The sequence below is a fragment of the Sphingorhabdus sp. genome (assembly GCF_035329025.1).
Lineage (GTDB): Bacteria > Pseudomonadota > Alphaproteobacteria > Sphingomonadales > Sphingomonadaceae > Sphingorhabdus_B.
In genome coordinates this window covers 1-53,960 of sequence record NZ_DAOLHN010000018.1, presented here as the reverse complement: position 1 = coordinate 53,960, position 53,960 = coordinate 1, and the positions used below count along the sequence as shown (strand labels likewise).

The 53,960-nt window shown below is 57.1% G+C and carries 50 protein-coding genes; 20 read left to right on the top strand and 30 right to left on the bottom strand.

Annotated features, from left to right (window positions below):
- From PKC81_RS06880 to PKC81_RS06860, 5 genes are all read right to left on the bottom strand, one after another.
- On the bottom strand, positions 1-586 hold a 586-nt coding region (locus PKC81_RS06880; RefSeq protein WP_324334430.1), incomplete at its 3' end, for a methylmalonyl-CoA mutase family protein.
- Positions 587-597: 11 nt separating this feature from the next.
- Positions 598-1,209, bottom strand: a complete 612-nt coding sequence (locus PKC81_RS06875) for a glutathione S-transferase family protein (RefSeq protein ID WP_324334429.1) — start codon at positions 1,207-1,209, stop codon at positions 598-600.
- Positions 1,209-1,994 (bottom strand): enoyl-CoA hydratase-related protein, encoded by a 786-nt coding sequence (locus PKC81_RS06870; RefSeq protein WP_324334427.1) that lies wholly within the window; start codon positions 1,992-1,994, stop codon positions 1,209-1,211. Before PKC81_RS06870 ends, PKC81_RS06875 begins: the two co-directional genes overlap by 1 nt.
- A 26-nt stretch (positions 1,995-2,020) precedes the next feature.
- A complete protein-coding gene (mce, locus tag PKC81_RS06865) occupies positions 2,021-2,461 on the bottom strand; it encodes a methylmalonyl-CoA epimerase (RefSeq protein ID WP_324334425.1) in 441 nt (146 codons plus the stop codon).
- A gap of 275 nt (positions 2,462-2,736) precedes the next feature.
- Positions 2,737-4,269 (bottom strand): acyl-CoA carboxylase subunit beta, encoded by a 1,533-nt coding sequence (locus PKC81_RS06860; RefSeq protein ID WP_324334423.1) that lies wholly within the window; start codon positions 4,267-4,269, stop codon positions 2,737-2,739.
- 205 nt (positions 4,270-4,474) lie between these two features.
- On the opposite strand from PKC81_RS06860, the gene PKC81_RS06855 reads away from it, so the two are divergent.
- Positions 4,475-5,881, top strand: a complete 1,407-nt coding sequence (locus PKC81_RS06855) for a short-chain fatty acyl-CoA regulator family protein (protein WP_324334421.1) — start codon at positions 4,475-4,477, stop codon at positions 5,879-5,881.
- 86 nt (positions 5,882-5,967) lie between these two features.
- On the opposite strand, the gene PKC81_RS06850 is transcribed toward PKC81_RS06855, so the two are convergent.
- The 3 genes from PKC81_RS06850 to pgi all read right to left on the bottom strand — a co-directional run bounded on the left by PKC81_RS06850 (position 5,968) and on the right by pgi (position 9,963).
- On the bottom strand, positions 5,968-6,984 hold the full coding sequence (locus PKC81_RS06850; RefSeq protein ID WP_324334419.1) for an aldehyde reductase: 1,017 nt from the start codon (positions 6,982-6,984) through the stop codon (positions 5,968-5,970).
- Between the two features lie 55 nt (positions 6,985-7,039).
- Positions 7,040-8,383 (bottom strand): glutathione-disulfide reductase, encoded by a 1,344-nt coding sequence (gene gorA, locus PKC81_RS06845; protein WP_324334417.1) that lies wholly within the window; start codon positions 8,381-8,383, stop codon positions 7,040-7,042.
- Between the two features lie 83 nt (positions 8,384-8,466).
- A complete protein-coding gene (gene pgi / locus PKC81_RS06840) occupies positions 8,467-9,963 on the bottom strand; it encodes a glucose-6-phosphate isomerase (protein WP_324334415.1) in 1,497 nt (498 codons plus the stop codon).
- 85 nt (positions 9,964-10,048) lie between these two features.
- Here pgi and lepB point away from each other — a divergent pair, with 85 nt between their 5' ends.
- Genes lepB through era form a run of 3 tightly spaced genes read left to right on the top strand, consistent with a single transcriptional unit; the run spans position 10,049 to position 12,491 of the window.
- On the top strand, positions 10,049-10,936 hold the full coding sequence (gene lepB, locus PKC81_RS06835) for a signal peptidase I (RefSeq protein ID WP_324334413.1): 888 nt from the start codon (positions 10,049-10,051) through the stop codon (positions 10,934-10,936).
- On the top strand, positions 10,933-11,601 hold the full coding sequence (gene rnc, locus PKC81_RS06830; RefSeq protein WP_324334436.1) for a ribonuclease III: 669 nt from the start codon (positions 10,933-10,935) through the stop codon (positions 11,599-11,601). The genes lepB and rnc overlap by 4 nt, the downstream gene beginning before the upstream one ends.
- Positions 11,598-12,491 (top strand): GTPase Era, encoded by an 894-nt coding sequence (gene era / locus PKC81_RS06825; protein ID WP_324334411.1) that lies wholly within the window; start codon positions 11,598-11,600, stop codon positions 12,489-12,491. Before rnc ends, era begins: the two co-directional genes overlap by 4 nt.
- A 39-nt stretch (positions 12,492-12,530) precedes the next feature.
- Here the strand turns inward: era and topA are convergent, their stop codons facing one another.
- The 3 genes from topA to plsY all read right to left on the bottom strand — a co-directional run bounded on the left by topA (position 12,531) and on the right by plsY (position 16,845).
- The gene (gene topA, locus PKC81_RS06820) at positions 12,531-15,074 is read right to left on the bottom strand and encodes a type I DNA topoisomerase (protein ID WP_324334409.1); all 2,544 of its coding nucleotides are present in this window, start codon (positions 15,072-15,074) and stop codon (positions 12,531-12,533) included.
- Between the two features lie 79 nt (positions 15,075-15,153).
- On the bottom strand, positions 15,154-16,239 hold the full coding sequence (gene dprA, locus PKC81_RS06815) for a DNA-processing protein DprA (RefSeq protein ID WP_324334434.1): 1,086 nt from the start codon (positions 16,237-16,239) through the stop codon (positions 15,154-15,156).
- Between the two features lie 12 nt (positions 16,240-16,251).
- Complete coding sequence (gene plsY / locus PKC81_RS06810) at positions 16,252-16,845, bottom strand: glycerol-3-phosphate 1-O-acyltransferase PlsY (protein ID WP_324334408.1); 594 nt, start codon at positions 16,843-16,845, stop codon at positions 16,252-16,254.
- A 93-nt stretch (positions 16,846-16,938) separates the two neighbouring features.
- Here plsY and murI point away from each other — a divergent pair, with 93 nt between their 5' ends.
- The 3 genes from murI (at position 16,939) to PKC81_RS06795 (ending at position 19,621) form a co-directional block, all read left to right on the top strand.
- Positions 16,939-17,754 (top strand): glutamate racemase, encoded by an 816-nt coding sequence (gene murI, locus PKC81_RS06805; protein WP_324334406.1) that lies wholly within the window; start codon positions 16,939-16,941, stop codon positions 17,752-17,754.
- An 82-nt stretch (positions 17,755-17,836) separates the two neighbouring features.
- Complete coding sequence (gene hemA, locus PKC81_RS06800) at positions 17,837-19,057, top strand: 5-aminolevulinate synthase (protein WP_324334404.1); 1,221 nt, start codon at positions 17,837-17,839, stop codon at positions 19,055-19,057.
- Positions 19,058-19,111: 54 nt separating this feature from the next.
- Positions 19,112-19,621 carry a DUF1993 domain-containing protein gene (locus PKC81_RS06795; RefSeq protein WP_324334401.1) on the top strand — a complete coding sequence of 170 codons (510 nt, stop codon included), beginning with the start codon at positions 19,112-19,114 and terminating at the stop codon, positions 19,619-19,621.
- A gap of 19 nt (positions 19,622-19,640) precedes the next feature.
- Here PKC81_RS06795 and PKC81_RS06790 read toward each other — a convergent pair whose 3' ends face one another.
- From PKC81_RS06790 to PKC81_RS06775, 4 genes are all read right to left on the bottom strand, one after another.
- Complete coding sequence (locus PKC81_RS06790; RefSeq protein WP_324334399.1) at positions 19,641-20,294, bottom strand: class I SAM-dependent methyltransferase; 654 nt, start codon at positions 20,292-20,294, stop codon at positions 19,641-19,643.
- A 2-nt stretch (positions 20,295-20,296) separates the two neighbouring features.
- The gene (locus PKC81_RS06785) at positions 20,297-21,514 is read right to left on the bottom strand and encodes a DUF3419 family protein (protein WP_324334398.1); all 1,218 of its coding nucleotides are present in this window, start codon (positions 21,512-21,514) and stop codon (positions 20,297-20,299) included.
- 91 nt (positions 21,515-21,605) lie between these two features.
- Positions 21,606-22,202, bottom strand: coding sequence for a GNAT family N-acetyltransferase (locus PKC81_RS06780; protein WP_324334395.1), 597 nt, complete (start codon positions 22,200-22,202; stop codon positions 21,606-21,608).
- Positions 22,199-23,185, bottom strand: coding sequence for a pyridoxal-phosphate dependent enzyme (locus PKC81_RS06775; RefSeq protein WP_324334393.1), 987 nt, complete (start codon positions 23,183-23,185; stop codon positions 22,199-22,201). Before PKC81_RS06775 ends, PKC81_RS06780 begins: the two co-directional genes overlap by 4 nt.
- Before the next feature lie 54 nt (positions 23,186-23,239).
- On the opposite strand from PKC81_RS06775, the gene PKC81_RS06770 reads away from it, so the two are divergent.
- From PKC81_RS06770 to PKC81_RS06740, 7 genes are all read left to right on the top strand, one after another.
- A complete protein-coding gene (locus tag PKC81_RS06770; RefSeq protein WP_324334391.1) occupies positions 23,240-24,448 on the top strand; it encodes a saccharopine dehydrogenase family protein in 1,209 nt (402 codons plus the stop codon).
- A 72-nt stretch (positions 24,449-24,520) separates the two neighbouring features.
- A complete protein-coding gene (locus tag PKC81_RS06765) occupies positions 24,521-24,892 on the top strand; it encodes a GxxExxY protein (RefSeq protein ID WP_324334389.1) in 372 nt (123 codons plus the stop codon).
- A 61-nt stretch (positions 24,893-24,953) separates the two neighbouring features.
- Positions 24,954-26,108: a carboxynorspermidine decarboxylase gene (locus PKC81_RS06760; protein WP_324334387.1), complete on the top strand. Its 1,155-nt coding sequence runs from the start codon at positions 24,954-24,956 to the stop codon at positions 26,106-26,108.
- 34 nt (positions 26,109-26,142) lie between these two features.
- Positions 26,143-26,598, top strand: coding sequence for a hypothetical protein (locus tag PKC81_RS06755; protein ID WP_324334385.1), 456 nt, complete (start codon positions 26,143-26,145; stop codon positions 26,596-26,598).
- Positions 26,599-26,745: 147 nt separating this feature from the next.
- On the top strand, positions 26,746-27,957 hold the full coding sequence (locus PKC81_RS06750) for a type III PLP-dependent enzyme (RefSeq protein WP_324334383.1): 1,212 nt from the start codon (positions 26,746-26,748) through the stop codon (positions 27,955-27,957).
- Between the two features lie 208 nt (positions 27,958-28,165).
- Positions 28,166-28,588: an MAPEG family protein gene (locus PKC81_RS06745; protein WP_324334381.1), complete on the top strand. Its 423-nt coding sequence runs from the start codon at positions 28,166-28,168 to the stop codon at positions 28,586-28,588.
- Positions 28,589-28,610: 22 nt separating this feature from the next.
- Entirely contained in the window at positions 28,611-29,048 is a 438-nt protein-coding gene (locus tag PKC81_RS06740; protein WP_324334379.1) for an MAPEG family protein, read from the top strand.
- Here the strand turns inward: PKC81_RS06740 and PKC81_RS06735 are convergent.
- From PKC81_RS06735 to PKC81_RS06705, 7 genes are all read right to left on the bottom strand, one after another.
- Positions 29,042-30,259, bottom strand: a complete 1,218-nt coding sequence (locus tag PKC81_RS06735; protein ID WP_324334377.1) for a class I SAM-dependent RNA methyltransferase — start codon at positions 30,257-30,259, stop codon at positions 29,042-29,044. The two genes, PKC81_RS06740 and PKC81_RS06735, sit on opposite strands and share 7 nt — an antisense overlap.
- A 46-nt stretch (positions 30,260-30,305) precedes the next feature.
- Positions 30,306-30,689: a hypothetical protein gene (locus PKC81_RS06730; protein ID WP_324334375.1), complete on the bottom strand. Its 384-nt coding sequence runs from the start codon at positions 30,687-30,689 to the stop codon at positions 30,306-30,308.
- Between the two features lie 62 nt (positions 30,690-30,751).
- Positions 30,752-32,608, bottom strand: a complete 1,857-nt coding sequence (ilvD, locus tag PKC81_RS06725) for a dihydroxy-acid dehydratase (RefSeq protein WP_324334373.1) — start codon at positions 32,606-32,608, stop codon at positions 30,752-30,754.
- Positions 32,609-32,666: 58 nt separating this feature from the next.
- Complete coding sequence (locus PKC81_RS06720; RefSeq protein ID WP_324334433.1) at positions 32,667-33,395, bottom strand: N-formylglutamate amidohydrolase; 729 nt, start codon at positions 33,393-33,395, stop codon at positions 32,667-32,669.
- Entirely contained in the window at positions 33,392-34,219 is an 828-nt protein-coding gene (locus tag PKC81_RS06715; RefSeq protein WP_324334371.1) for a 4-(cytidine 5'-diphospho)-2-C-methyl-D-erythritol kinase, read from the bottom strand. The genes PKC81_RS06720 and PKC81_RS06715 overlap by 4 nt, the downstream gene beginning before the upstream one ends.
- 4 nt (positions 34,220-34,223) lie before the next feature.
- The gene (locus tag PKC81_RS06710; RefSeq protein ID WP_324334369.1) at positions 34,224-35,795 is read right to left on the bottom strand and encodes a tetratricopeptide repeat protein; all 1,572 of its coding nucleotides are present in this window, start codon (positions 35,793-35,795) and stop codon (positions 34,224-34,226) included.
- A gap of 19 nt (positions 35,796-35,814) precedes the next feature.
- Positions 35,815-37,461: an electron transfer flavoprotein-ubiquinone oxidoreductase gene (locus tag PKC81_RS06705; RefSeq protein WP_324334366.1), complete on the bottom strand. Its 1,647-nt coding sequence runs from the start codon at positions 37,459-37,461 to the stop codon at positions 35,815-35,817.
- A 115-nt stretch (positions 37,462-37,576) separates the two neighbouring features.
- Between PKC81_RS06705 and PKC81_RS06700 the strand changes: the two genes are divergently transcribed.
- From PKC81_RS06700 to PKC81_RS06680, 5 genes are all read left to right on the top strand, one after another.
- A complete protein-coding gene (locus tag PKC81_RS06700) occupies positions 37,577-38,341 on the top strand; it encodes a uracil-DNA glycosylase family protein (RefSeq protein ID WP_324334364.1) in 765 nt (254 codons plus the stop codon).
- On the top strand, positions 38,299-40,119 hold the full coding sequence (locus PKC81_RS06695) for a lytic transglycosylase domain-containing protein (RefSeq protein WP_324334361.1): 1,821 nt from the start codon (positions 38,299-38,301) through the stop codon (positions 40,117-40,119). The genes PKC81_RS06700 and PKC81_RS06695 overlap by 43 nt, the downstream gene beginning before the upstream one ends.
- On the top strand, positions 40,106-40,633 hold the full coding sequence (gene moaB / locus PKC81_RS06690) for a molybdenum cofactor biosynthesis protein B (protein ID WP_324334432.1): 528 nt from the start codon (positions 40,106-40,108) through the stop codon (positions 40,631-40,633). Before PKC81_RS06695 ends, moaB begins: the two co-directional genes overlap by 14 nt.
- A 68-nt stretch (positions 40,634-40,701) precedes the next feature.
- A complete protein-coding gene (locus PKC81_RS06685; RefSeq protein WP_324334359.1) occupies positions 40,702-41,763 on the top strand; it encodes a PA0069 family radical SAM protein in 1,062 nt (353 codons plus the stop codon).
- A gap of 282 nt (positions 41,764-42,045) precedes the next feature.
- A complete protein-coding gene (locus tag PKC81_RS06680) occupies positions 42,046-42,621 on the top strand; it encodes a cytochrome c (protein ID WP_324334357.1) in 576 nt (191 codons plus the stop codon).
- Between the two features lie 9 nt (positions 42,622-42,630).
- Here the strand turns inward: PKC81_RS06680 and PKC81_RS06675 are convergent, their stop codons facing one another.
- From PKC81_RS06675 to PKC81_RS06645, 7 genes are all read right to left on the bottom strand, one after another.
- Positions 42,631-43,071 (bottom strand): DUF1330 domain-containing protein, encoded by a 441-nt coding sequence (locus tag PKC81_RS06675; protein WP_324334356.1) that lies wholly within the window; start codon positions 43,069-43,071, stop codon positions 42,631-42,633.
- Complete coding sequence (locus PKC81_RS06670; protein ID WP_324334354.1) at positions 43,071-44,675, bottom strand: long-chain fatty acid--CoA ligase; 1,605 nt, start codon at positions 44,673-44,675, stop codon at positions 43,071-43,073. The genes PKC81_RS06675 and PKC81_RS06670 overlap by 1 nt, the downstream gene beginning before the upstream one ends.
- A gap of 26 nt (positions 44,676-44,701) precedes the next feature.
- Positions 44,702-48,187, bottom strand: a complete 3,486-nt coding sequence (gene dnaE / locus PKC81_RS06665) for a DNA polymerase III subunit alpha (protein ID WP_324334352.1) — start codon at positions 48,185-48,187, stop codon at positions 44,702-44,704.
- 85 nt (positions 48,188-48,272) lie between these two features.
- Positions 48,273-48,752: a glutathione peroxidase gene (locus PKC81_RS06660; RefSeq protein ID WP_324334350.1), complete on the bottom strand. Its 480-nt coding sequence runs from the start codon at positions 48,750-48,752 to the stop codon at positions 48,273-48,275.
- A gap of 14 nt (positions 48,753-48,766) precedes the next feature.
- On the bottom strand, positions 48,767-49,288 hold the full coding sequence (locus PKC81_RS06655) for a hypothetical protein (protein ID WP_324334348.1): 522 nt from the start codon (positions 49,286-49,288) through the stop codon (positions 48,767-48,769).
- Positions 49,289-49,383: 95 nt separating this feature from the next.
- Complete coding sequence (locus PKC81_RS06650; RefSeq protein WP_324334346.1) at positions 49,384-50,058, bottom strand: ABC transporter ATP-binding protein; 675 nt, start codon at positions 50,056-50,058, stop codon at positions 49,384-49,386.
- Positions 50,051-51,301, bottom strand: a complete 1,251-nt coding sequence (locus PKC81_RS06645; protein ID WP_324334344.1) for a lipoprotein-releasing ABC transporter permease subunit — start codon at positions 51,299-51,301, stop codon at positions 50,051-50,053. Before PKC81_RS06645 ends, PKC81_RS06650 begins: the two co-directional genes overlap by 8 nt.
- A gap of 430 nt (positions 51,302-51,731) precedes the next feature.
- On the opposite strand from PKC81_RS06645, the gene PKC81_RS06640 reads away from it, so the two are divergent.
- A complete protein-coding gene (locus tag PKC81_RS06640; RefSeq protein WP_324334342.1) occupies positions 51,732-52,211 on the top strand; it encodes an Hsp20 family protein in 480 nt (159 codons plus the stop codon).
- 103 nt (positions 52,212-52,314) lie between these two features.
- Here the strand turns inward: PKC81_RS06640 and PKC81_RS06635 are convergent, their stop codons facing one another.
- The gene (locus PKC81_RS06635; RefSeq protein WP_324334431.1) at positions 52,315-53,949 is read right to left on the bottom strand and encodes a CTP synthase; all 1,635 of its coding nucleotides are present in this window, start codon (positions 53,947-53,949) and stop codon (positions 52,315-52,317) included.
- Between the last annotated feature and the right edge of the window lie 11 nt (positions 53,950-53,960).

The following is a 53,960-nucleotide window of genomic DNA, read 5'->3' as shown; positions in this document are numbered from 1 at the left end:
GATAGATATAGGTGTTGCGGACCATGAACTCTTTGAGGATGTCGTTCTGGATGGTTCCGTCGAGCTGCTCGGTCGGAACGCCCTGTTCCTGACCCGCGACGATGAAGAAAGCCAGGATCGGGATCACCGCTCCGTTCATCGTCATCGAAACCGACATCTGGTCGAGCGGTATGCCGTCGAACAGGATTTTCATATCCTCAACGCTGTCGATCGCGACACCCGCCTTGCCAACATCGCCGACAACGCGAGGGTGGTCTGAGTCATAGCCGCGGTGCGTGGCAAGGTCGAAGGCGACCGACAGGCCCTTTTGCCCTGCAGCAAGGTTACGGCGATAAAAGGCGTTGGACTCTTCGGCAGTCGAAAAGCCCGCATATTGGCGGATCGTCCAAGGCCGACCTGCATACATCGACGCGCGCACGCCGCGGGTGAAGGGGGCAAAGCCCGGCAAACCCGGATCAGCCGTCACATCCTCTGTGGTGTAGAGAGGCTTGACCTCAATGCCTTCGGGCGTGTGCCAGGTCAGGTCCTTGCCCTTCACCTCTTTTGCGGCGGCGGTCTGCCAATCGGACAGGTTTTTTTCACTCATCTCTACACCATTCAAGCTGCGGCGCCGGGCCGGGCGGAAACGCGCGCATGCCATGCACGCAGGGAAGCGAGGTCATCCGACATGGCTATGCCGATAAACCCGGCAAAATCGACCGTGGTCAGCAGCAATATGTCGGCAATCGTATAATGGTCGGCGGCCAGAAATTCGCGGCCTTGCAGCGCGGAATCGAAAAAGCGGAGCGCCTCTTCCACACGCGGGCGGTTGGATTCGCCCCATTCGGCATTGCGGCCCGGCAGGCGCGCGGTGAAGGGATGGGTATGCACCCAGACTGCGCCGACCGGCGGCATCAGGATCATTTCGACCCGGCGGCTCCACATCTCGATCAGCGCCTGTTCGCGCAGGTTCCGACCGAACAGGGGTGGTTCCGGATGCATTCCTTCCAGATAGCGGCAGATGGCAACGCTTTCGGAAATCACCGTTCCGTCGTCCAGTTGCAGCGCAGGGGTCTGGCCACGCGGGTTCAACGCCAGAAATTCGTCCGCCTTATGCTCACGATCGGGGATGGAGAGATCGCGCGTTGGGAGCACGATCCCCTTCTCCGCCGCAAAAATGCGGACCCGGCGCGGATTAGGCGCCGGATTCGGGCTGTTGAAGAACAGCATTATTTGCCCTTGAACTCAGCTTTGCGCTTTTGGATGAAAGCGAGGCCGCCTTCCATCGCATCGGCGCTGGCCCCGGCAACGCGCTGTCCTTCGGCCTCTGCGAGCAGAACCTGCGACAGTGTGCCGTCGAGTGCAGTCTGGATATTGGACTTCATCGTCGAATAGGAAACGGTCGGCCCTTGCGACAGCTTCGTCGCCAGCGCCAGTGCTTCGTCCATCAGCGTCGCGTCATCGACCGCCTTGTAGATCAGGCCCCAATCCTCGGCCTGCTCCGCGCCGATCTTTTCGCCAAGCATCATCATCCGTGTGGCGCGCGCGCGACCGATCGCGCGGGCGAGCAGCCAGGTGGAGCCGCCATCGGGCACAAGGCCGATATTAACGAAGGCCTGCAGGAAATAGGCACTCTTTGCCGCCAGCACGAAATCACCCGCAAGCGCGATCGAGCAGCCGACACCGGCAGCAGCGCCATTGACAGCCGTGATAACCGGCACCGGACAGCGCAGGATTTGAGTGATCAGCGGGTTGTAGTAATTTTGCAGCGCACGGTGGCTGCCGCCCTTTTGCTGGATCGCACTCGCCTCGCCGCGTGCGGCAAGATCTGCGCCCGAGCAGAAGCCCTTGCCCGCACCGGTGATCAGCACCGCGCGCGCGCCGTCGAGGTCGTAAAAGGCAGCGCCCAATTCTTCGGCCAGCGGGATCGAGGCGGCGTTCAGCCGTTCGGGCCGGTTCAGTGTGATGACCAGTACATCGCCTTTGCGCTCGGTCAGGATGGTTTCGTATGTCATTATCTCTCCGTTTCCTCTCTCAAATCTCAATGCGCCTCCTTCGGCGTCTCCATAATTTCGGTCAGCACCCCGCCCATGTCGCGCGGATGCACAAAGAAGATCAGCGTGCCATGCGCGCCGATGCGCGGCTCGCCCAGCACGCGCTTGCCCATTGCCTCAAACTCGGCCTTGGCGGCGTGGATATCGGGCACTTCGTAACACATATGATGCTGGCCACCGGCGGGGCTCTTCTCAAGGAAGCCCGCAATGCTGGTATTGCCCGGCAGTGGTTCGACCAATTCAATCTGCGTGCCATTCAAAGCCCCATCCGCACCGGGCGTATCGACAAAGCACACCTTCACTCCCTGCTCGGGCAAATCAAACGGATCATGGATTTTGGTCGCACCCATCACATCGCGGTAAAAGACGATGCTGTCGGCGATGGAAGGCGTCGCGACGCCAATATGGTTGAGACGGCCTAGTTTCATTGCGTTTCCTTTTGGACATTGATCATCGACTGACGTGCTTCGTCCTCGAACTTTGGCGCGTTGTCACGTCGTGCAAGAAAGTCAGCCGACAGCCGTTCCCGCTTCCGACCGTAGTACACAAATACAGACGATGCGACGACCACTGCAGCGACACACAGGAGCGAAAACCACACTGGAAACTCTATTCCAATCCAACGCCTCAACTGGTTCGCCGCGAAAAGGCAAAGACCTAGAATGATTGGAAATTTTAGGTCGCGCAAAGCCACAACATCACCTCACAACGGAATATTGTCATGCTTCTTCCAGGGGTTCTCCAACTGCTTGTTGCGCAGTTTGCGAAGCCCCAGCGCAATCCGGCGCCGCGTGGAATGCGGGTGGATTACCTCGTCGATAAAGCCCTTACTCGCCGCGACGAAGGGGTTGGCGAAGCGGTCTTCATATTCCTTGGTGCGCTCGGCAATCTTTTCGGGGTCGCCAATGTCGCTGCGGAAGATGATTTCCACCGCGCCCTTCGCGCCCATCACCGCGATTTCGGCGGTGGGCCAAGCATAGTTCAAATCGCCGCGCAGGTGCTTTGAAGCCATCACGTCATACGCGCCGCCATAGGCCTTGCGGGTGATGACGGTGATCTTGGGCACAGTCGCCTCGGCATAGGCAAAGAGCAGCTTTGCGCCATGCTTGATGATGCCATTATATTCCTGCGCGGTGCCGGGCAGGAAGCCGGGTACGTCGACAAAGGTGATGATCGGGATTTCAAAGGCGTCGCAGAAACGGACGAAACGCCCTGCCTTGCGGCTGCTGTTGATATCGAGCACACCCGCCAGCACCATCGGCTGATTGGCAACAATGCCGACAGTGCGGCCTTCGACGCGGCCGAAACCGATCAGGATATTGCCCGCATGGTTCGGCTGCACTTCAAAGAATTCGCCTTCGTCGACCGTTTTGCGGATCAGCTCCTTCATATCATAGGGCTGGTTCGCATTGGGCGGGATCAGCGTGTCGAGGCTATGCTCAATGCGGTCCCACGGATCGGTCGTCGGGCGCTCGGGAACACCGCTGCGGTTGTTCTCAGGCAGATAGTCAAAGAAATCGCGCACGGCGAGCAGCGCCTCGATATCATTTTCAAACGCATTGTCGGCGACGCCCGATTTGGTGGTGTGCGTGGTTGCTCCGCCCAGTTCTTCCTGTGTGACAACTTCGTTGGTCACCGTCTTCACCACATCGGGGCCGGTGACGAACATATAGCTCGAATCCTTCACCATGAAGATGAAGTCGGTCATCGCGGGGCTGTATACCGCGCCACCCGCGCAGGGGCCCATGATCAGGCTGATCTGCGGGATGACCCCCGATGCCAACGTATTGCGCTGGAACACCTCGGCATAGCCGCCAAGCGAAGCCACGCCCTCCTGGATACGTGCGCCGCCGCTGTCATTGAGGCCAATGACGGGGGCACCAACCTTCATCGCCATATCCATCACCTTGCACATCTTTTGCGCAAAACGTTCGGACAGCGAGCCGCCGAAGACCGTGAAATCCTGGCTGAAGACATAGACGAGGCGACCGTTGATCGTGCCGCTGCCGGTGACCACGCCGTCGCCGGGGATCTTTTGCTCCTCCATGCCGAAATCGGTGCAGTTATGTTCGACATACATGTCGATCTCTTCAAAACTGCCTTCGTCGAGCAAAATATCCAACCGCTCACGTGCAGTCAGGCGGCCCTTTGCGTGCTGCGCATCAATGCGCTTCTGCCCGCCACCCAGCATAGCTTGCGCGCGTCGCTTCTCCATCTCGGCGATATTTGCGGACATGATCCCTCCGAAAATTCAACAAAGCCGATGCACAACCCGAATTTGGCGGGCTTGTCCAATGTGAAATTGCAAAGTTGCAAAGTTGTAATTTGCAAACTACCGAACGCGTCAGCGTTTATCATCATTTCTTTGGTTCTTTGGTGCTTCGGGTGACATAAATTTGGTTCACCCAAAGCACCAAAGAACCAAAGCCGGAGTGCGGATCATGGCGACGAAACGCCGCATATTTGCGGGTGAGAAATTGAAGGCGCTTCGCGCTGAGCGAGGGTTGCGCCAATTGGAAATGGCTGAAAAGCTCGGCATCTCGGTTTCCTATCTCTCGCAGATAGAACACGATGACCGCCCGCTGACACCTGCCCTGCTCGAAACGCTGGCCCGCGACTTTCCGCTCGACTGGGATGTCGATGAGGAGGATGCCGCAACCCGCCGGTTCGCGGCCTTACGCGAAGCCGCCGCTGACCCGCTGTTTCCTACTCCGCTTTCGCCGGACCAGTTGGCGCGCATTGCCGAACAACAACCGGCACTGGCCGACCAGTTTGTGGTCTTACATCAAGCCTATCTCCACGCAGGGCAACGCCTGCAAATCGTGGATGAAGCTCTATCCAGCGACAATGCCGGAGGCTCACGACTGCCTTGGGAAGAAGTGCGCGACTGGTTCCACAATTCGGGCAATTATGTCGATATACTTGACCGTGCTGCCGAGGCGCTGGGCGACAAATTGCGCGTTGCGCAACTGACGCCTGCTATCGAAGGATTGGAGTTGTACCTCCGCAACGCCCTGTCGATCTCCTTGCTCTATTCGCACAATGCAGGCCTGCGCGACTATGACCCGCAAATGGGGCATCTGGTGATCGACCAGAGCCAGCCTGCCGAAAGCCGCCGTTTCCAACTGGCCCACCAATTGGCCGCAATGGCTCTACGTGATGAAATCAGCCAGGTTGTGGAAGGCGCAAAGCTCCGCACCCCCGCCTCGCGCCAATTGCTCTCCATCGGCCTAGCCAACTACGCCGCAGGGGCAATCCTGATGCCCTATCGCCGCTTCCGCGAAGAGGCGCGCGCGGTGCGGCATGATATTGATCGGCTATGTCAGGCCTTCCATGTCAGCTTTGAGCAAGCCTGCCATAGGCTTTCCACGTTGCAACGTCCCAATGCGCGCGGTGTTCCTTTCTTCTTCTGCCGGGTCGACATGGCAGGCAACATCACCAAAAGGCACAGCGCCACGCGCTTGCAATTTGCCCGCTTTGGCGGCGCCTGCCCTTTATGGATTGTGCACGAAGCCGTCGCCATCCCCGACCGCATTCTTGTCCAACTGGCCGAAACGCCCGACGGAGTGCGCTATGTCTCAATGGCCAAGGGACTGGTCAAGCCTTCTGGAAGTTATGACCGCGCGCCCCGCCGTTATGCCGTCGCTTTGGGTTGCGAAATCGACCATGCCCGCGAGTTCATCTATGCTGACGGGCTGGACCTGACCGGGCGCAACGCTACGCAGATCGGCATCAGCTGCCGCCTCTGTCCCCGCCCGGATTGCGACCAGCGCGCCTTCCCGCCCAGCGATCGCGAAATCATCGTCGACCCGGACCGGCGCAGTGTGGTGCCTTACCGAATACAATAAAACCGAAGCCCGGAGCCTGTCGAAGGGCGTTTTTCTGCTGGGCGTGCTTCGACAGGCTCAGCACTACGGTTTAAAGCTCTACCTCACTACGTCTTCACCAAGCCCAGACGGATCATGTCGCGCGCAGTATCGAGGATGCTCTCCTTGGGGTCGCGTGTCTGCCAGCCCAGCACGTCCTTTGCATGCTGCGCCGATGTATCGCGGACATTGTCCAGTTCGCCCACCACCTGCTTGATAACCGGATCAAACAGGGCCGACAGCCGGACAAGGAAATTGGGTAATCCGCGTGTGGGCACTTTCTTCCCGTCCGCGCCAAGCCCTTCTTTCAGGATCGCCGCCACCTCACGCATCCAAAGGAACGGCCCCGCAGCCACAAAGCGTTCTCCAGCCATATTGGGTAAAGTTAAGCACCGGACATGCAAATCCGCCACATCGCGCACATCGACCACTGAAAAGCCGAGATTGGGAATGCCGGGCATTGATCCGTCGAGCAATTTCTTGATAGCCTCCAGCGAGGTCGAGAAATCGGCAGCCAATAATGGCCCCAGAACCAGCGACGGGTTGACGGTCACATATTCCATCTGAGGTGCATTGGCCGCCACCCAGTCGCGCGCCGCGCGTTCGGCGATGGTCTTGGACTTCACATAGGCATAGGCGTCCGGGCTCTCGACATTGGTCCAATCCGCTTCGCTGAAATGCTGTTTGCCCTTGCCATGGCCATAAGCGATTGCAGCGACCGAAGACGTCATGACAAAGCGTTTGATCCCCGCCGCATGTGCGAAGCGCAGCGCGCGCAAAGCTCCTTCGCGAGCGGGAATGATGAGTTCATCATCGCTCTTGGGTGCGTTTGAAGGCAGCGGAGAGGCGACATGGGCAACATGGCTGCACCCGGCCATCGCTTCGGCCCAGCCATCATCGCTCATCAAATCAGCGGCGAAGAATTTGAGTTTGCTGTTGTCAACACCCAGCCAGTCCCGCACCTCGGCTTCGCGGCGTAGATTGCGGATGCTGGTATTTACGTTCCAACCTTCGGCGATCAACTGCCGGATTAGGAAGCCTGCAATATAGCCACTTCCGCCTGATACAAAAACATGTCCTGCCATACATGCACTCCTCTTGGCAGAGAATTAGCAAACAGGTTGCAATTCGCAACCAGTCTTATTTCATCAGGACAAGCTCTTCGGCCATACTGGGATGCAATGCGACGGTATCGTCGAAAGCCTGTTTGGTAAGCCCGGCCTTCACTGCAATCGCAGCAGCCTGAAGGATTTCGGCACTGTCCGGCCCGATCAAATGCAGGCCGACGACCTTGTCGGTCGCGCCATCGACGATCATCTTGTACAACGCGCGCTCGTTCCGTCCGGCGAGCACATTTTTCATCGCGCGGAAATCGCTCTTGTACACCTTGACATCGCTGAGTTGCGCGCGTGCCTCCTCCTCGGTCAGACCCACGCCAGCGATTGGTGGGTTCGAGAACACGGCAGTCGGGATAGCACCATAATCTATGGTGCGCGGGTTGTTTCCGAAAACCGTATCGGCAAATGCATGGCCTTCGCGGATGGCGACCGGCGTCAACTGGACGCGGTTCGTGACATCACCGACAGCATAGATGCCCGAAACATTGGTGCGGTTATATTCGTCAACGAACACCGCGCCATCCTTGTCGAGTGCAACGCCAACAGCCTCAAGCCCGAGGTCCAGAGTCTTGGGTACACGACCGATTGCGAAAAGCACCAGATCCGCTTCAACGTCGCTTCCATCCCCGCTTTCAACAAGCAACGAGCCATCCGCCTTTTTGCGAATTGCCGGGCATTTAAAGTTGAACCGGATATCGATGCCCTTTTCGCGGCTGATGCCGACAAGCTTCTCGACGATTTCCTGATCATAGCTGCGCAACATCTTGTCGCCGCGCGTTACCAGAGTGACTTCCACGCCAAGTTCATTGAAGATTCCGGCAAATTCATTGGCGATATATCCTGCCCCGGCAATGACCGCACGCTTGGGAAGTTTTTCGAGGTGGAACACTTCGTTCGAAGTGATGCCATATTCCGCACCCGGAATGTCCGGGATTGAGGGCCACGCCCCTGTCGCGATCAGGATATTGGCCGCACTGACTTCAGTTCCATCAGCCAGGCGGATCAGGTTGGGCCCGGCAATTACCGCGCGCTGGTGGAATATCTCTACTTTTGCATTGCCCAGCGTCTGGCCATACAGTCCTTCAAGCCGGTCGACTTCCGACGCGACATTATCGCGCAAGGTTGGCCAATCGAAGGTTGCGCCTTTGGTGTTCCAGCCAAAACGCTCGGCATCGGCCAAGTCTTCGGCAAAGTGGGATCCGTAAACGAGCAACTTCTTGGGCACGCAACCCCGGATCACGCAAGTTCCGCCGACGCGGTACTCCTCTGCCACCGCCACGCGTGCACCGTGTGACGAAGCTATGCGTGCCGCACGGACCCCGCCTGAGCCCGCACCGATCACAAACAGGTCAAAATCAAATGCCATATCTCATTCCTTTGCCCGCCAGATGGCGATGCATTGGCCGAAATGCCAATCGAAAATGCTGTTCAGTGATAAAGCCCGGATTTTTACAAACCGGCAGCCGCAATCAACGCGCTGGTCGATGGGTCAAAACCAGCCGGCCCGTTTTCAGATATGCCGCGGGCAATTTCCTTGCCCAGCTCGACGCCGAATTGGTCAAATGGATTGATGCCGAGCAACGCAGCATTGGCGAAGGTGCGATGCTCGTAAAAAGCAATCAACGCGCCAACCGCCGACGGCGTGACGTCATCCATCAGGATTGTTGTCGATGGCCGGTCGCCGACATAGTTGCGAGCTTTATCTTCACTTGCCCTGCCCCGCATCAAGGCAGCGCCTTGCGCAAAACAGTTGATCAGCAGCGTTTCGTGATGCGCCGGATCGAAATCATGCCCCGGCGTCTTGCTCACAATGAATTCAACCGGAATGGTATGCGTCCCCTGATGCAGCAACTGGAACACCGCGTGCTGGGCATCAGTTCCCACGCCGCCCCAGGTCACCGGTGCGCTTGCACGACCCAGTGGCTTACCATCTGCGGTCACCGACTTGCCATTCGATTCCATTTCAAGCTGCTGGAGATAATCGGGCAGCAGCCGCAGCCGCTCGTCATAGGCGAAAACCGCGCGCGTCTGACATTTGCGGACCTGAGCATAATAAAGATCGGTGAAGGCAGCCATCACCGGAGCATTCGCCTCCAACGGTGCTGACCGGAAATGGCGGTCCATTTCGGCGGCACCTTCAAGCAATTCCTCAAACGCAGTCCAGCCCAAGGCCGCAGCGACAGGAAAACCGATCGAACACCAGAGCGAATAGCGCCCGCCCACGCTCTCTGCGAATGGCAGAATACGGCTCTGGTCGACACCCCATTCCATCGCCTTTTCGGGAGCAGCGGTTAGCGCGATAACCTGACCATAAGGGTCTTCCACCCCGCCATCACGCAGCCATTCCAGCGCGCTTTCGGCGTTCATCAGTGTCTCGGTTGTGGTGAAGGTCTTGGAGGCCACAGCAACCAGCGTTGCCTTCGGATCCATATCCTTAACAGCCTCGACCAACGCCGTAGCATCCACATTCGACACGACTTTGGTGTTAAAGCGCAGGCCGTCGCGACCCAGCGCGTCGATCAGCAATTTGGGCCCCAGCGCCGAACCGCCAATGCCAATATGCAGGATGTGCTTGATCTCGCCAAACGCCCCTGCCTCGATCACCTCGATGAGGCCGCGCATCCGGTTTTGCAATGCCTTTGCCTGCGCAACATCGTCTACCGGACCACTGCCGCGCTCGGCTATATGGGTTGCAGCTCGTCCTTCCGTAGGGTTGACGACGGCGCCTGAAAACAGACGGTCGCGTGCACCATCCAGGTCCATCGTTACTGCCAGTTCAGAAAATGCCGCAATCAAGCCCGCGTCGAGGTGCGTTTTTGAAAAATCAAACCGCAAACCTGACTGCGAAATCGTCATTCCATCGACGCGCTGCGCATCCTCATCGAACAAAGCTTCCAGCTTCTTCGATGGGATGTTTTCGATTGCGGCCCAAATATTGGCAGTCATGGCATTTCCTTGGCAGGGAGAATCTCGGCACTGGCCAATAGCGCGGACGCTCATTAGAAGGCCAGAGCCGTATGGCGCCAAAACCATGAAATCGAATGTCGGGGCATCGCAATTGACTGAAACCACCCAAACCGAAACGGCAGGTGTTGAGAAAAACAGCGCTTCCGAATGGCGCGAATATGGATTGTTCTTGCTGAAACTGGCGGCAATCGTATTGATATTCCGCAGTTTCATCTTTGCGCCGTTTAATATTCCTTCGGAATCTATGCACCCGCGACTGCTGATAGGTGACTATCTGCTGGTTTCGAAATGGCCCTATGGCATTTCGCGATACAGTTTCCCGCTTTCACCTCCGTTATTCGAAGGCCGGATTTTCGGCAGCCTGCCCGAACGCGGCGACGTCGTAGTGGTGCACGCACCGGGCGATGCCAATGTCGATTATATCAAGCGGGTGATCGGCCTGCCGGGCGATGTTGTGCAAATGCGCGCCGGAACGCTGGAGATCAACGGCAAGCCCGTAAAGAAAGTCCGCGTCGACGACTTTGTGACGCCTGTGACGCAGGGCATGCGCGATGCGGCTGCTTTGGAAGGGACTGAATTTCCATGCTGGAAACCGCAATATGAAGAGCCCGCCAAGGGCGGCGGCACGCAATGCCGCTATCCGCAATATCGCGAAACATTGCCCGAAGGAAAAAGTTACCTCTCGCTCGATATCGAACCTTATCAAAAAGGCGACGACACCGAAGCCAAGATGGTGCCGGAAGGCCAATTGTTACTGATGGGCGACAATCGTGACCGTAGCGCCGATAGCCGCTATCCGGCTGATGGCGTTTGGATCGGGCTGGTTCCGACCGAAAATCTGGTCGGACGTGCGCAGTTCGTCGTCTTCTCGACCGATGGTTCAGCCCGTTGGCTGCTGCCTTGGACCTGGTTTTCGGCCGCCCGCTGGGATCGCATTGGCGAGGGTTTCTGACCTTGTCCGATCTTTCAAAATGGCTTGAAGAGGTTATAGGCGCAGCGCCGACCGACCCGAAACTGTTCGAACAAGCGCTGACGCATGGCAGCACCGGCGAAGCGCATTACCAGCGACTTGAATTTCTGGGTGACCGCGTTCTCGGGCTGGTGGCGGCTTCGATGCTGTTCCAACGATTCCCCGAAGAACCGGAAGGGCGGCTGTCACATCGCCTGAATGCGCTGGTGTCAGGAGCCACATGTGCCGAAGTAGCGCGCGAAATCGGTCTGCAGGCGCATATGCGGCTGGGCAAGCAAGCGCGCGACGATGGCGCCAAGGAAAGCGACTATGTTTTGGGTGACATGGTTGAGGCGCTGATTGGGGCTATCTATCTCGACCTGGGTCTTGATCGAGCGCGCAGCTTTATCGAACGCTATTGGCGGCCGCTGCTTGAATCCGCAAAAGCCGCCCCCAAGCATCCCAAATCAGCGTTGCAGGAATGGAGTGCCGCGCATAACCGCAAGGTTCCGGTTTACGAGGTGACCTCGAAGGAAGGCCCACCGCACGCCATGCGCTTTGAAGTGACCGTTAACGTCAAGGGCTTCGATCCGGTGTCGGCCACTGCCAACAGTAAACAGGCCGCTGAAACCGCCGCCGCAAAAGCATTTCTGGAGAAAAACACATGACGAAGCGCTGCGGCCATGTCGCCGTTATCGGCGCGCCCAATGCGGGCAAATCGACGCTTGTGAACGCACTGGTCGGGCAGAAGGTGGCAATTGTCAGCCCCAAGGCGCAGACCACGCGCACGCGGTTGATGGGTATCGCGATTGAGGGTGATGCACAGATCATATTGGTCGACACCCCGGGTATTTTCGCGCCCAACCGTCGGCTCGACCGTGCAATGGTTGCCGCTGCGTGGGAAGGCGCATCCGATGCTGACTTGATTTTGGCTGTTGTCGATGGGCGGGCTGGTGCAGGCCCCAAGGTTGAGAAGATCATCGAGGGACTGGTCAACCGGCCAGAACGCAAATGGCTTATCCTCAACAAGGTCGACATTGCAGCCAAGGAAAAGCTGTTGGCATTGACCGAAAAGCTGCTGAATTTGTGCGCTTTCGAGCAAGTCTATTATATCAGCGCAGCGACCTCGGATGGCTTGGCGGAACTGAAAGCCGCGATTGGCGCAGCAATGCCCGAAAGCGAATGGCATTTCCCTGAAGACCAGGTTTCCGACGCCTCCGAACGAATGGCTGCGGCCGAAATTACCCGCGAGCAGCTGTACCTGCAACTGCATGACGAATTGCCTTATGCGAGCACAGTTGAAACCGAAAAATATTCGGAGCGTCCCGATGGCAGCGTCGAGATTTACCAGCAAATCTTCGTCGAACGCGAAAGCCAGCGCGCGATTGTCCTCGGCAAGGGCGGTAGCCGGATCAAGGCCATTGGAGCCGCCGCGCGTAAGGAGATTTCAGACCTGATGGGTGTCCCCGTTCATCTCTACCTCCACATCAAGGTGAAGGCCGGGTGGGACGAGGATCGCTCGGTCTACCGCGACATGGGGCTGGATTGGGTGGAATAGCCCCGCGTCACCCCGGCAAAGGCCGGGGCCGCATGCGGTTTACTTGGCTTTCTTCTTCGGCGCCGCCTTTTTGGCCGGAGCCTTCTTGGCAGGCACCTTTTTCTTCGCCTTGCCCTTTGCAGGGCCTTTGGCAGCGCGGTCGTCGATCAACTGCGCAGCTTCTTCCAGCGTCAGTTCGTCAGGCGCAACCGTCTTGGGCAAGGTCGCATTGGTCGTGCCATCGGTGACATAATTGCCGTAGCGGCCTTCCATCAGCTTGATCTCGGCCTCGGTGCGCGGATGATTACCCAATATTTTCAGAGGTTCGCGAGAACCGCCATTGCGTGATCGGCCATTGCCATTGGCTGCCTCTGCCAGTTTGACGACAGCGGCGTTCATACCGGTTTCGAAAACTTCGGCGGTCGACTGCAGACGGGCATATTTGCCCTGATGCGCCAGATAGGGGCCATAGCGCCCAATGCTCGCCGTCACGGGTTCGCCGCTTTCCGGGTGCGTGCCGATGGTGCGCGGCAGCGACAACAGTTTGACGGCCCAATCGAGCCCGAAGTCGTCAGATGGAATATCCTTGGGGATGGATGCACGCGCGGCTTCCTTCCCCTCGCCCATCTCGACATAGGGGCCAAAACGTCCGGACTTGCGGCTAATGTCCTCGCCAGTTTCCGGATGTTTTCCAAGCACTTCGGGTCCATCTGACGTCATGCCGTCGGCGCCGCCGGGTTGGGCAAATTTGCGGGTGAATTTGCATTCCGGATAGTTAGAGCAGGCGACAAAGGCACCAAATCGTCCGCCGCGCAGCGCCAACTTTCCAGTGCCGCATTTAGGGCAAATACGCGGATCTGCACCATCCTCCCGCTCGGGGAAGAGATAGGGTGCAAGGAACTTGTCGAGTTCGGCAGTAATATCCGACGGCTTCTGCTCCATGACTTCGGCGGTTTTCGGTTTGAAATCGCGCCAGAAGGCCTCCAGCACGCGCTGCCAATTGGCATCGCCCGCGCTGATCTCGTCGAGCTGATCTTCCAGGCCTGCCGTGAAATCATATGCAACGTAGCGCTCGAAAAAACGTTCGAGAAATGCTGTTAATAATCGCCCTGATTCCTCTGCAAAGAAACGGTTTTTCTCCACGCGTACATAGGACCGATCTTTCAGTACCTGAATCGTCGAGGCATAAGTCGATGGGCGACCAATCCCCAATTCTTCCAACCGTTTGACGAGACTGGCCTCCGAATAACGCGGAGGGGGCTGGGTGAAATGCTGTGTCTTTTCGACCGACTTTTTCGCTGGAACGTCAGCTTTTTCGAGAGCAGGCAGCAAAGCGCCGTTTTCGTCGTCCTTGTCGTCAATGCCCTCTTCGTAGAGCGCGAGAAATCCAGGGAATTTCACAACTTGGCCAGTTGCGCGCAGCCCGATCTGGCCGGTACCGTCGAGCATATCGACTGTGGTCCGCTCCATCCGCGCAGAAGCCATCTGGCTTGCCAAAGCGCGTTTGTAGATCAGGTCATAGAGTTTGGCATGATCGCCAGAACCCACCTTGTCCTTGCCAAAATCGGTCGGACGGATGGCTTCATGCGCTTCCTGCGCGTTCTTTGCTTTGGTTTGATAGATGCGCGGCTTGTCGGGTAGATATCCTGCATCATAGCGGTTGGCGATTGCTCCGCGCGCCGCCGAAATCGCGCTATGATCCATCTGCACGCCGTCGGTACGCATATAGGTTATCGCGCCGTCTTCGTAGAGATTCTGCGCGATCCGCATCGTGTGGCTGGCCGAAAAGCCCAGCTTGCGCGCTGCTTCCTGTTGCAGCGTTGAGGTTGTAAAGGGCGGTTGCGGGTTGCGTGTAACCGGTTTGGTTTCGACGCTGTCGACGCTGAAATGCCCGGCTTCGACCGCTGCGCGAGCTTCCTCGGCGCTGCCTTCCATGCCGAGCGCCATTTTGTCGAGCTTTTCGTCCTTGTAACGGACAAGGCGGGCGTCGAAGCCCTGCCCCTTATGTTCCATCTTGGCGGTGACCGACCAATATTCTTGTGCGCGAAACGCTTCGATTTCGCGATCGCGTTCTACAATCAGGCGCAGTGCCACCGATTGCACGCGCCCGGCCGATTTTGCACCTGGCAGCTTGCGCCACAGCACCGGCGACAGAGTGAAGCCGACGAGATAGTCAAGAGCACGGCGGGCGCGGTAGGCATCAATAAGGTCATGATCGAGTTCGCGCGGATGCGCCATCGCTTCGGTAACTGCTTGCTTGGTGATGGCGTTGAAAGTGACCCGCGACACATTTTTGGGAAGCGCTTTCTTGTTCGCCAGCACTTCCTGAACATGCCAGCTAATCGCCTCTCCCTCACGATCAGGGTCAGTTGCGAGGATCAGGCCGTCCGCCTTCTTCGCCTCATCGGCGATTGCTTTCAACTGCTTGGCCTTGTCCGGATAATTGTCCCACAGCATGGCAAAGCCGTTATCAGGATCGACCGAACCGTCCTTGGGCGGCAGGTCGCGGACATGGCCATAGGATGCGAGAACCTTATATCCGCTCCCCAGATATTTCTCGATGGTCTTGGCTTTTGCGGGTGATTCGACGACGACTAACTTCATGGATTTTCGATCTTTTCTCACACTCTCACGTACGCGCATAGATTGGCGGGGGGATTTTGGGGTCGTCAAGCTGCAAAAATCAGGCGGTCAGGCGCACCCGCGCCCCTGCCCCGCGTTCAAGGCGGCCAGCCAGTTCAAGTTCGAGCAACACCATCTGTACCTGCGCCGATGGCATGCCGGACAGGCGCACCAGTTCATCAACGGCTGTAAAATTGGGGCTGAGCAATTTGAAAATGGCATTACGTTCGCCATCGCCAGCCTCTGCGATGAAATCGAATTGCGGCTGTGCCGATGGCTTGGATCTCACGCGCTGATCGAGCGGTGCGATCAGCTCTGCGATTTCACCCGCATCCTGAACCAGCGTCGCGCCTTCGCGGATAAGCTGGTTGCATCCGCGCGAACGCGGGTCGAGTGGTGAGCCTGGAATAGCCATCACTTCCCTGCCAGCCTCACCAGCCAGCCTTGCCGTAATCAGTGAGCCCGACTTGGGAATTGCCTCAACCACCACGGTGCCTGCTGACAGTCCTGCGATGATACGGTTGCGATAGGGGAAGTGGCGCGCTCTGGGTTCGGTGCCCGGTGGCATTTCGGCAAGCAGCAGACCTTCGGCAGCAACCCTTTCCTGCAACCCAATATGTTCGGGCGGATAAACGAAGTCGATTCCGCCTGCGATGACGGCGATAGTTCCGGTAGCGATAGCTCCCTGATGCGCGGCTGCGTCGATCCCGCGCGCCAAACCCGACGTTACGACAATCTCTCGCTGCCCCAATTCTTGCGCAATATTGCGCGCCATCCGGCAACCAGCGGCAGAGGCGTTACGTGCACCAACCATTGCGACATTAGACCGGGTCGCAAGCGCAATGTTGCCTTTGTAGGTCAAAACTGGCGGGGCATTTTCCAACTCGGCGAGCAAAGAGGGATAATCCAGATCATCGACAAACAGATAGCACCCGCCAACCCGAACCAGATGTTCCATTTCGCGATGAATTGCTTCCGACTGGGCTGCAATGAATTTGCGACCGCCAACGCGTGCGGCCAGATCGGGTAGCGCCTCAAGCGCTTTTCCTGCCGTACCGAACCGAGCCACCAACTGGCGGTAGCTGATAGGCCCGACATTGGGCGACCGGATCAGCCGTAGCCGGTCGAATATGTCGCTGTCGCCAATCACCATTGCGGATTATTTCTGGCCGATGCGCGGTTCCGTACCCGCCATTAAACGCTGGATATTCTCCCGATGCTTCCAGAATATGATCAGGCTGCACGCCACCAACGGAATGATAATTTCTACCCGCCCCAAAAATGCAGCAGCCAATGGCGCGACTGCCGCAGCGACCAGTCCGCCCAATGAGGAAATACGCGAAGCGAGCAGCACGCCTATCCATGCTACGCCGTAAATCAGCCCCAAGGGCCAGTGCAGACCAAACAAGATGCCCGCATAGGTCGCGACGCCTTTACCGCCCTTAAAACCAAGCCAGACGGGATAGAGATGGCCGAAAAAGGCAGCGACCGCCGCTATAACTTCGCAACCCGGCATCAATTGCCGCACCAGCAGCACCGCTGCGACACCCTTTAGCAGATCCAGGAGCAGCGTGAACGCCGCCAGCCCCTTTCGCCCGGTGCGCAACACATTGGTGGCCCCGATGTTCCCCGAGCCGATTTCCCTGATATCCCCTGCACCGCCAAATCGGGCGAGTAGCAGGCCAAAAGGTATCGACCCCAGCAAATAGCCCAGCAAGGCTGCACTTCCGATTTCCATCCAGCCTGTTGGCATGTCCGACTCCCTCTGCTGCCAGATGGTTATCGCCAACCGGGGATACACTCAAGGCCGGTTGCCTCTGCTTCGACCCTTGTCTATCTGCGCGGCATGATTTCACCCGACGCCCCGATACTGGTCTTTGATTCCGGCATAGGCGGACTGTCGGTTCTGGCGAAAATCCGCAAAGTCCTGCCACAGACACCGATAGTCTATTCCGCGGATTATGCCGGTCTGCCTTATGGTGAGAAAAGCGAGATCGAGGTGGCCACGCGTGTCTGCGCATTCCTTGGTCGCCTTTCGGAGCGGTATCGCCCCAGACTGGTTGTCATTGCCTGCAATACCGCTTCAACGATAGCATTGGCGCATGCAAGGGCGGTGTTGGGTGTTCCGATTGTCGGCACCGTCCCCGCGATTAAACCGGCTGCCGAACAGACACAAAGTGGTGTGATCGGCCTGCTCGGCACGAAGGCAACAATCCGGCAAGCCTATGTCGATAAGCTTGAGGCCGAACATGCCGGGGGAAAGACTTTGCTGCGCCATGCCGCTCCGGAACTTGTCGCAGCCGCCGAAGCCAAGTTGCGCGGAGAAACACCTGATCCAGCGATTTTCGCAGCGGCCATAGCGGGGCTTGCCAGCCAGCCGCAGGGTGACCGGATCGACCAAATCATTCTGGGCTGCACCCACTTTCCGTTGGTGCAGGAAGAGTTGGCCATGGCGTCCAGCGAGGCAGGACTCGCCTCAAATATGGATTTTGTCGACGGTTCGGACGGGATTGCGCGTAGGGTTTCTTATTTGACTGAAGGACAGCCATGGCCGGATAGTCCGGCTGCAGGGATATTCATCTCAACCGGGCCGGTCGAGCAGATCGAACCCTATCGTCCGGCGCTGGAACGGTACAATTTGACCCAGATCATGTCACTCTAATCGGGTTATTGCGAATAGTTCGCGCTGGATTTCCGTTTTGACCCGCATTATTGGGCAGGCAACCAACAGGGCTTAGCTTGCCATGAACTACGACGAAATTTTCGACAAGGCTATCGATCGGCTCCACGCCGAAGGCCGCTACCGCGTGTTTATCGATATCCTGCGCAACAAGGGCAAATTCCCCAATGCGCGCTGCTTTGCAGGCCATAATGGGCCAAAGCCGATCACCGTTTGGTGCTCGAACGACTATCTGTGCATGGGTCAGCATCCCAAGGTGATTGCCGCCATGGAAGAGGCGCTGCATGACGTCGGCGCAGGGTCAGGCGGCACGCGCAATATCGGCGGCAACACGCATTATCATGTCGAACTGGAGGCCGAACTCGCCAGCCTGCACGGCAAAGGCGCGGCATTGCTCTTCACTTCGGGCTATGTCTCGAACGAAGCAACGCTAGCTACGCTTGCTAAGATATTGCCCGGCTGCATCATCTATTCGGATGAGCTGAACCATGCCTCGATGATTGCGGGCATCCGCAATTCAGGCTGCGAAAAGCGCGTCTGGCGGCACAATGATCTGGCGCATCTCGAAGAACTTCTCGCCAATGATGATCCGGCGCTGCCCAAACTGATCGCGTTTGAGAGCGTCTATTCGATGGACGGCGATATCGCGCCGATTTCCGATATCTGCGATCTGGCCGACAAATATAACGCCATCACCTATTGCGACGAAGTGCATGCAGTTGGCATGTATGGAGAGCATGGTGGTGGTATCACCGAACGCGACGAGGTTGCCGACCGGGTTACGATCATCGAAGGCACGCTGGGCAAGGCGTTCGGCGTGATGGGCGGCTATATCGCGGCCGACCAGAAGATCGTCGACGTAATCCGCAGCTATGCTCCGGGCTTCATCTTCACGACCTCGCTGTCACCGGTGCTGGTCGCGGGCGTGCTCGCTTCGGTGAAGCACCTCAAGCAGTCAGGTGAAGAACGCGCCGCGCAACAAGCCAATGCCGCCCGCCTCAAGCAATTATTTGCAGAAGCCGGGCTACCGGTAATGCAGAGCGTGACGCATATTGTTCCGCTGATGGTGGGCGATCCGGTGAAGGCAAAGAAAATCAGCGACACTTTGCTCGCCGAATATGGCGCCTATGTGCAGCCGATCAATTTCCCCACTGTTCCGCGCGGAACCGAACGCTTGCGCTTCACCCCTGGCCCGCAGCACACCGAAGAGATGATGCAGGACCTGACCAACGCCTTGGTCGAAATCTGGGATCGGATGGAACTGAAATTCGCCGAGGCTGCTTGACCGACTTGCGCACCGCTCCTAGATAAGTTGCAAATTGCAACTAGGAGTGGACGCATGAACCTCGCTGATTTCACACTGACTTCTTTTGACCAGATGCTCGGTACTTTCGACCATATGTTGGCGAAGGCCGAAGTCGATCCACGTGGCGAAGCTCTGATCACTGAGAAGCTTGCCGATGACATGTATCCTCTTGCAACACAGGTCCGTTTCACGACGCAACAGGTCGTCAACACGCTCAACCGGTTGACCGGCACATCGATTGCCACGCAGGACAGCGATCACACCAGCTTAGCTGACGCGCGCGCGCATATCAGCGAAACTCGCGAATTGATCAAAAATGCCCGTGCTGACGGATTTATTTCTGACGACACGCCCGTTTCTTTTGACCTGCCCAACGGTATGGCATTCGAAATGTCGGCAGCGGAATATGTCCGCGATTGGTCGCTACCCCAATTCTATTTTCATCTGATGGCGGCCTATTCGATCCTGCGCAAAGCCGGAATCCCGCTCGGCAAGGCTGACTATGTCGGATATATCGCCCGACACGCGAAGCGGCCAAACTGACCCTTCGCTGGCCTGCTGCCTATCCTATGGTGATAATGCGGCTGTAATCTCGGAACAGCTTCTCACATTTGAAATCCAATTGTAGCGTACGAGCCAGCGCATCCGCATATTCGGCCATGTCGTCCCTTGGCGCCACATGGAATATCTGCAGCCAGCGGAATAGCAGGGCGCGAAATGCCTTTGGCATATCCTGCTGCATCCCGAAATCAACGATGTGTAAGCTTCCTTGCGGTGCAAGCAGCGTGAGCGCCCAGCGTACCGCCGCTTGCCAATCAGGTATCATCGACAATGAGTAGCTACACACGATCCGATCAAAACGGCGGCGGCCAAAAAGTTCATATGAGTCAAAGCCGGTAGCATCGCCCTGCGCCATCTGGATGCGCTCCCCCATTGCAGAGTGGCGGATATTGACTTCTGCCGATTTGAGCATCTCGGACGAGATATCGAGTCCGTATAGACGGCATTCTGGCCAGTGCCGGGCAATCTTGATCAGATTGCGTCCGGTGCCGCAGCCAATTTCAAGCACTGTTCCACCATGCGGCACATCCAGACCATCGATCAGCCGGTCACGTCCCAACAGATAATATTTGCGGGTAACGTCATAGATGTGCCGCTGCCCGCGATAGATATTGTCCATCAGACCTGCATGGTCGTTGCCAAAAGTCGTCGCCATATTCAGTCCTTGAGAATGTATAGATGCACGCCGCCATAAATTGCCGATCGGTCCCTGCGGGTGAAGTCGAGCGACTGCTCGACACGATATTCCCAGAGATCAAGAAGCGCGTCTGATACGCGGCCGGGCAACAGGCTTGGCACGGCAGCCGTCCGAAACAGCACACGGGCGCCGGGGCGTGCAGTCCGTGTGATTTCTGACCACAATTGGTTCAGTTGGGTGTCATCCATCCAGTCCTGCGCGTCGAGCAGAACATAGCGATCAAAACTTTCTGCCTCTGATTGCGCCAGCATCTCGACCAGATTGGCGTGACGGATATCGATGCGTCCCGCCCGCTCCTTGATCTGGTCATAATTGCCCTGCTGCAGATAGGGCGGCAGCGGCGCATTGCTCTGTTTGCCATATCCCCGGCCAAATGCCTGCCAGGCGAAATAATTGTCGTCCAAGTCAAAGCCGCAAGCCAGTTTCTGCAGCCGCTCCTTCAGGACATCAGCCATCCTTTTCCCACCAGCCAAGGCATCGAACTGGGCTGGCGGAATGCCCAGACCGAAGAGTGATGCGGGCTGATCGGTCAACCAACGGACGAATTTGCGATCGAAAATTGGCGCAAATCTTTTGTCAAAAATCCGCCGCTGTTCTTCGATCGAAGTCGCTTTCAGCAGGATTTCCGGGTCGACACGATGAAGTTTTGCGACCGCATGTGCGAGACCAATAAAGCTGCCCAGCAGGCCCTTTCGATAGAGACCCTTCGAAAAGCCGCTTATGCGCTGCCTGCCAACAAGGTCGCGCCCTTCCCAATAGCGCCGGCTGGTATCGTCCAAATGATCGCGAATATGCGCCTTATAGGTGCGCGAATTGGTTGGCGTATCGGCATCGGCAAAGAAGCGGCGGAAATGCGCATAATCCGGCAACCGCTGAAGGGCTGCAACCTTTAACCGGTTGAGCGCGACATGTGCGGTATTCAGATCGACCGCTACGATTTCGCCAGGGTCAGTGATCAAGTAGGAAAGAACGTTGCATCCGCCGCTGGCAATCGTCGCGACACGGTTTCCGGGCCGGATATCGAGCGCCTCCATATCGACCACCGGATCTTCCCAAATTTGCGCATAGACCAAACCGCGAAAAGCAAAGGCGAACGCGCGGTCGAGCAGCTTCTGCTTTTGCGGGGCGGCATCGCGGATTACCGCTGCTTCAATCTTGGCACTACGCGAAATGGACATGCGATTCTCCCGAACGGTCGGGATTGCTTAGCGCGCGCATGTGACGCAACGATGCCGCTTTGGTTACAGTTTCAGGACTGTTCTGCGTAGCTCAGGTTGACGACGGCTGCCGCATCATCCCCCAAAAATGGGGTCCGCCTTTGGGCACATCCCACTCGCACTGGATAACAAAGCCGAGCCGCTGGTAGAGCGGCACATTTTCTGGCGTCGCGGTTTCGAGCCAACTTGGCAGCCCCTCGGCATCGGCACGCGCCAGCCCTTCGCGAATGATGCGACCGCCCCAGCCCTTGCCCTGAAATTCGGGTCGCACGCCGACAAAGTGGAGGTACCAGAAATCACCTTTGGGCCGGTTGCGATCGATGCCTTCCACCACCCGTTGCGCACGCGGTAAAGCCAGACCGAAAATCTTCAGCATTGACCACAATTCGCTCAGCATCGGTCCCGGTTCGCTCTCGGCTTTGCCGGGCGCTCGCCAAAGCGCGGCAGCTTCGTGGCCGGCTGAATGAACCACACGCCCGGACTGCGCATCGTCCTCAACCAGCAAGTCGAAGAGTATTGGTAAACGCTGGCGACGCATCGCATCATCGTTCAAAATATAGGAAAGTGCGGGATCGGTGTGAAAAGCCAAAGACAGCGTGCGATTGACTTCGGCGTGGCTTTGCGTTGCAGCGTTGACAAAATCGCTCATGCGACACCTCCAACCATGTTCTGATAGGTGTCCCAATCGACATTACCACCCGACAGCGTGACGACCGGCGTCGCCACAAGTTCAAGTTTACCTGAAAGCACCGCCGCCAAAGCCGCTGCACCGCCCGGTTCGACGACAAGATGCAGTTTTTCGAATACGAGCCGCATCGCCGCAGCTATTTCTGCGGGTGTGACGACCGCGCTGCTTGATACCCGCTTTTTGAGGATATCGAAGTTGATCGGATAAGTCCGGGGGGTCTGCAACGCATCGCAAGGCGTAGGATGATGCTGATCCGCAACCGAGACAATTTCGCCCGCAGCCAGTGACCGGATTACATCATCCCAACCTTCAGGTTCAGCAATTGACAGCGTTGCTTCGGGGCAGGCCAGCGCCAGTCCGCCCGAAAGCCCGCCACCACCGCAACAGGATATGAGATGGATCGGGCCGCCTATGCCGCGCGCCTTGAGCTGCGTCTCGGCTTCCAGCCCCAAAGTCCCCTGCCCTTCGATTACCCAGGGATCGCCAAAGGCATGCACCAAGGTTCCACCCGATCGCGCAACCAATTCCGCAGCAATCGCGTCGCGATCCTGCCCCGGTCGCTGGTACAGCACAACCTCGGCCCCCAGCGCTCGTGTTGCCTCAATCTTCGCCTTGGGTGCATTTTCCGGCATCACGATTATGGCTGGAATCCCGAGGCGCCTTGCCGCCCAGGCCACCCCCTGCGCATGGTTGCCGCTGGAAACACCCACGACGCCGCGTTGGCGCTCTTCATCGCTGAGGTCCGAAATCCGATGCCACGCACCCCTGATCTTGAACGCGCCAATCGGCTGCAGCATTTCGGCCTTGCACCACAGCGTTCGTCCATCCGCTTCCAGCGGCAATAGCGGCGTTGGCGGCAAAATCTCGGCGACTTTGGCCATCGCCCGCAGCACGCCTTCGCGACTGGGCGATCGTTGGGGGTCGCGCAATTCTTGTTCTGTCATCAAAGCCCTCTATATGCCTTCGCAATAACGAATCTTTGTCGAAGGACGTAACAGATGAGCAGGGTTTTGGTAATCGGCGCAGGCGGCGTCGGCTCGGTGGCGGTGCACAAGATGGCGATGAACGCCGATATTTTTACGCACATCAGCCTCGCGAGCCGCACCAAGAGCAAGTGTGATGCGATTGCCGCGTCGGTCAAGGAACGCACCGGCGTCGTAGTGGACACCTATGAAATCGATGCTGAAGAAGTACCTGCGCTGACCCGCCTGATTGAAAAGGTCCAGCCTGCGCTCGTCGTCAATCTTGCCCTGCCCTATCAGGATCTCGCGATCATGGACGCCTGCCTTGCCGCTGGCGTACATTATATGGATACCGCGAATTATGAGCCGAAGGATGAGGCCAAGTTCGAATATCACTGGCAATGGGCCTATCAGGACCGCTTCAAGGATGCAGGGCTGATGGCGCTGCTGGGTTCGGGTTTTGACCCAGGCGTGACCAGCGTGTTCACCACCTATTTGAAGAAGCATCATTTCGAGCGCATCGACACGCTCGACATCCTCGATTGTAACGGCGGCGACCATGGCCAGGCCTTTGCCACCAACTTCAACCCCGAAATCAACATCCGCGAGGTGACTGCAGTCGCACGCCATTGGGAAAATGGCGATTGGGTGGAAACCCCGCCGATGTCGGTGAAGCAGAGCTTCGACTTTGAGGCTGTCGGCCCGAAGAACATGTACCTCATGTATCATGAGGAAATCGAAAGCCTGAAAACGCACCTACCGGAGATCAAGCGCATCCGTTTCTGGATGACCTTTGGCGATGAATATATCAAGCACCTGACCGTGCTGCAGAATGTCGGCATGACCCGCATTGATCCGGTCAAATATCAGGGCGTCGAAATCATCCCGCTGCAATTCCTGAAGGCCGTTTTGCCTGAACCCGCCAGCCTTGGCCCCACAACCAAGGGCAAAACCAACATCGGCTGCATTGCCACCGGTATCGGCAAGGATGGCAAGGAAAAGACGCTCTACATCTACAACATTTGCGACCATGAAGACGCCTATGCCGAAACCGGCAATCAGGCGGTCAGCTACACCACCGGTGTTCCCGCTATGATTGGCGCTGCGCTGATCGTGAAGGGCCTGTGGCGCGGGCATGGCGTGTATAATATGGAGCAGTTCAACCCCGATCCGTTCATGGAGATGCTCAACCAGCATGGTCTGCCATGGCAAGTGAAGGAACTGGATGGGCCTTTGGGTTTTTAAGGTTTTTGGTTTCGCGCAGAGACGCAGAGATCACGCAGAGACCGCAGAGGGGTTGCGATGCACATTGATGAGATGAGTGCTATCGTCGTCGATGAGGCTATTGCGATCCATCGTGAACTTGGGCCGGGACTGTTTGAGATTGTATATGAGTCGATCCTTGCAGGACGGCTCGAGGCCAGAGGGTTGAAAGTCGCCCGGCAAGTGCCGGTGCCTTTGGTGTTTGATGGCCAATGCTTTGAGGCGGCGTTCAGAATCGATATTCTTGTTGAAGACAAGCTTGTCCTTGAGATCAAAGCGGTCGAACAGCTCAGCAAGGCACATGCAAAGCAGCTGCTGACGTATTTGAGGATATTGAAACAGCCCGTAGGGCTGCTTCTAAATTTCTCGGGCGGAACGATGAAAGAGGGCATTCGAAGAATGGTCAACGACCACAAACCAGAATAACTCTCTGCGGCCTCTGCGAATCTCTGCGTCTCTGCGCGAAACAAAATATAGGACAGAAAAAATGGAAACCAGAGCCGGAGATCCCGGGGCCTTTGCCCGATTTGACCTTAACCGCGTGCCGACGCCTGCCTTTGTGGTGGACGAAATCGCCGTGCGGCGGAACCTGGCTGTCCTCGCCGAGGTGAAGGCGCGTTCAGGCGCTAAGGTTTTATCGGCGCTCAAGGCCTTCTCGATGTGGTCGCTGGCCGATGTCGTTGGTGAATATCTCGATGGCGTGTGCACCAGCGGGCTGTGGGAAGCGCGTTTGGCGCGTGATCATTACAAGGGCGAGATTGCCACTTATTGCGCCGGTTACAAGGCTGCCGACATGGCAGAGATTGTTGCCATATCCGATCACATCATCTTCAACTCGCCCGCGCAGCATAGGCGTTTTGCCGCATATATCGATGACAGTGTCGATGTCGGCCTGCGCATCAATCCGGAGCATGCGGAGGGTGAGGTTGCTAAATACGACCCCTGCTCCCCACATTCGCGACTGGGATTCCCTGTCAGCCAATTGCGGCCAGAGCATTTGCAGGGCGTTTCGGGGATCCATTTCCATTCGCTCTGCGAGCAGGATTTCTTGCCACTAAAGCGCACATGGGAAAGCTTGAAGCCCAAGATCGCACCCTATTTCAGTCAGTTGAAATGGCTCAATTTCGGCGGAGGCCATCATATCACCCGCGCCGATTATCAGCGCGACGATCTGGTCGAATTCATCAAAGCCGTTCGCGCCGAAACCGGCTGCGATGTATATCTTGAGCCCGGCGAGGCTATTGCGCTCGATGCCGGGATATTGGTCGGCGAGTTGCTCGATGTTTTTGACAACGGCATGCCGATCGGCATCACCGACATCAGCGCGACCTGCCACATGCCCGACGTGATCGAAGCCCCCTATCGTCCGGCAATGCTGGGCGAACGGTCGGAAGGCCCGGCAATTCGGCTCGGTGGCCCAAGCTGCCTTGCGGGCGATATCATCGGCGATTACGGCCTGCCCGTCGCGATGGAAGCTGGCCAACGCTTCGCTTTCCTCGATCAGGCGCATTATTCGATGGTGAAGACGAACACCTTCAACGGCGTTCCCCTGCCCTCAATCTGGCTATGGAACAGCGACAGCGACGAACTGCGCTGTGTGCGGGAGTTTGACTGGACCGAATTCCGCGATAGATTGTCCTGACTACCTAAGGGAAATTCGGGGCATGCGTTACATTTTGATCAACATTTTGGCGTTCATTGGACTGTTCGCTTCGGCCGCTTCAGCGCAATCCGGCCACACTTGGATGTACGCAACAAATGCACAGGGAGGCATTGCCTGGGACCAGTCGGACCTGGCCTGGAACGAAGCTGACAAGTCCTTCAAGGGCACACTCATCACATATACCAAAGCTGCCGTTCCTCTAGGGGACAAGGCGGTCAGTTATGTGTTGGAGGATTTCCACCTGAAATGTTCAGGTCCGGAATATTATTACGAAAATGTTGTATATTACGGCGCAGACAAAAAAATGGTTTCAACGATGTTTGCAACCAAGAAAGTTCCGATTGCCTCAGGCACGCCATATTACATCCTTTCCGAAGTTCTTTGCAAAGGCGTGAATTTTCGGGATGGACGTTTGCTGAGGAATATCAGCACAACAACCGAGGTGATGGATCGCTTGGCCGCTGGCTAGGTCGACAAAAACGGCATCGTTTTTTCTTTACATCTGCCCCCCCGAATCATATAGGCACCCTCCGCTGCCCCAGGGGGACTTCCAATAACCGCAAGGCAGCCTTGTTCGCATTTTATCGGTTTAACAGACTATTGGGGGTCCCTTGAGTTGCACAACTATCCTGATGCTGCGTCCCTAGTCCGCGCCCTGCGCCCGGACGAGCCCGTAACACTCCTACGCCCGCATGCTGCGACGCGCGCCGCCCGCTTCTTTGTCGAGAAGTTTCCGGGCCGCTCGCTCTATGCCGTAAAGGCCAATCCCTCGCCCGCACTTCTTGAAACGCTGTGGGCTGCCGGAATCACGCATTATGATGTTGCCTCGCTCGGCGAGGTGCGTCTCGTGCACAAATTCCTGCCCGATGCAAAGCTGTGCTTCATGCACCCGGTGAAATCGGAGCGTGCGATTGCGCAGGCCTATCACAATCATGGTGTGCGCACCTTCAGCCTCGACAGCCATGAAGAGCTCGAGAAGATCGTTCGTGCAACCGCGACTGACGGCGTTGCGGCGGCTGATCTGGAACTGTGCGTGCGCATCCGTGTGTCCTCGGATCATGCAAAGCTCAGCCTTGCCGCCAAATTCGGTGCCGAACCTGCCGAAGTCGCAGACCTGCTGGTCGCGACTCGTCAGGCCGCCGATAGCCTCGGCATTGCCTTCCATGTCGGCAGTCAGGCGATGACGCCGCTGGCCTATGCCGAAGCGATGGAGAAAGTGCGCGCGGCAATCGTCGAAGCATCGGTTACGGTTGATATCGTCGATGTTGGCGGTGGTTTTCCCTCGGTCTATCCGGGTATGGAACCGCCGCCGCTCGAAGCCTATTTCGAAACGATCCACCGCACGTTCGAAGATTTGCCGATCAGCTACTCAGCAGAGCTTTGGTGCGAGCCGGGGCGTGCGCTGTGCGCCGAATATGCTTCGCTGTTGGTGAAGGTCGAAAAGCGTCGCGACAATGAGCTGTACATAAACGACGGAGCCTATGGCGCGTTGTTCGATGCAGCGCATGTCGGCTGGCGCTTCCCGGTCGAGTTGATGCGCGAAAGCGGCAGCGACGAGATAAGCGAGTTCGCCTTCTACGGACCGACATGCGACGATATGGACTATATGGCCGGTCCATTCCTGTTGCCCGCCGACGTGAAGGCCGGTGACTATATCGAAGTCGGCATGCTCGGTGCCTATGGCTGCGCGATGCGCACCGAATTTAACGGTTTCGGCGAAACCGAAGATTTCGTGGTTGAGGATGAGCCGATGGCGAGCCTTTACACGCGCATTGCCGCCAATGATTTGGGCAACGTCCACCATATCGGCAAGCGATCGGCTCAATGATCTTCTCCCCTCCCGCTTGCGGGAGGGGTTGGGGGTGGCCCTTTTATGTTTTGATACCCGCCCCGTTGCGACTAGCAACCGCTTCGCGGCCGCAAGTCGCACTGCCCCTCCCGCATGCGGGAGGGGAGACAGGTACAATAAGTTGCATTTGACAATTTACACAGGTTGAAGCACCCTCCCCGCCATCGAAAACGGGGAGGGTTTTCTTATGGATACAACGATACTCGCGCCTGCGGCCGTATTGGTTGCTTGGTCATTGGTAATGCTTGGCTGGTTGGCCATTGCCCGCTTTGGCACGCTTGCAAAATTGGGAAGCAAGGAGCCGCCTGCACCCGGACTGCGCGGACAGGATATCGATCCGATGCTCGGCACTGCCGCGTGGAAATCGCACAATTATACACACCTGATGGAGCAGCCGACTATCTTTTATGCGGTGGTTTTCATCCTGCACATATCGCAGGCGGCCACACCGCTGATGGTGAAATTTGCATGGGCCTATGTTGCCTTACGCATCATCCATTCGGTTTATCAGGCGGTCGTCAACAAGGTGATGGTCCGTTTTTCAATATTTTCGCTGTCGACCGTGTGTCTGGTCGTGCTTGCAGTAAACGCCTTGATGGCAACGCTTTGATAACAGAACGGGAGGAGATTCCATGGAACATGCCGAAATATTGAAGCCGGTCGCGGTGCTCGCGGGCTGGACGATGCTGATGTGGATATGGATGTACGCTACGCGTATCCCCGCAATCAACAAACTGCCCAAGGATAACAGTGAAGGGGCAGATGTCGGTTGGACAAGTGCCAAATTGGAAGGGCTATTGCCGGGCAATATCCAGTGGAAAGCACATAACTATAATCACCTGCACGAGGCGCCGACGGTGTTCTACGCAGTTGCGCTGTTGCTCGCCATGATTGGCCAGGGCGATGGCCTCAACGCCACTATCGCTTGGGCCTATGTTGGTCTGCGCATAGCGCATAGCCTGTGGCATTCGCTGGTAAACAAGGTTGCCGTGCGCTTCCTGCTGTTCGCCCTGTCATCGCTCGCGCTGATGGCACTGGTGCTGCACGCCATATTGGCAGTATTTCATTGATTTGAACGTCCCTGGCGGGTGAATTCGCCCGCCAGTTCGACATGGGTTGACCAGCGAAATTGCCCGACAGGCCATATCCGCTGAAGCCTGAAGCCACCTGAAATTAGTGTCTTTGCATCGCGTGCAAAGCTGGATGGGTTGCAGCTTACATAGACGATCTTCGACACATCCGCTTTCGCAAGTTCCGCAACCTGCTCACGCGCACCAGCCCGCGGCGGATCAAGGATCACTGCGGAAAAGCGGTTGAGTTCTGCCGGCGTCAAAGGTCGCCGAAAAAGGTCCCGATGCTCGGCAAACAACTGCAATCCTGCCTTGCCTGCGGCGGCCTTCATTGAAAGCAAGGCCGCCCGCTCCGCTTCAGCCGCGAACACCTTTCGACCCTGCGCGACCGCGAAGGCAAAAGTACCCAGCCCTGAAAACAGGTCGGCCACAAGCTTTGCGTCTCCAACCACCTCCTGCACGGCCATGGATAAAGCCTGCTCCCCATCGCGCGTTGCCTGCAGAAAGCCATAAGGCGGATAGACAACAGCAATCCCACCCAGCGTAACTGTCGCTGGTTCGGGTTCCCAATAGGTTGTCGGGCCATATCCATCGTCTGTGGAGAGCCGTGCCAGATGATTGGCGGTTGCAAAGGCCGTCATCGCCTCATGCGTTTCCAGACCCTCCGGCGACCAATTCTCGATCAAGACATCGACGCCCTGATCAACCAGCGCCAGCTTGATTTCCACATTGCGCTTTGGCCCGATGCGGGGGGCGAGAAAAGCCCGTAACGGTTGCAGTAGCGCAAACAGTTCCTGCGCCATAATATCGCATTGCTTCAAATCGACAATCCGATGGCTTTTTTCCGAGCTGAAGCCGAGCTGAAATTGCTTGCCCGCCCAAGCTGATCGTACCGCTACCCGGCGCCGGCTATGCGGTGGAGAGATATGAACCGGCATGAATTCTGGCAGATCGATATCCTGCGCCACAAGGGCATGGACGATGCGATCCCTGACGAAAATCTTCAGCGTCTCATCGTCCAAATGCTGCAACTGGCATCCACCACATAATTGAAAATGCGGGCAAGGAGGCTCGGAATGGTGCGGGCCGTGGATCAATCCGCCACCGGGATTAAGGCAATCACCAGGGGCTGCGAAAGGCACATGCCGCCCGTCTGCGGTAACGCCGTCGCCGCGTGAGGCTATACGGATGATTTCGCTGCTATCGTTCACGCTATGCGCCTTGCCTTCGCACGCAGGCAGAAGCAAGCTTGGCGGTCTATTTCTGCCCGGATGATTTGGTATCGGCAGGCAAGCGGTAGATATCGTCGCCCGAGTTGACCTCGATTATTCCACCACCAAGGATCTTGATACCGGTTTCATCGAAACCGTCTGCAGGTGCCAGCCCGCGACCGTCGGTGAGGATGTTGAAACGGCGAAACCCGCCATCGGGATGACGCACCACCAGCATCTTGCCCTTTTCACCAGGCATGGTTTCGGTGGCGCACACCCGTTCGAATTTGGTTGAACCAGCGAGCGCGCATTCGATGCGGTCAGCCTCGGCAACGCCTTCGACCCCGCTGGAAGGCGCACCATCGCCGCAGGCAGCCAATGTCAGGCTGGCGGCCGTAGCAACGAAAAGGAAACGCGCGGAAACAGTCATGGCTGTCCTATAGGCTGCAAGCTGTGCCTAAGCCTAGAGCATTAACCCTGCTTTGCTGCTCTCTATCCGCGTGGCTTTGATACCAGTTGCGAAACATCGCGGATCGCTCCGCGCGCTGCGCTGGTGGTCATCGCTGCATAGGCCTGCAAGGCAACCGAGACTTTACGCGGGCGTTCTTTCGCCGGTTGCCAGCCCTTGGCATCCTGCACTGCACGGCGTTTGGCCAGTTCTTCATCGCTGACTGACAGATGGATAGTGCGGTTTGGAATATCGATTTCGATCCGGTCGCCATTTTCGACAAGCCCGATCGTGCCACCCTCCGCAGCCTCGGGCGAGACATGGCCGATCGACAGCCCGGATGTACCACCCGAAAAACGCCCGTCGGTCAGCAGCGCACAGGCGGCACCCAATCCCTTCGATTTTAGATAGCTGGTCGGGTAGAGCATTTCCTGCATTCCCGGACCACCTTTCGGGCCCTCATAGCGGATGACAACGACATCGCCAGCCTCGACCTGGCCGGTCAAAATCGCGGTTACCGCCGCGTCCTGGCTTTCATAGACCTTGGCGGGGCCCGTAAACTTCAGGATGCTTTCATCCACGCCTGCCGTTTTCACGATGCAGCCATCAAGCGCGATGTTGCCGTTCAACACAGCCAGGCCACCATCTTTCGAAAAGGCGTGTTCGGCCGAACGGATCACGCCGCCTTCGCGGTCCAGATCAAGCTCGTCCCAACGGCGTGATTGGCTGAAGGCGGTTTGCGTTGGCACGCCACCGGGAGCGGCTTTGAAGAAATTCTGCACATCCGGATCGTTGGTGCGCACAATATCCCATTGGTTGAGCGCATCGCCTATTGTGCGGCTATGAACGGTTGGCAAATGCGTATGCAGCAGTCCGGCCCGATCCAATTCCCCAAGGATCGACATGATGCCGCCGGCACGGTGGACATCCTCCATATGAACGTCCTGCTTGGCCGGTGCGACCTTTGACAGGCAGGGCACTTTCCGTGACAGCCGGTCAATATCGGTCATGGTGAAATCAACCCCTGCCTCATAAGCGGCGGCCAGCAGGTGGAGCACGGTATTGGTCGAGCCGCCCATGGCAATGTCGAGGCTCATCGCATTTTCGAAGGCTTCGAATGTCGCGATGTTGCGCGGCAGAACGCTCTCGTCGTCCTGCTCATAATAGCGGCGACATAGCTCGACCGCGAGTTCACCTGCACGCAGGAATAACGCCTTTCGGTCAGCATGGGTCGCAAGTGTCGAGCCATTACCGGGAAGCGAAAGCCCCAGCGCCTCGGTCAGGCAGTTCATCGAATTGGCGGTAAACATGCCCGAACAGGAACCGCAGGTCGGGCAAGCCGACCGTTCGATAGTTGCGACTTCCTCGTCACTATATTTTTCGTCGGCAGCGGCAACCATCGCGTCGACAAGATCGAGCGCAACTTCCTTGCCTTTCAGGATGACCTTGCCCGCCTCCATCGGCCCGCCGGAGACGAACACCACGGGAATGTTGATGCGCAGCGCAGCCATCAACATGCCGGGCGTAATTTTGTCGCAGTTGGAAATGCAAACCATCGCGTCGGCGCAATGCGCGTTGACCATATATTCGACGCTGTCGGCAATCAGATCGCGACTTGGCAAGGAATAGAGCATCCCGTCATGCCCCATGGCGATACCATCATCGACGGCGATGGTATTGAATTCCTTGGCAACGCCGCCTGCAGCTTCAATTTCACGCGCGACCATCTGGCCGAGGTCCTTCAAATGGACATGCCCCGGCACGAACTGGGTGAAGCTGTTGACCACCGCAACAATCGGCTTGCCGAAGTCGCTATCCTTCATGCCCGTTGCGCGCCAAAGCCCGCGCGCGCCTGCCATATTACGGCCATGGGTTGAGGTGCGCGAACGAAGGGCGGGCATGAGGGAGACTCCTGTAATATTATTTCGCCAACAGGGCGTTTGCATGCGCCTTACAGCGCTAAGCCCGCAGTTTCAACGCCACTTCGTTGCAAATCCGCACAAGGCGTTCTGCCCAGATAGACTGCCCCGTTCCGTCTCCAATCTGGTCCTGCCGGATTTCGATGCCCAGATAGGGCCTGCCATGAGCTTCGCAATGGCGGTTCATCGTCGCGTTGAGCAGTTTGCCGGAATAGGGTTGCTGGTCGCCGACGCACAGGCCCTCCGCCTCAAGCAAGGGAATGGCAATCCGCGCTGCGTGGTCATCCTCATTGTACAAAACGCCAATTTGCCACGGCCGTTTCTGCTCTGGATGGCTTTCCAATTGTGGAGTGAAGCTGTGCAGCGAAAGGATTAATGCGGGCCGATGCTGTTCCAGCAGTTCGGCGAGTTTTGCATGATAGGGCCGGAAGAAGCAATTGAGGCGCGCCTCATGCGCTTCATGGTCAAGGGCGTTTCCCGGGATCGCATGTCCATCGCTGGCGATCGGAATCGCCGCAGGCTGATGCTCCTCCCGGTTGAAATCGCAAACAAGGCGGCTGACATTGCCGAGAAAGGCAGCATAGCCCGCACTTTCTGACATGATTTCAGCCACGCCTGCAACGCCTATGTCGATGGCAATGTGCTGGTTCAGCAAAACCGGATCGATGCCCAGATCGATATCATCCGGAATGCGGTTCGACGCATGATCACTGACAATCAGGATACCGCCCGCCTCGGGTTCACCAATCAGGTTCCAAGCGTCATTCATCGCAGCACCGTCGGCAGCAACCACCAGTTCGGCCTCGATGCCGATATGGTCTGTGCAGACCTGTCTCTGTCATCCAACGACCCGAACAGCGCAAAGCAAGTCGCACCGGAACCTGACATGCGCACAAAAGTGACGCCCGGTTGAACCTTAAGCTCAGCAATCACCTCAGCAATTTCTGGAACCAATGCGATCGCCGGCGCCTCCAGATCATTGCGGGCATGCCGCCAGTCCTGCACATCCAGTGCGCCGCGATCGACACCATCCCAGGCATTGAACACAGGACCGGTCGGACAGGGCTTCAAAGGATTGACGAGCAGGATCGGTGCGCCAGTGATGTCGTGGACATCTAATGCGGTAAGCTTTTCACCGACGCCACTACCGAAAACGGTCTGCGACTGCAGGCATGCCGGAACATCTGCGCCAAGGCGGACTGCGATTTCCTGCATCGCTGCATCGGGAATAGCGACACCCCAGAGACGCGTCAGGAGGCGTAACGCGGCGGCGGCGTCAGCCGAACCACCGCCAATACCGGCAGCAACAGGCAGGCGCTTGTCGAGCCTGATTGTCGCCCCCTGACCCGTCCCACTGGCCACCTGCAGCGCCTTTGCAGCGCGCAGAACCAAATTGGTGTCATCGACCTCCAAACCCTTGGCAAACGGCCCGGCAATCGTAAGCGCGATTGTATCTGCCTGCTCCGCCGTCAAGAGGTCGCCATCTTCCGCAAAAGCAAAAAGCGTCTCTAGTTCATGATAGCCATCCTCGCGCCGCTGCCGGACATGAAGCGCAAGGTTGATTTTGGCGTAGGCGGTTTCGCTCAACAGCATCGGATCAGGGTGCCGCCGTCTCTTTGGTCCAGCCAAAGTCGATTTTTCTGGTCAAACGCTCTGCCACATTACCTTCGGCAGCCAGCGCCGCAGCCTTCCAGGCGAAACGCGCTTCTGTCCGCCGTCCGCTGGCCCAATAGGCATCGCCCAGATGTTCGTTGATCGCCACATCAGCAATAGCACCCTTAACCGCGCGTTCGAGCAACGGTATCGCCGCGTCGGTTTCGCCACGCAGGAAATGCGCCCAGCCCAGCGAGTCCGTGATCGCAGCGGATTGTGGCGCGAGTTGGTGTGCCTTCGAAACAAGGTCGAACCCTCGTGTGACGTCAATCCGTCGTTCGAGCAGTGAATATCCCAGATAGTTCAGGATTTGCGCGTTTTTGGGGTCAAGAACAGCCGCATCCTCCAATGCATTTCGGGCGCTGTCCCAATCGCCATTTGCATCGAGGGCCGACGCGAGCAAGAGCAGGTAGACCGCGCGCCTTGGCCCATTTGCTCCTCCCGCATCCTGAGCAAGCAGACTGCGATATACTGTTATGGCCTGATCTCGCCTTTCTGCCTTTTCAAGCGTTTGCGCGTAGAGCAGTTTCAGTTGCGACGAAGCAGGCTGCATCTCCGAAGCCGCCCGGGCAATTGCGACCGCCTGTGCGGGCGCAGCCGCCAATTGGGTTTGGTTGACAATGGACTGCGTCCAGAAAGGCGAAGTTGGCGCAATCGCTTTCAGTAGCATAGACGCCTTCGCATCCAGCTCGTGCTGGTCAAACAATTCCGCCAGGGACAATTTGGCAGCATCGCTGGTCGGCGCAATCCAGTTGGCGATACGCGCGAAGTACAGTGCTTTCTGCGGCTGCCCCTGTTCGCCAAGCGCCAATCCAAGCCGGGCAAACAGCATTGCCAGCCCTAGTTCTGGAGTCACCGGTGGCGTTGCATAATTGCCCGCATCCAGACCGATTTGTCGCCCCAGCGCGGATGCGAACTCAGCATCCCCGTTGCGCGAAAACTCCCCCATGGCGTGCCCGGCAAGGAAGCGGCCATGCGGCTCATCATAACCCCTGAAATTGCGCAGTCGTAATTTGGCTTGCGCAATATTTCGTTCGGCAAGATCGAAGTAAATCAGCTGGTCATCGCTGTAATAGGCGGTGAGTCCAGATGACTGGAATGTGCTTGCATCGACGCCGGAATCGCGCCCTTGCGCAACATTCAACCAGCCCTTGAGCATCGGCATCATGAAGGCAAAATCGCCTGCTGCTTCCAGATCAGTCAATGTGCGATCCGCTTCACCCAACTTTTTCCGGCGAAAGGCATCGGCAAGTATCAAAAGCGGCGCATCACTGTCTGCCTGTTTCGCCCGTTGGGCCGCCTTCACGGCAGCTAGTGCGTCGATGAAGCTCCCTTCACGAACGGCTGCATTCAACAGGTTGTTAGCAGCTGCCTCGCTATCCGGGCTACGCGCAAGCAGCTTCGCATAGCTCTTCAACGCCTCATCACCGCGGCCGGTTATTTCCTGCCGCTGCGCATTCCAGTAAATGTCGCTCGCCTCCTGCGCCGCCGAGGCTGGCGTGGCAATCGCCAGCAACGCGGAAACAGAAAGGATCTTACATATTCGGATAATTGGGGCCACCTCCGCCCTCGGGCGTCACCCAGTTGATGTTCTGCGTCGGATCCTTGATGTCGCAAGTTTTGCAGTGGACACAGTTTTGCGCGTTAATCTGAAGGCGCGGTTGCCCTTCATCCTTACCGACGATTTCATAAACACCTGCCGGACAATAGCGCGTTTCCGGCGCATCATAGAGCGCGAGGTTGACCGTGATGGGCACTTCGGGGTCTTTGAGCTGCAAATGGCAGGGCTGGTCTTCCTCATGATTGGTGTTTGACAGAAACACCGAGGAAAGCCGGTCAAAGCTGATCACGCCATCGGGTTTTGGATAATTAACGGGCTGATACAGGTCCTTGCGGCCAAGTGATTCATTGTCAGCATGATGCTTCATCTCGATCGGCAGGCCGATCTTCAGCGTGCGCATCCACATGTCGATACCTGCGAAGATTGTACCATAGGTTTCGCCATATTTGGCGACAGCAGGCTGGGCATTTTTCACTAGCTTGAGCTCGGTCGCGATCCAGCTTTCGTTGAGATTGGCCTGATAATCCGACAATTCGTCATGCGCACGGCCCGCCGCCAGCGCAGCCGAGATGCTTTCTGCCGCCAGCATGCCCGATTTCATCGCGGTGTGACTGCCCTTGATACGGGGAACATTGACGAAACCTGCCGAGCAACCAATCAGCGCGCCGCCCGGGAAGGCGAGCTTCGGTACCGATTGCCAGCCACCTTCGTTGATCGCACGCGCGCCGTAGGACACACGCTTGCCGCCTTCCAAAATCTTGCGGATTTCGGGATGCTGTTTCCAACGCTGAAATTCCTCAAACGGGAATACGTGCGGATTGGTATAATCGAGTGCGACGACGAAGCCCAAGGCCACTTGACCATTTGCCTGGTGATAGAGGAAGCCCCCGCCCCAACTTTCGGTTTCAGACAGCGGCCAGCCTTGGGTGTGGATTACCCTGCCCGGCTTGTGTTTTTCAGGCTCGATATCCCACAATTCCTTCATGCCGATGCCGTAAACCTGCGGCTGGCAATCGCGTTCCAGATCATATTTTGATTTCAATTGCTTTGTGAGATGTCCGCGCGCACCCTCTGCAAACAGGGTATATTTTGCGTGCAACTCCATCCCCGGCATATAATCTGGCTTTTGGCTGCCATCGCGGGCTACACCCATGTCTCCGGTCGCAACGCCCTTCACCGATCCATCGTCATTGTAGAGGATTTCGGCAGCCGGAAAACCGGGAAAGATTTCGACACCCAGATTTTCCGCCTGTGTACCCAGCCAGCGGCACAGATTGCCGAGTGAGCCTGTGTAGGTGCCCTTGTTGTGCATCCAGCCCGGCGTAAAAAGGTGCGGAATCGCCATATGGCCACCGCGCGAAAGCACCCAGTGGTGGTTTTCGGTGACCGGAACTTCGGCCATCGGACAGCCTTGATCTTTCCAGTCCGGCAGCAGCTCGTCGATAGCTTTGGGATCGAATACCGCGCCAGAAAGGATATGGGCGCCGATTTCCGACCCCTTTTCAAGGATGCAAACAGAAGTTTCAGGGTTAATCTGTTTGAGGCGAATGGCCGCAGATAGGCCTGCCGGACCGCCACCGACGATCACCACATCATAGGGCATCGACTCCCGTTCGCTCATAGCAATTCATCCTTCCCTTTGCCCTGATATCGGGCTGTCTCGATTTTGCCTCAACTGACAGGATTCGCCATGCCAAGCAATTGACCTTCGCGTCAACCAGTGACTGATACGAAACATGCAGGTCGCACCGCAGGACAGGGGAAAAATCCTCGCAGACTCTTTTATCGGCTGGTGGCGCGATGCCGGCGTTGATTATCTGTGCGGTGAAGCGACGACCAACTGGCTTGATGAGCCTGCCCCGCCTTCAACAAAGCTGGAAGAACCCATCAGGCGCGCAACACCGTCGCCGGTTGCCCCCGTTGCGGCAATATCTGTACGTAAAGACTGGCCGACCGATTTTGAAACGTTGCAAAAGGTCATCGCCAGCGATGCATCGCTTCCCGGCAATGGCTACAGCCCGGCTCGCGCAGCGCCTCATGCGGTACAAACACCCGAATTAATGGTTCTTGTTGACTTCCCCGAAGAAGCAGATTTGGCGGCCGGAAAATTGGGTAGCGGGCCCGTTGGGCAATTGCTGCAGGCGATGTTGAAAGCCTGCGGATACGCACCCCAAAGCGTCCACCTCGCAGCGCTTGCGCACAGCCGCCCGGCGAGCGGCGCACTACCACCGCAAGACGTGCCAATTCTTGGCGATTTTGCGCGCCACCAGATCAAAGTCGCGCAGCCAGGAAGGTTGCTGCTGCTCGGCTCTGCGGTGTCCGAAGCCCTGTTGGGTGAAGAACTGATGTCGGCTCGCGCAAATTTACCGGATTTTAACCAAGATGGCGGCATTTTGACCGCAGTGGCAACATTCCATCCGCGAACCCTCCTCGCGCGCCCGGTTTTGAAGGCGCAGGCTTGGAAGGATTTGCAGCGGATCGTGCAGAAAGATCAGCAGTGATCAAGACCGTGCAACTGGGCAAATCCTTCATTCTGGCAGCTTCGGCGCTCGGCATTTCAACAGCCGCGTCTGCGGGGACTGCCGATAGCGTTCGCCAAGCGGTCTCGCCCGATGCGCTTGACGCACTTGGAGCGATGCCGACAAGCAAGGACAAGCAGGCATATACTGCCATCTTTGCTGCGATTGACGGCAAGAACTGGGTGGAAGCAGCGCGATTGATTGAGGCTGCACCCAAAGGACCGATGACTTCTATGGCACGCGCCGAACTATATCTGGCGGCGGGCAGCCCGAAAGTAGAGGCGGCTCAACTACAGGCGCTGCTCGAAGAGGCCCCCTGGCTGCCGCAAGCCGAACAGATCGAAAAAATGGCGATCAAGCGCGGCGTCGCCGATCTGCCGGTACGACCAGGCACCCGCCGTTTTTCCTTCCTTGGCAGCGCCCCCAAACGTGATCTGCCGGATAGCAACCAAAGCGCAGCAGCCCTGCGCTCCAAGCTGCAGGAATTTATCAAGGCCGACAATCCGACTGAAGCGGAAGCGCTATTGAACGAACAAGGCCTTTCGCTCGACAGCGAAGCCCTCACCGAACTGCGTTATCGCGTTGCCTGGTCTTACTATATCGAAAATGATGACGCTAACGCTCGCCGATTGGCCGCAACGGCAATGGCAGCAGGTGGAGCCTGGGCCACCCAATCACAATGGGTACATGGTCTGGCTAGCTGGCGTCTCGGTGACCAGCGCGAGGCGTTTGCCAGTTTCGACAAGGTCGCACGCACTGCCGATAACGACGAACTACGTAGCGCTGCGCTATTCTGGAGCAGCCGTGCGGCAATGGCTTCGCGTCAACCGCAACAAGTGCAACCGCGTCTTCAGGCAGCGGCCCGCCTTCAGGAAACCTTTTACGGTCTGCTGGCAAGCGAAGCACTGGGTATGGAACCGGTCGCGAGCAAGACGATGCGATACCATTCGACCAACTGGAAGCAGCTGGGCCAGCAAGAAAATGTCCGCACTGCCGTCACGCTCGCTTCAATCGGCAAAAATAGTCTTGCTGACGAAGCGCTCCGCCATCAGGCCAAGATCGGCAACCCCGAACAACATTCGGCACTCGCCCAGATTGCAGGCGCGTTGAATCTGCCCGCAACGCAGCTTTGGATGGGGCATTATGGCCCATCGGGCGGGAAACTCGATCCTATGATGCGCTATCCCTATCCGAACTGGACGCCAATTGGCGGTTGGCGCATTGACCCATCGCTGGTTTATGCCCACTCACTGCAGGAGTCCGCTTTCCGCACCTCAGTGATCAGCAGCGCGGGCGCGCGCGGCCTGATGCAGGTAAAGCCAACTACCGCCCAGGAAATGGCGCGCGCGCGCGGCTCTTTCCTGTCAGCGAGCGATCTCGACCGCCCTTCGGTCAATCTGGAATATGGCCAGAGCTATATCGAGAAATTACGCGACATGAACGCGACCGGAGGGCTGCTGCCGAAGGTCATCGCTGCCTATAACGCCGGACCTGCCCCCGTCACGCGCTGGAATAGCGAAATCCGCGACAATGGCGATCCACTGCTGTTTATAGAATCGATCCCTTATTGGGAAACCCGCGGCTATGTGTCGATCATCCTGCGCAACTACTGGATGTATGAAATTCAGCGCGGAAAGAATGGCGGCAGCATGAAGGGACTTGCGCAATATTTATGGCCCACTGTCCCGAAGGAAGGCCGCGTGGCCACTGTTCGCATGGGCAACACGCCACGAAATGGAGGCAGCATTGCCGCTCGATGAAACCAAGCGCTTCAAGCCAGTTAACATCGCGTTGATCACGGTGTCGGACACCCGCACATTTGCGGACGATACCAGTGGCGATCTTCTGGCTGATTTCATTGTCGAGGCCGGACATAAATTGGCTGACCGCGTGATCGAGCAAGACGATACCTCCCGCTTGGTCGCGCGGCTGCATATGCTTATCGATGATGACAATATCGACGTTGTCATTTTGACTGGTGGTACCGGCCTGACCGGACGCGACATCACGCCCGAGGCGCTCGACCGCGTAAAGAGCAAAGACATACCTGGATTTGGCGAATTGTTCCGGATGCTGAGTTATGAAACCATCGGCACTTCAACAGTCCAGAGCCGCGCCTGCGCAGTGCTGGCACGGGGTACCTACATTTTTGCCTTGCCGGGTTCGAACGGTGCGGTGAAAGATGGCTGGACCAAGATCTTGGTCCACCAGCTCGACAGCCGTCATAAACCGTGCAACTTCGTTGAACTGATGCCTCGGCTCCGCGAACAATAATTGTTCTTTATTTGTTCCTATCTTGATGTTACCCTTTCCGGGTGCCCAAAAGCTGTTACCCGGATTTTGTGGCGGGACGAGGCGCTCCCGCCAACACCTCTCCTTCGCGTTTCAATCTGAATTCGCGGGAGGCGGATGGCGATTGGCTGGATGAACGCGTAGAGATTGACGGAGGCACTGCCCCGCTGAGAACGCAAGTGACGTCGGAACGTCCAAAATCCATCCTTGCCCGCAATACATCTCCTGACATCCCGTTCGACAAATCGGTCAACCCCTATCGTGGCTGCGAACATGGATGCATCTATTGCTATGCCCGGCCTACCCATGCCTATCATGACATGTCGCCAGGGCTGGATTTTGAAAGCCGCTTATTCGCCAAACCCGATGCAGCCAGCTTGCTGCGTAAGGAAATCGGGCGCAGGGGGCATGTGCCCACACCCATAGCTTTTGGCACGAACACCGACGCCTATCAGCCCATCGAACGCGAATGGAGAATCATGCGGCAATGCCTCGAAGTGCTGGCTGAGGCCAATCATCCGCTAACTATCACGACAAAGTCTGACCGGGTTCTGCGCGATCTGGAACTGTTGGTACCTATGGCCGCGAAAGGATTGGTGGCGGTAGCAGTATCGGTGACGATGCTCGATCCAGCTTTGCACCGGATTTTAGAACCGCGCGCACCTCGCCCGGAGAAGCGATTGGCGGCAATTAAAGAGCTGGCGACCGCAGGCATCCCCACGCATGTCAACGTCGCGCCAATCATTCCTGCTATTAATGACTATGAAATCGAGGCGATACTTGAGCGCGCTGCAGAGGCTGGTGCGAAAACCGCAAGCTGGATCCCGCTGCGCTTGCCACATGAAGTCGCACCTTTATTTCAGGATTGGCTGCAAGTGCATTTTCCCGACCGAGCAGGCAAGGTTATGTCGATTGTTCGCTCAATCCGTGAAGGCAGAGACAACGATCCGAACTTTTTCCAGCGGATGCGCGGGTCGGGACCTTGGGCTGATTTGATCAGGAACCGTTTTAGAATCGCTGCGCGAAAGGCCGGACTAAACCAGACAAGGATAGAATTGCGCAGCGACCTGTTCATTCCGCCCCGCTGCGACGGACAACTGGCGCTGTTCTGACACCCTATACTCGCAGTCTGCCTAATGTTACGCTTCCCGCTGGGGGGAAGTAAAATGCACAGATTTGTGTTATGTTTGCTAGCAATCACTTTTGTGACAGGCTGCAGCCCCCAAAAGCAGCAAGCTATCCGTTTCGACAACCAATCAGACAGCGAGGCAGCGCACGGCCGACGTATTGCCGGTGTTCTCGGCTGCACGGGTTGTCATGATTCAAATCTGGCGGGCAAAGATTGGAGTGCACCCGGTTTTGCAATCGTTTGGACGTCAAATCTGTCGGTAGAGATGAAAAAATATGACGACGCGGCTTTCCGCCGAGCCCTTCAAAAAGGCTATCGTTACGATGGAAACGAATTGTGGGATATGCCCTCCTTCCTGTTCTCGGAATTGTCCGAAACTGATCTGGTCGCGCTGACCACATATCTAAGAGGTGTGCCGCCAACAGGGAAAAGCCACCCGAGGCCAATATTGCTCGAAGAAGCTTTGAAAGAGATCAAGCAGGGCATCTACAGATCAAGTGCGGCCGAGGCGAAATTGAGAGCAGGCACTTTTCCGCCAGATGCAGGCCCGCAGCACAGACTGGGCCGCTACATCGCACGCGCAACTTGCGCGGAATGTCATGGCATGGATCTGCGCGGCGGAACTCCCTATCCTGGCGCGCCTCCGCGCCCTGATATCCGTATGGTTGCTGCCTATGACAAAGCCGATTTCGTCAAACTCATGAAAACCGGCAAGGCTGCGGGTAATCGGGAATTGCAATTGATGAGCGGCGTCGCACGCGGACGGTACAGCCAGTTCACGCCGCGAGAGGTAGACGCGCTTTATGAATATCTGAAAGCCTTGTCGGTAACGAATCCTTAGGTTGCAGTTTCAACCGAAGCTGCTGGAATCGCCTTCCATCGGTGCAAAACGAATAAGTCGGCTCGTTCGCACCGCAGCTTGGCGGTTGACCACCGCGAGACGATAATCAGGATCGGTGACCATTTCCAAAAACGCCCCGGCATTGGGATAATGCGCGATGAAAGCTGCGTCCCAATGCTCGTCTGCCGGGCCGGTCAGTACGGTCTGAAAGGCACCGCGCCACACGACGCAGCCCCCGACGCGCTGGAAAATCGGCCCACTGGTTTTACCATATTCCTGATAGGCGCGCGCGCCTGTCCAGCCCTTGCCGGCATTTTCGTGCCCCTCCGGATATGCGGCAACGTCGCGATAGCGGAGCAGGTTGAGCATCTGGATCGGTACATCGCGCGGCAGCGCCTTGAAGGCGTTGAATGCCTCGCGCGTGGGATCGACATGTGCCTCGGCCGACATCAGCCAAGGCTCCGCAGCTTGTAATCCTTATACTGTTTGCGCAGTTCCGCCTTCTGGATCTTGCCCGTTCCGGTAATTGGCATGCTGTCGACAAAGTGCACCTCATCGGGCAGCCACCATTTGGCGATGCGCTCCTTAAGATAGTCGATCACGTCCGTTTCAGTCAGCGTTTCCGCCTCGGGCTTTTTCACCGCAACAATGATCGGCCGTTCATCCCATTTCGGGTGATAGACACCGATCGCTGCGGCCTGTGCGACGCCCGGGCATCCGACAGCGGCATTTTCCAGTTCAACCGAACTGATCCATTCGCCGCCCGATTTGATCACGTCTTTTACCCGGTCGGTAATCTGCATCGTGCCGTCGGGGTGGATCACCGAAACGTCGCCGGTGTCGAACCACTGATCGGCATCGGTCGCATCCGCCTCTGCCTTGAAATAGCGCTTGATGACCCAGGGTCCACGGATTTGAAGCGCGCCCTCGGTCTTGCCATCGCGCTGGGCGACATTGCCATCCTTGTCAATCACGCGCAGTTCAACGCCAAAGGGTATCTTGCCCTGTTTGGATACAACATCAATTTGTTGGTCCATGGTCATTTCATCCCAACCCGGAATGGGCGCACCCATGGTTCCGATTGGCGACGTTTCCGTCATGCCCCAAGCGTGGGCGACACGCACACCCTGCGTCATCAGCCGCTCAATCATCATGTGGGGAGCCGCCGTGCCTCCAATGGTCACCAGCTGTAATTTGCCAAGGTCATAGCGGCGCCCCGCTGCCTTTTCAGCATCGAGGTGCTGGAACATCGCAAGCCACACCGTCGGCACGCCAGCGCTATGGGTGACGCCTTCATCGAGCATCAGTTTATGCAAAACGGACGCTTCATTGGTTGTGGAGAAAACGAACTTCACGCCGGCCATCGCACCCGCAAAAGGCAGACCCCAACTGGCCGCGTGGAACATTGGGACGATCGGCAACAAAGCCGCCGTCATCGAAAGGTTGAAAATCGTAGGCGCAACCTCCGCCATGGCGTGGAGCATGGTTGAGCGATGCTGGTATAATACACCCTTCGGATTGCCGGTCGTGCCGCTGGTATAGCAGAGCATGCAAGGGTCGCGCTCGTCACCCCCAACCCAGTCGAAATTGCCGTCCTGCGCGCCGAGCCATTCTTCATACTGCGCGCTATCGAAGACGATATAGTGCTCCACTGTCTTCAGGTGCGGCTTCAACCGGTCGATGACAGGCTGGAACTGCGCATCATAAAGCAGCACCTTATCCTCGGCATGGTTCATGATGTAGATAAGGTCTTCATCGAACAACCGAACGTTTACTGTGTGGATCACGCCGCCGCAGCCAATTGCGCCATACCAGGCAGCAAGATGGCGATGGTGGTTCATCGCAAAGGTTGCGACACGATCTGCCGGTTTCAGTCCCATGGCGACAAAAGCCTGCGCCATCTTGCGCGCTTCAGACGCGACATTGGCCCAATTGGTACGCTCGATGCTGCCATCGGCCCAGCGAGTCACAATTTCGCGGGTGCCATGTTCGCGTTCGGCATAATCGATAAGATGCGTGACCCTCAGGTCCCAATCCTGCATTCCACCCAGCATTTTACTCTCCCCTGCCCGCTATATTTTCAGCGGACGCTCATCAGATGCGGTTTGACCGGCGCGAGTTCCACATTCTCCACGCCCCGTATTTCTTTGACCTTCTCGACCAGTTCTACGTCAAGCCTGAATTTGCGTCCTAGTACGATATCGGCGGTCTTGCCATCGCCAATGCGAGTTCGCGCAACGACTTCGCCGCGTCCGCCGCCAAGCGGCAGGATCAGGCCTTGAAGCCGCAGAAAGGCATCGGCGCTGTCGATATCCAGCAGCATTTTGAACTGGGTGTTCGAAACCAACCCTGCAAGCGGCTTTGCGCTGCGTACAGCAATGCGGGGAATTTCCTCACCCGAAGGCAGGTCCATTTCCACCGTCAGGAGCAGGCATTCCCCGGACTTAGCCCATTCAGCAAGGCTCGCGCAGACATCTTCATCGAAACAGCTTGCCTGAAACTGGCCGCTGCTGTCTGAAAACTCCGCCTGCACAAAGCGCTTGCCGCGCTTGGATTCACGCCACTTAACCGATTGGACCATTGCAGCAATTGCCGCCGATTTTCGGCTGCCTTCCGGAATGGGGCCGCAATCAATGGTTTCGAGATAGCTTTTGGCGCCATGGCTGGCCGCGATCTGGGTGAATTGCGAAATGGGGTGTGACGAGAAGTAGAAACCGAACGCTTCACGTTCGTGCTCCATCGTTTCAGCCACTGACCATTTCTCTGCATTGGGCAGTCGCATCTTGCCGGCATCCGCTGCAGCGTCCCCACCGAACAATCCACCCTGCCCGCTTTCGCGCTGGTCGCGAGCCGACTGAGCGGTAGCAAGAATGGTTTCGATACCGCCAAAGACCGACGCGCGATTCGCCTCAAACTCGTCAAATGCGCCTGCAGACGCCAGGTTTTCAAGGCTGCGACGGTTGATTTGCGCCGGATCGGCGCGGTTGGCAAAATCGTCAAGGTCGCGATAGGGTCCATTGGCCTCGCGCTCCGCGACAATGCCTTCCATTGCCTTTTCGCCGACATTTTTGAGGCCAGCGAGCGCGTAGCGCACTGCCAATCCGGATTCACATTCTTCAACGCTATACTCGGCCTCACTGTGGTTGATCGAAGGCGGCAGGCAATGTGTGCCCAGACGCCGCATATCGTCGACAAACACCGCCAGCTTGTCGGTCTGGTGCATGTCGAAACACATGGATGCGGCGTAAAAGGCCTCAGGATGGTGCCGCTTCAGCCAGCCCGTATGATAGGACAGCAATGCATAAGCCGCAGCGTGCGACTTGTTGAAGCCATAGCCTGCAAATTTGTCGATCAAGTCGAACAGCTCGTTCGCCTTGGCAGCGTCTATCTGGTTGTGCTCTGCGCAGCCCTTGACGAAGATCGCGCGCTGCTCGTCCATCTCCGACTTGATCTTCTTGCCCATCGCGCGACGGAGAAGGTCTGCACCACCCAGCGAGTAGCCAGCCAGGATCTGTGCGGCCTGCATCACCTGCTCCTGATAGACGAAGATACCGTAGGTTTCGGCTAATATGCCTTCGAGAAGCGGGTGCGGATATTCGATCTTCTCTTCGCCATTTTTACGGCGGCCAAACATCGGGATGTTGTCCATCGGACCGGGACGATAGAGCGAAACCAGCGCAATAATATCGCCGAAATTGGTTGGTCGCACCGCCGCCAGAGTTCGACGCATGCCCTCGGATTCCAACTGGAACACGCCCACTGTGTCACCTGATTGCAGCAATTCATATGTTGCCGGATCGTCAAGCGCCAGCTTGTCAAATTCAACGATGATGCCGCGCTTGGCCAGCATTTGCGCCGCCTTTTGCAGCACCGATAGCGTCTTCAGACCGAGAAAGTCGAATTTGACCAGCCCTGCGGCCTCGACAAATTTCATGTCGAATTGCGTGACGGGGATATCCGAGCGCGGATCGCGATAGAGTGGGACCAGTTCGGAAAGCGGGCGATCGCCGATCACCACGCCCGCAGCGTGGGTGGAACTGTGGCGCGGCAAGCCTTCCAGCTTCATCGCAAGATCGAACAGCCGCTTGACCTGTTCGTCGCGCCGATACTCTTCGCGCAGTTCGGGAACACCGCCCAGTGCCTTTTCCAGATCCCACGGGTCGGTCGGGTGGTTCGGCACCAGCTTGCACAGCCGGTCCACCTGCCCATAGCTCATCTGCAACACACGCCCGGTATCGCGCAACACGGCGCGCGCCTTCAGCTTACCAAAGGTGATGATCTGCGCGACCTGGTTGCGGCCATATTTCTCCTGCACATAGCGGATCACCTCGCCACGACGCGTTTCGCAGAAGTCGATATCGAAGTCGGGCATCGATACACGTTCGGGATTGAGGAAACGTTCGAACAGCAAGCCAAGTTGCAGCGGATCGAGGTCGGTGATTGTCAACGCCCATGCTACCACTGAACCCGCACCCGAACCACGACCAGGCCCCACCGCAATATCATGCGATTTGGCCCATTTGATGAAATCGGCAACGATCAGGAAGTAGCCGGGAAAACCCATCGAGCAGATAACATCGCATTCGAATTCGAGGCGCTCGAAATAAGGTTTGCGCGCTTCTTCCTCTTTGATCCCGACATGTTCAAGCCGCGCAATAAGTCCCTCGCGCGCATCGTCGCGTAACTGCTGTTCTTCTGCCTCTCGGTTGCCCGCAAGACTGGGGAGAATTGGTTTACGTTTGGGTGCACCTACCCCGCAGCGCTGCGCAACGACCAGCGTGTTGGCCAGCGCCTCAGGCATATCGGCGAACAGCTCTGACATCTGTTGCCAGGTCTTGATCCACGCGTGCGGGCTGCTTTTACGGCGATCTTCGTTCTCGACATATTCGCCATCGGAAATGCACAGCATCGCATCGTGCGCGGCGTAGAAATCCGGCTCGGCAAAACAGGCGGGGTTGGTTGCCACTAGCGGCAAGTCACGTTCATAGGCGAGTGCGAGCAAGGCCTCTTCGGCTGCTTCCTCAATCGCATCGCCACGCCGGGCGAGCTCTATATACAGCCGGTCAGGGAATAGCTTTTGCAGCCTCGAACAATAGTCTGCCGCGCTATCAAGCTGACCATCCGCAAACAGTCGTGCCAGCCCGCCCTCACCCGCTGCCGTCAACGCAATCAGGCCATTAGTATGGCCTTCGAGTTGCGCAAAGGTCACTTGCGCTTCACCATCGTCGGGATGCTCAAGATGCGCCATCGAGGTAAGACGGCAGAGATTTTCGTAACCTGCCTCATCCTGCGCATAAAGTGCGATCCAATCGCGCACTACTTGGCCACCGGTATATTCAGGAGGCCTTTGCAGGCCAAGCATCAGCCCCATGATCGGCTGCACGCCCACACCGCGACAACCGTCCTCGAATGGCATTACGCCATACAGACCATTCCGGTCAGTAATAGCGATGGCTGGGAAACCCAGCCCTTTAGCATATTTGCCGATAGCCTTGGGTTCGATCGCACCTTCGAGCATCGTATAGGCGGAAAAGACCCGCAAAGGTACAAAAGGTGCGATGGCCATAACGGCAAAGTGCGGCAGCCGCGCTGATTCTGCAAATGAAAGCAGCGGCTAATTTGTGGACAATTGCTAACAATCAGGCGGGCAATTAACCCAGCAGCTTCTCGATATCCTTTTCAAGCGATCCCGGCGCAACCTGCGGGCCATAGCGACCGGCAACCTTGCCATCGCGATCGACAAGAAATTTGGTGAAATTCCATTTGATCCCCCGGCTGCCCAGCAAGCCAGCCTGTTGGTCTTTCAGATGCTTCCACAGCGGATCGGCATTATCTCCATTGACGTCGATCTTCTTCGCCAGCGGGAAGGTGACGTCATAGGTCAGCGAGCAGAAATTCTTGATCTCCTCCTCGTCACCGGGCTCTTGCGCGCCGAACTGATTGCAAGGGAATGCCATCACCACAAGGCCCTTATCGCCATATTTCTCGTGCAACGCCTCAAGCCCCTTATATTGTGGCGTGAAGCCACATTTCGACGCGGTATTCACCAGCAAAAGCACCTTGCCCTTGAATTCGGACATATCCTGCTTGCCCCCGCCAGGCATGTCGACGGTGAAATCATGTACGTTCATTGCAATCTCCGGCGCTATTTGGCCGGAATGGGCTCTTTGCGCTTCCTGTATATAAAATCGAAATTGGTGGACCATGTCAAACCCTGGTCGGTTGATTGTTCGCCATGTTGGCGGACAGAACCGTCGCTTTGAAGCGAATAGATCATTCGGATCAGCGCATCCTGACCGGGGCCGTTTACTCCGGCCCACAAGCCCGTGAGCACCATCTTCCCGCCCGTAAATCCACCATCGAAATTTACATGGCCCGGCGCGGAACCGACCCAAGTCTGGTGCCAGCTCTTCGTTGCCGGGTTGTAGGCGTTCAGACTCCCACCTCCCGGCCCTTTTAGTGGCATCCAGTTCTCGCGGATCGCGCAGCCCGTATAGAGTTTCTCAATTTTGCTATGTGCCACCTTATTGTCTTTGCCATTGGGATAGACATCCCATTCACCTATCCAGAAATCAAACTGGCTGAATTCCGGTGCGGCACAAGGAGGCGGCGCTGGGGCGGGCGCCGTCTGGAATGCAAGTAAAATTACGGACGTAAAAAGACTCACTGATGTTTCTCCCCAGATTTGGGGATCATGACAAGGAGTCGAATTCCAGCAATCGTTAGTAGTCCATTCGACTTGAAGTTTCGATAAACGTCAACCTAGCCGAGCAGGCCATCGTGCAGGCGAACGACGCGGTCCATCTTGGCCGCAAGCCGTTCATTATGTGTGGCGACCAGCGCTGCCGAGCCTTGCTCGCGCACCAGCGCCATAAACTCGCGCAACACTATGTCGGCGGTATGTTCGTCCAAATTGCCGGTCGGCTCGTCTGCCAAGACAAGGCGAGGCTTGTTCGCAAGCGCGCGTGCGACCGCAACGCGCTGCTGTTCTCCGCCGGATAGCTTCGAAGGGCGATGTTCGAGCCGTTCACCCAGGCCCAGTGTCGACAGCAACGAAGTCGCGCGCTCGGTCGCTGCATCAGGCTCGACGCCTGCGATCAGTTGCGGCAGGACAACATTTTCGAGTGCATCGAAATCGGGCAACAGGTGATGGAATTGATACACAAAGCCCAGCTTCGCCCTGCGCACGTCGGTTGCGCGGTCCGGCCCGGCATCGCGCATTTCCTCGCCGTCAATCAGGATCGAGCCGGTAAAGCCCCCCTCAAGCAATCCCAGCGCCTGCAAAAGTGTCGACTTGCCGGTGCCCGAAGGCCCAAGCAATGCCACCAGTTCGCCCTCGGCTATCGTAAGGTTTACCCCACGCAAGACATCAATGGTTACGTCGCCTTGCGTAAAGCTGCGGCGCACGTCGCGCATTTCGGCGACAATCTTACTCATAGCGTAGCACCTGTACCGGATCGGTTCCTGCTGCCTTGAAAGCCGGATACAGTGTCGCGAGGAAGCTGAAGAACAGGGCCAGAGTGCAGATAGCCAGCACCTCGAACGGATCGGTGCGTGACGGTAGCTCGGTCAAGAAACGGATTGAAGGATCCCACAATTCGAGACCGGTTACGAACTGAATGAAAGTCACGATCGACTGGCGGAAAAACAGGAAGATGAATCCGAGGATCAGCCCGGCAACCATGCCAGCAGCACCGATCAGCAGACCGACGGTCACAAAAATCTTTAGCAGCGACTGCCGCGATGCGCCCATCGTGCGCAATATCGCGATGTCGCGTGTTTTGGCGCGCACCAGCATGATCAGTGACGACAAAATATTGAACACCGCCACCAGCACAATGATCGATAGCACAATGAACATCGCTACCCGCTCGATCGCGAGCGCCTCGAACAGGGTGGCGTTCATGCTTTTCCAGTCAACGATCACCGCCTTGTCCGCTATTTTGGGCTGCAGCGGTGCCAGAATGTCATTGACCTTGTCCGGATCGGTGGTGGTCAGTTCGATCATCCCGATCTGGTCGCCCATCAGCATCAGGATTTGCGCGTCTTCAATGGGCATGATGACAAAGGCTTTGTCATAATCATAGACGCCCACTTCGAAAATGGCGGCAATTTCATAGGAAATCTCGCGCGGGACGGTACCAAAAGGCGTCGTCCGGCCCGCCGGATTGATAATCGTAATGCGTTGTCCAACACGAGTGCCCAGATTTTGTGCGAGGCGCGAACCGATGGCGACCCGTTCGCTCCCGGGGCGAAGCAGCTTCATGTCACCCGCCAGTGTTTTACCCTTGAGCGTCGGGTTGGTCAGAATATCCCTGACCTCCATCCCGCGGGCAAGGATCGCTTCGACGCGGCCTTCGCTGGTCGCGAGCAGCGGCTGCTCGATCAGTGGAGACGCTTCGGTCACGCCGGGCGTGGCGCGCACATCCTTCAGCACTTCCCGCCAGTCAGACAGACGCCCGCCATAACCTTGTACAACAGCATGGCCGTTAAGGCCGACGATCTTGTCAAACAATTCTGCACGAAAGCCATTCATCACGCTCATCACGATGATGAGCGCTGCGACTCCAAGCGCAACGGCGATCAGGCTGATCGTGGCGACCAGGAAGATGAACCCTTCCCCCTTGCCCGGCAGCACATAGCGCCTGGCGATCATGCGTTCGTATCGATTGAGGATCATGTCGGTCTTGGTTCCGGCATAGTGTTTGCGGACAATCCCTTAGGCGGCGCTTTGACTGCGTGCAAGCCAAAGCCTGTATTACACTTCTGTTGCAGCGATGACACACTGTTTGAAAAAGCGTTCGATCGAAACAGAGAATCGTTGCGAACGCGCCGGATTGCGTCATTTTGGTGTTGCTGAATAGGTTCATCGCTGAATGGCCGTGGTTCAGGGGGATTTGGTCCTACGCGATTTTGCGAAAAGCGAAACGGTGAGACCCTGACGATTTTTCGTCAATCAGGCCGTCCAATTTCTATTGGGCGGCCTTGATTTTTGCCTTTCACATTCCATCTAAGCCGTGAGGGAGCCGGAGACGGTCCCTCAACCTAAAAGAAAGCGCCGTGCATGCGGGCTTTCACCAAAACCAAATTGCTCAACAGGAGAATTTGACATGAACCGTTTTGATTTCACCCCCTATCGCCGCAATACTGTAGGGTTCGACCGCCTCTTCGACATGCTCGAAAATGCCCGCGGCGTTACCCAGGGCGACAATTATCCTCCGTTCAACATCGAACGCACCTCCGAAACAGAATATGTAGTGACGATTGCGGTCGCAGGCTTCAAGCCCGACGAAATCGACATTACCGCGCAGCAGAATCAGTTGGTGGTTGCCGGCCAGAAAAAGGTCGATGGCAATGACAACCGCGATTTCCTGCATCTTGGCATCGCCAACCGCAATTTCGAACGCCGCTTCCAGCTTGCAGACCATGTGTTTGTAAAAGGCGCCGACCTTGCCGATGGTCTTTTGATCATTCAGCTTGAGCGTCAGGTTCCCGAAGAGCTGAAACCGCGCAAAATCCTGATCGGCGGCACTACGCCAACCGTCATTGAGCATGATGAAACCAAGAAAAAGGGCGGCAAGGCTGCCTAAACGATAGTCGTCGTCCCCGCTCAGGCGGGGACCGCTGGAAGTTTATACGGACAGTTTCGTGCAAACTCAGAGCGGCCCCGGCCTTCGCCGGGGCGACGCATTTCTAAACCAAACGACTCTGCTCCACCGCCGCCGCGATAAAGCTGGCAAATAGCGGGTGCGGATCAAAAGGCTTCGATTTCAGTTCGGGGTGAAACTGCACCCCAATAAACCAGGGATGGTCGGGCCGCTCTACAATCTCCGGCAGCAAGCCATCGGGCGACATGCCAGAGAACATCAGACCGCCCTTTTCTAATGGTTCCTTGTATGCACCGTTGACTTCGTACCGATGGCGATGGCGTTCCGAAATAACGGTCGATCCATATATGCCCGACACATGGCTGTTACCGGCAAGCCGCGCTTCATATGCCCCAAGTCGCATTGTTCCACCCAGATCGCCACCTGCCTCGCGGGTCTGCAAACCTTCCTCGGTCATCCATTCGGTAATGATGCCGACAACCGGTTCATCGGTCGGGCCAAATTCTGTGCTGGACGCGTTTTCAATGCCCGCCGTGTTCCGCGCGCCTTCGATGCAAGCCATTTGCATACCAAGGCAGATACCAAAAAATGGTACTTTTCGTTCACGCGCAAAACGGACGGCGGCGATCTTGCCTTCCGAACCGCGCTCACCGAAGCCACCAGGAACCAGGATCGCGTGCATGGGCTCCAACGCTGCGGTAATGTCGCTATCGCCCTTCTCGAATAGCTCGGCATCGATCCAGTTTATGTTGACTTTCACCCGGTTGGCAAAGCCGCCATGCGCCAGTGCTTCGTTCAATGACTTATAAGCGTCTGCAAGGCCGACATATTTTCCGACCACGCCGATCGTAACTTCTCCCTCGGGATTCTGCTGCCGGTCGAGAATATCCTCCCACCGACGCAAATCAGGGGCCACGCCAGGCGTGATGCCAAAGGCGCGCAACACTTCATAATCGAGCCCTTCTGCATGATATTGCAGCGGCACGGCATAAATAGATTTCGCATCGAGCGCCGGAATAACGGCTTCCTTGCGCACATTACAGAAAGCCGCAATCTTCGCCTGCTCATTTTCAGGCAGCGGATGTTCGCAACGACAGAGCAATATGTCAGGCTGCACTCCCAGCGCGGTCAGTTCCTTGACGCTGTGCTGGGTCGGCTTGGTCTTCAACTCACCAGCAGCCGCGATATAAGGGACCAGCGTCACATGGACAAATACGGTCTGTTCACGGCCCAATTCGTTGCGCATTTGACGAATGGCTTCGATGAAGGGCAGCGATTCAATATCCCCCACCGTGCCACCAATTTCGCATAGTACAAAGTCGAGGCCGTCCACATCGGCTTGCGCAAATGCCTTAATCTCATTGGTGACGTGCGGGATCACCTGCACAGTGGCACCCAGATAGTCTCCCCGCCGTTCCTTCGCGATGATGTCGCGATAGATGCGACCCGAAGTCACATTGTCTGATTGACGTGCCGAAACGCCCGTAAAGCGCTCATAATGGCCGAGATCGAGATCGGTTTCTGCGCCGTCATCGGTCACATAGACTTCGCCATGCTGATAGGGCGACATCGTGCCCGGATCGACATTCAGATAGGGATCAAACTTACGAATGCGGACCTTGTAGCCACGCGCCTGCAAAAGGGCCGCCAAAGAGGCTGCCATAAGACCTTTGCCAAGCGAGGAGACCACGCCGCCGGTGATGAAAATGTACCGCGCCATGGGAGGAAAGG

Excerpts from the sequence above, each read along its gene's own strand:
- PKC81_RS06875 (WP_324334429.1), bottom strand. The coding sequence starts at position 1,209 with ATGCTGTTCTTCAACAGCCCGAATCCGGCGCCTAATCCGCGCCGGGTC.
- PKC81_RS06870 (WP_324334427.1), bottom strand. The coding sequence starts at position 1,994 with ATGACATACGAAACCATCCTGACCGAGCGCAAAGGCGATGTACTGGTC.
- mce (WP_324334425.1), bottom strand. The coding sequence starts at position 2,461 with ATGAAACTAGGCCGTCTCAACCATATTGGCGTCGCGACGCCTTCCATC.
- PKC81_RS06860 (WP_324334423.1), bottom strand. The coding sequence starts at position 4,269 with ATGTCCGCAAATATCGCCGAGATGGAGAAGCGACGCGCGCAAGCTATG.
- PKC81_RS06855 (WP_324334421.1), top strand. The coding sequence starts at position 4,475 with ATGGCGACGAAACGCCGCATATTTGCGGGTGAGAAATTGAAGGCGCTT.
- PKC81_RS06850 (WP_324334419.1), bottom strand. The coding sequence starts at position 6,984 with ATGGCAGGACATGTTTTTGTATCAGGCGGAAGTGGCTATATTGCAGGC.
- gorA (WP_324334417.1), bottom strand. The coding sequence starts at position 8,383 with ATGGCATTTGATTTTGACCTGTTTGTGATCGGTGCGGGCTCAGGCGGG.
- pgi (WP_324334415.1), bottom strand. The coding sequence starts at position 9,963 with ATGACTGCCAATATTTGGGCCGCAATCGAAAACATCCCATCGAAGAAG.
- lepB (WP_324334413.1), top strand. The coding sequence starts at position 10,049 with ATGAAATCGAATGTCGGGGCATCGCAATTGACTGAAACCACCCAAACC.
- era (WP_324334411.1), top strand. The coding sequence starts at position 11,598 with ATGACGAAGCGCTGCGGCCATGTCGCCGTTATCGGCGCGCCCAATGCG.
- topA (WP_324334409.1), bottom strand. The coding sequence starts at position 15,074 with ATGAAGTTAGTCGTCGTCGAATCACCCGCAAAAGCCAAGACCATCGAG.
- plsY (WP_324334408.1), bottom strand. The coding sequence starts at position 16,845 with ATGCCAACAGGCTGGATGGAAATCGGAAGTGCAGCCTTGCTGGGCTAT.
- murI (WP_324334406.1), top strand. The coding sequence starts at position 16,939 with ATGATTTCACCCGACGCCCCGATACTGGTCTTTGATTCCGGCATAGGC.
- hemA (WP_324334404.1), top strand. The coding sequence starts at position 17,837 with ATGAACTACGACGAAATTTTCGACAAGGCTATCGATCGGCTCCACGCC.
- PKC81_RS06795 (WP_324334401.1), top strand. The coding sequence starts at position 19,112 with ATGAACCTCGCTGATTTCACACTGACTTCTTTTGACCAGATGCTCGGT.
- PKC81_RS06790 (WP_324334399.1), bottom strand. The coding sequence starts at position 20,294 with ATGGCGACGACTTTTGGCAACGACCATGCAGGTCTGATGGACAATATC.
- PKC81_RS06785 (WP_324334398.1), bottom strand. The coding sequence starts at position 21,514 with ATGTCCATTTCGCGTAGTGCCAAGATTGAAGCAGCGGTAATCCGCGAT.
- PKC81_RS06780 (WP_324334395.1), bottom strand. The coding sequence starts at position 22,202 with ATGAGCGATTTTGTCAACGCTGCAACGCAAAGCCACGCCGAAGTCAAT.
- PKC81_RS06775 (WP_324334393.1), bottom strand. The coding sequence starts at position 23,185 with ATGACAGAACAAGAATTGCGCGACCCCCAACGATCGCCCAGTCGCGAA.
- PKC81_RS06770 (WP_324334391.1), top strand. The coding sequence starts at position 23,240 with ATGAGCAGGGTTTTGGTAATCGGCGCAGGCGGCGTCGGCTCGGTGGCG.
- PKC81_RS06765 (WP_324334389.1), top strand. The coding sequence starts at position 24,521 with ATGAGTGCTATCGTCGTCGATGAGGCTATTGCGATCCATCGTGAACTT.
- PKC81_RS06760 (WP_324334387.1), top strand. The coding sequence starts at position 24,954 with ATGGAAACCAGAGCCGGAGATCCCGGGGCCTTTGCCCGATTTGACCTT.
- PKC81_RS06745 (WP_324334381.1), top strand. The coding sequence starts at position 28,166 with ATGGATACAACGATACTCGCGCCTGCGGCCGTATTGGTTGCTTGGTCA.
- PKC81_RS06740 (WP_324334379.1), top strand. The coding sequence starts at position 28,611 with ATGGAACATGCCGAAATATTGAAGCCGGTCGCGGTGCTCGCGGGCTGG.
- PKC81_RS06730 (WP_324334375.1), bottom strand. The coding sequence starts at position 30,689 with ATGACTGTTTCCGCGCGTTTCCTTTTCGTTGCTACGGCCGCCAGCCTG.
- ilvD (WP_324334373.1), bottom strand. The coding sequence starts at position 32,608 with ATGCCCGCCCTTCGTTCGCGCACCTCAACCCATGGCCGTAATATGGCA.
- PKC81_RS06720 (WP_324334433.1), bottom strand. The coding sequence starts at position 33,395 with ATGAATGACGCTTGGAACCTGATTGGTGAACCCGAGGCGGGCGGTATC.
- PKC81_RS06715 (WP_324334371.1), bottom strand. The coding sequence starts at position 34,219 with ATGCTGTTGAGCGAAACCGCCTACGCCAAAATCAACCTTGCGCTTCAT.
- PKC81_RS06705 (WP_324334366.1), bottom strand. The coding sequence starts at position 37,461 with ATGAGCGAACGGGAGTCGATGCCCTATGATGTGGTGATCGTCGGTGGC.
- PKC81_RS06700 (WP_324334364.1), top strand. The coding sequence starts at position 37,577 with ATGCAGGTCGCACCGCAGGACAGGGGAAAAATCCTCGCAGACTCTTTT.
- PKC81_RS06680 (WP_324334357.1), top strand. The coding sequence starts at position 42,046 with ATGAAAAAATATGACGACGCGGCTTTCCGCCGAGCCCTTCAAAAAGGC.
- PKC81_RS06675 (WP_324334356.1), bottom strand. The coding sequence starts at position 43,071 with ATGTCGGCCGAGGCACATGTCGATCCCACGCGCGAGGCATTCAACGCC.
- PKC81_RS06670 (WP_324334354.1), bottom strand. The coding sequence starts at position 44,675 with ATGCTGGGTGGAATGCAGGATTGGGACCTGAGGGTCACGCATCTTATC.
- dnaE (WP_324334352.1), bottom strand. The coding sequence starts at position 48,187 with ATGGCCATCGCACCTTTTGTACCTTTGCGGGTCTTTTCCGCCTATACG.
- PKC81_RS06660 (WP_324334350.1), bottom strand. The coding sequence starts at position 48,752 with ATGAACGTACATGATTTCACCGTCGACATGCCTGGCGGGGGCAAGCAG.
- PKC81_RS06650 (WP_324334346.1), bottom strand. The coding sequence starts at position 50,058 with ATGAGTAAGATTGTCGCCGAAATGCGCGACGTGCGCCGCAGCTTTACG.
- PKC81_RS06645 (WP_324334344.1), bottom strand. The coding sequence starts at position 51,301 with ATGATCCTCAATCGATACGAACGCATGATCGCCAGGCGCTATGTGCTG.
- PKC81_RS06640 (WP_324334342.1), top strand. The coding sequence starts at position 51,732 with ATGAACCGTTTTGATTTCACCCCCTATCGCCGCAATACTGTAGGGTTC.
- PKC81_RS06635 (WP_324334431.1), bottom strand. The coding sequence starts at position 53,949 with ATGGCGCGGTACATTTTCATCACCGGCGGCGTGGTCTCCTCGCTTGGC.